46 protein-coding genes and 3 pseudogenes are annotated in these 57,671 nt (G+C 65.3%); 24 read left to right on the top strand and 25 right to left on the bottom strand.

Annotated features, from left to right (window positions below):
- The first annotated feature begins 58 nt into the window (after window positions 1–58).
- Together ACIBTM_RS35385 and ACIBTM_RS35380 are read left to right on the top strand one after the other, a co-directional pair.
- Entirely contained in the window at window positions 59–469 is a 411-nt protein-coding gene (locus ACIBTM_RS35385) for a hypothetical protein (protein WP_395881494.1), read from the top strand.
- A gap of 12 nt (window positions 470–481) precedes the next feature.
- Window positions 482–994, top strand: a complete 513-nt coding sequence (locus ACIBTM_RS35380) for a hypothetical protein (protein WP_395881493.1) — start codon at window positions 482–484, stop codon at window positions 992–994.
- 532 nt (window positions 995–1,526) lie between these two features.
- On the opposite strand, the gene ACIBTM_RS35375 is transcribed toward ACIBTM_RS35380, so the two are convergent.
- The gene (locus ACIBTM_RS35375; RefSeq protein WP_395881492.1) at window positions 1,527–2,018 is read right to left on the bottom strand and encodes a pentapeptide repeat-containing protein; all 492 of its coding nucleotides are present in this window, start codon (window positions 2,016–2,018) and stop codon (window positions 1,527–1,529) included.
- A gap of 34 nt (window positions 2,019–2,052) precedes the next feature.
- Here ACIBTM_RS35375 and ACIBTM_RS35370 point away from each other — a divergent pair, with 34 nt between their 5' ends.
- Entirely contained in the window at window positions 2,053–2,733 is a 681-nt protein-coding gene (locus ACIBTM_RS35370; RefSeq protein ID WP_395881491.1) for a cysteine hydrolase family protein, read from the top strand.
- Between the two features lie 237 nt (window positions 2,734–2,970).
- Window positions 2,971–3,465: a hypothetical protein gene (locus ACIBTM_RS35365; protein ID WP_395881490.1), complete on the top strand. Its 495-nt coding sequence runs from the start codon at window positions 2,971–2,973 to the stop codon at window positions 3,463–3,465.
- A gap of 103 nt (window positions 3,466–3,568) precedes the next feature.
- Here ACIBTM_RS35365 and ACIBTM_RS35360 read toward each other — a convergent pair whose 3' ends face one another.
- A complete protein-coding gene (locus ACIBTM_RS35360; RefSeq protein WP_395881489.1) occupies window positions 3,569–4,459 on the bottom strand; it encodes a helix-turn-helix domain-containing protein in 891 nt (296 codons plus the stop codon).
- Window positions 4,460–4,587: 128 nt separating this feature from the next.
- Here ACIBTM_RS35360 and ACIBTM_RS35355 point away from each other — a divergent pair, with 128 nt between their 5' ends.
- Complete coding sequence (locus ACIBTM_RS35355; RefSeq protein WP_395881488.1) at window positions 4,588–4,914, top strand: hypothetical protein; 327 nt, start codon at window positions 4,588–4,590, stop codon at window positions 4,912–4,914.
- A gap of 369 nt (window positions 4,915–5,283) precedes the next feature.
- On the opposite strand, the gene ACIBTM_RS35350 is transcribed toward ACIBTM_RS35355, so the two are convergent.
- The 3 genes from ACIBTM_RS35350 to ACIBTM_RS35340 form a co-directional block, all read right to left on the bottom strand.
- Window positions 5,284–6,123: a tetratricopeptide repeat protein gene (locus ACIBTM_RS35350; protein ID WP_395881487.1), complete on the bottom strand. Its 840-nt coding sequence runs from the start codon at window positions 6,121–6,123 to the stop codon at window positions 5,284–5,286.
- Between the two features lie 67 nt (window positions 6,124–6,190).
- Window positions 6,191–12,295 (bottom strand): PA14 domain-containing protein, encoded by a 6,105-nt coding sequence (locus ACIBTM_RS35345; protein ID WP_395881486.1) that lies wholly within the window; start codon window positions 12,293–12,295, stop codon window positions 6,191–6,193.
- A 297-nt stretch (window positions 12,296–12,592) separates the two neighbouring features.
- Complete coding sequence (locus tag ACIBTM_RS35340; RefSeq protein WP_395881485.1) at window positions 12,593–12,730, bottom strand: hypothetical protein; 138 nt, start codon at window positions 12,728–12,730, stop codon at window positions 12,593–12,595.
- Between the two features lie 218 nt (window positions 12,731–12,948).
- Here ACIBTM_RS35340 and ACIBTM_RS35335 point away from each other — a divergent pair, with 218 nt between their 5' ends.
- Complete coding sequence (locus ACIBTM_RS35335) at window positions 12,949–15,609, top strand: ATP-binding protein (RefSeq protein WP_395881607.1); 2,661 nt, start codon at window positions 12,949–12,951, stop codon at window positions 15,607–15,609.
- A gap of 775 nt (window positions 15,610–16,384) precedes the next feature.
- Here the strand turns inward: ACIBTM_RS35335 and ACIBTM_RS35330 are convergent.
- The 9 genes from ACIBTM_RS35330 to ACIBTM_RS35290 form a co-directional block, all read right to left on the bottom strand.
- Window positions 16,385–17,320: a hypothetical protein gene (locus ACIBTM_RS35330; protein ID WP_395881484.1), complete on the bottom strand. Its 936-nt coding sequence runs from the start codon at window positions 17,318–17,320 to the stop codon at window positions 16,385–16,387.
- Window positions 17,321–17,411: 91 nt separating this feature from the next.
- The gene (locus tag ACIBTM_RS35325) at window positions 17,412–18,524 is read right to left on the bottom strand and encodes a hypothetical protein (protein ID WP_395881483.1); all 1,113 of its coding nucleotides are present in this window, start codon (window positions 18,522–18,524) and stop codon (window positions 17,412–17,414) included.
- Entirely contained in the window at window positions 18,521–19,222 is a 702-nt protein-coding gene (locus ACIBTM_RS35320) for a TniQ family protein (protein WP_395881606.1), read from the bottom strand. The genes ACIBTM_RS35325 and ACIBTM_RS35320 overlap by 4 nt, the downstream gene beginning before the upstream one ends.
- A gap of 20 nt (window positions 19,223–19,242) precedes the next feature.
- Window positions 19,243–19,515, bottom strand: a complete 273-nt coding sequence (locus ACIBTM_RS35315) for a hypothetical protein (protein WP_395881482.1) — start codon at window positions 19,513–19,515, stop codon at window positions 19,243–19,245.
- A gap of 317 nt (window positions 19,516–19,832) precedes the next feature.
- Window positions 19,833–19,967, bottom strand: coding sequence for a hypothetical protein (locus tag ACIBTM_RS35310; RefSeq protein WP_395881481.1), 135 nt, complete (start codon window positions 19,965–19,967; stop codon window positions 19,833–19,835).
- A gap of 78 nt (window positions 19,968–20,045) precedes the next feature.
- Window positions 20,046–20,177, bottom strand: a complete 132-nt coding sequence (locus ACIBTM_RS35305) for a hypothetical protein (protein ID WP_395881480.1) — start codon at window positions 20,175–20,177, stop codon at window positions 20,046–20,048.
- A gap of 54 nt (window positions 20,178–20,231) precedes the next feature.
- Complete coding sequence (locus ACIBTM_RS35300) at window positions 20,232–22,616, bottom strand: AAA family ATPase (RefSeq protein ID WP_395881479.1); 2,385 nt, start codon at window positions 22,614–22,616, stop codon at window positions 20,232–20,234.
- A gap of 46 nt (window positions 22,617–22,662) precedes the next feature.
- Window positions 22,663–23,280, bottom strand: a complete 618-nt coding sequence (locus tag ACIBTM_RS35295) for a hypothetical protein (protein ID WP_395881478.1) — start codon at window positions 23,278–23,280, stop codon at window positions 22,663–22,665.
- 692 nt (window positions 23,281–23,972) lie between these two features.
- Window positions 23,973–24,563: a DinB family protein gene (locus ACIBTM_RS35290; protein ID WP_395881477.1), complete on the bottom strand. Its 591-nt coding sequence runs from the start codon at window positions 24,561–24,563 to the stop codon at window positions 23,973–23,975.
- A 405-nt stretch (window positions 24,564–24,968) separates the two neighbouring features.
- Between ACIBTM_RS35290 and ACIBTM_RS35285 the strand changes: the two genes are divergently transcribed.
- The 3 genes from ACIBTM_RS35285 to ACIBTM_RS35275 all read left to right on the top strand — a co-directional run bounded on the left by ACIBTM_RS35285 (window position 24,969) and on the right by ACIBTM_RS35275 (window position 28,443).
- Window positions 24,969–25,160: a hypothetical protein gene (locus ACIBTM_RS35285; RefSeq protein ID WP_395881476.1), complete on the top strand. Its 192-nt coding sequence runs from the start codon at window positions 24,969–24,971 to the stop codon at window positions 25,158–25,160.
- Window positions 25,161–25,893: 733 nt separating this feature from the next.
- Window positions 25,894–27,816 (top strand): AAA family ATPase, encoded by a 1,923-nt coding sequence (locus ACIBTM_RS35280; RefSeq protein WP_395881475.1) that lies wholly within the window; start codon window positions 25,894–25,896, stop codon window positions 27,814–27,816.
- Window positions 27,817–27,894: 78 nt separating this feature from the next.
- Window positions 27,895–28,443 (top strand): hypothetical protein, encoded by a 549-nt coding sequence (locus tag ACIBTM_RS35275; protein ID WP_395881474.1) that lies wholly within the window; start codon window positions 27,895–27,897, stop codon window positions 28,441–28,443.
- Here ACIBTM_RS35275 and ACIBTM_RS35270 read toward each other — a convergent pair.
- Window positions 28,424–29,365, bottom strand: coding sequence for a hypothetical protein (locus ACIBTM_RS35270; RefSeq protein WP_395881473.1), 942 nt, complete (start codon window positions 29,363–29,365; stop codon window positions 28,424–28,426). The genes ACIBTM_RS35275 and ACIBTM_RS35270 overlap by 20 nt on opposite strands.
- A 1,234-nt stretch (window positions 29,366–30,599) precedes the next feature.
- Between ACIBTM_RS35270 and ACIBTM_RS35265 the strand changes: the two genes are divergently transcribed.
- Both ACIBTM_RS35265 and ACIBTM_RS35260 read left to right on the top strand, forming a co-directional pair.
- Window positions 30,600–30,764, top strand: coding sequence for a hypothetical protein (locus tag ACIBTM_RS35265; protein WP_395881472.1), 165 nt, complete (start codon window positions 30,600–30,602; stop codon window positions 30,762–30,764).
- Window positions 30,761–31,516 (top strand): hypothetical protein, encoded by a 756-nt coding sequence (locus tag ACIBTM_RS35260; protein WP_395881471.1) that lies wholly within the window; start codon window positions 30,761–30,763, stop codon window positions 31,514–31,516. The genes ACIBTM_RS35265 and ACIBTM_RS35260 overlap by 4 nt, the downstream gene beginning before the upstream one ends.
- Before the next feature lie 251 nt (window positions 31,517–31,767).
- Here the strand turns inward: ACIBTM_RS35260 and ACIBTM_RS35255 are convergent, their stop codons facing one another.
- A complete protein-coding gene (locus ACIBTM_RS35255) occupies window positions 31,768–31,983 on the bottom strand; it encodes a hypothetical protein (protein ID WP_395881470.1) in 216 nt (71 codons plus the stop codon).
- Between the two features lie 347 nt (window positions 31,984–32,330).
- Between ACIBTM_RS35255 and ACIBTM_RS35250 the strand changes: the two genes are divergently transcribed.
- From ACIBTM_RS35250 to ACIBTM_RS35220, 7 genes and pseudogenes are all read left to right on the top strand, one after another.
- Window positions 32,331–33,431, top strand: coding sequence for an ABC-three component system protein (locus ACIBTM_RS35250; RefSeq protein ID WP_395881469.1), 1,101 nt, complete (start codon window positions 32,331–32,333; stop codon window positions 33,429–33,431).
- The gene (locus ACIBTM_RS35245; RefSeq protein WP_395881468.1) at window positions 33,428–33,916 is read left to right on the top strand and encodes an ABC-three component system middle component 2; all 489 of its coding nucleotides are present in this window, start codon (window positions 33,428–33,430) and stop codon (window positions 33,914–33,916) included. Before ACIBTM_RS35250 ends, ACIBTM_RS35245 begins: the two co-directional genes overlap by 4 nt.
- Window positions 33,904–35,799, top strand: coding sequence for an AAA family ATPase (locus ACIBTM_RS35240; RefSeq protein WP_395881467.1), 1,896 nt, complete (start codon window positions 33,904–33,906; stop codon window positions 35,797–35,799). Before ACIBTM_RS35245 ends, ACIBTM_RS35240 begins: the two co-directional genes overlap by 13 nt.
- Window positions 35,800–36,537: 738 nt before the next feature.
- Window positions 36,538–37,572 carry a D-alanine--(R)-lactate ligase gene (gene vanA / locus ACIBTM_RS35235; RefSeq protein WP_395881466.1) on the top strand — a complete coding sequence of 345 codons (1,035 nt, stop codon included), beginning with the start codon at window positions 36,538–36,540 and terminating at the stop codon, window positions 37,570–37,572.
- Between the two features lie 2 nt (window positions 37,573–37,574).
- Window positions 37,575–38,173: pseudogene (gene vanX / locus ACIBTM_RS35230) on the top strand (D-Ala-D-Ala dipeptidase VanX).
- Window positions 38,174–38,290: 117 nt separating this feature from the next.
- Entirely contained in the window at window positions 38,291–38,602 is a 312-nt protein-coding gene (locus tag ACIBTM_RS35225) for a GNAT family N-acetyltransferase (protein WP_395881465.1), read from the top strand.
- Between the two features lie 340 nt (window positions 38,603–38,942).
- The gene (locus ACIBTM_RS35220) at window positions 38,943–39,245 is read left to right on the top strand and encodes a hypothetical protein (protein WP_395881464.1); all 303 of its coding nucleotides are present in this window, start codon (window positions 38,943–38,945) and stop codon (window positions 39,243–39,245) included.
- A 207-nt stretch (window positions 39,246–39,452) separates the two neighbouring features.
- On the opposite strand, the gene ACIBTM_RS35215 is transcribed toward ACIBTM_RS35220, so the two are convergent.
- The 8 genes and pseudogenes from ACIBTM_RS35215 to ACIBTM_RS35180 form a co-directional block, all read right to left on the bottom strand.
- Window positions 39,453–40,139, bottom strand: coding sequence for a GIY-YIG nuclease family protein (locus tag ACIBTM_RS35215; protein WP_395881463.1), 687 nt, complete (start codon window positions 40,137–40,139; stop codon window positions 39,453–39,455).
- Window positions 40,090–40,647: a hypothetical protein gene (locus ACIBTM_RS35210; protein ID WP_395881462.1), complete on the bottom strand. Its 558-nt coding sequence runs from the start codon at window positions 40,645–40,647 to the stop codon at window positions 40,090–40,092. The genes ACIBTM_RS35215 and ACIBTM_RS35210 overlap by 50 nt, the downstream gene beginning before the upstream one ends.
- Window positions 40,648–41,308: 661 nt before the next feature.
- Window positions 41,309–41,662, bottom strand: a pseudogene (locus ACIBTM_RS35205) (phosphoglucosamine mutase); the annotation flags it as partial.
- Between the two features lie 233 nt (window positions 41,663–41,895).
- Window positions 41,896–42,336 (bottom strand): hypothetical protein, encoded by a 441-nt coding sequence (locus ACIBTM_RS35200; protein WP_395881461.1) that lies wholly within the window; start codon window positions 42,334–42,336, stop codon window positions 41,896–41,898.
- A gap of 280 nt (window positions 42,337–42,616) precedes the next feature.
- Entirely contained in the window at window positions 42,617–42,772 is a 156-nt protein-coding gene (locus ACIBTM_RS35195; protein WP_395881460.1) for a hypothetical protein, read from the bottom strand.
- A 169-nt stretch (window positions 42,773–42,941) separates the two neighbouring features.
- Window positions 42,942–43,799 (bottom strand): hypothetical protein, encoded by an 858-nt coding sequence (locus ACIBTM_RS35190; protein ID WP_395881459.1) that lies wholly within the window; start codon window positions 43,797–43,799, stop codon window positions 42,942–42,944.
- Complete coding sequence (locus ACIBTM_RS35185) at window positions 43,796–49,009, bottom strand: caspase family protein (protein ID WP_395881458.1); 5,214 nt, start codon at window positions 49,007–49,009, stop codon at window positions 43,796–43,798. The genes ACIBTM_RS35190 and ACIBTM_RS35185 overlap by 4 nt, the downstream gene beginning before the upstream one ends.
- Before the next feature lie 172 nt (window positions 49,010–49,181).
- Window positions 49,182–49,658 carry a hypothetical protein gene (locus ACIBTM_RS35180; protein ID WP_395881457.1) on the bottom strand — a complete coding sequence of 159 codons (477 nt, stop codon included), beginning with the start codon at window positions 49,656–49,658 and terminating at the stop codon, window positions 49,182–49,184.
- Window positions 49,659–50,532: 874 nt separating this feature from the next.
- Here ACIBTM_RS35180 and ACIBTM_RS35175 point away from each other — a divergent pair.
- From ACIBTM_RS35175 to ACIBTM_RS35155, 5 genes and pseudogenes are all read left to right on the top strand, one after another.
- Entirely contained in the window at window positions 50,533–51,762 is a 1,230-nt protein-coding gene (locus ACIBTM_RS35175) for a NucA/NucB deoxyribonuclease domain-containing protein (protein WP_395881456.1), read from the top strand.
- A 79-nt stretch (window positions 51,763–51,841) separates the two neighbouring features.
- Entirely contained in the window at window positions 51,842–52,369 is a 528-nt protein-coding gene (locus tag ACIBTM_RS35170; RefSeq protein WP_395881455.1) for a hypothetical protein, read from the top strand.
- 348 nt (window positions 52,370–52,717) lie between these two features.
- Window positions 52,718–53,704 (top strand): annotated as a pseudogene (locus ACIBTM_RS35165) (hypothetical protein); the annotation flags it as partial.
- Window positions 53,682–54,251: an RNA polymerase sigma factor gene (locus ACIBTM_RS35160; RefSeq protein ID WP_395881454.1), complete on the top strand. Its 570-nt coding sequence runs from the start codon at window positions 53,682–53,684 to the stop codon at window positions 54,249–54,251. The pseudogene ACIBTM_RS35165 and the gene ACIBTM_RS35160, both read left to right, overlap by 23 nt.
- Window positions 54,241–55,389, top strand: a complete 1,149-nt coding sequence (locus ACIBTM_RS35155) for a hypothetical protein (RefSeq protein WP_395881453.1) — start codon at window positions 54,241–54,243, stop codon at window positions 55,387–55,389. The genes ACIBTM_RS35160 and ACIBTM_RS35155 overlap by 11 nt, the downstream gene beginning before the upstream one ends.
- 665 nt (window positions 55,390–56,054) lie before the next feature.
- Here the strand turns inward: ACIBTM_RS35155 and ACIBTM_RS35150 are convergent.
- On the bottom strand, window positions 56,055–56,399 hold the full coding sequence (locus ACIBTM_RS35150) for a hypothetical protein (protein WP_395881452.1): 345 nt from the start codon (window positions 56,397–56,399) through the stop codon (window positions 56,055–56,057).
- A gap of 346 nt (window positions 56,400–56,745) precedes the next feature.
- On the opposite strand from ACIBTM_RS35150, the gene ACIBTM_RS35145 reads away from it, so the two are divergent.
- On the top strand, window positions 56,746–57,060 hold the full coding sequence (locus ACIBTM_RS35145) for a hypothetical protein (RefSeq protein WP_395881451.1): 315 nt from the start codon (window positions 56,746–56,748) through the stop codon (window positions 57,058–57,060).
- The last annotated feature ends 611 nt before the right edge of the window (window positions 57,061–57,671 follow it).

Raw genomic sequence — 57,671 nt, 5'->3', positions numbered from 1 at the left:
GTGCCGTGGCCGTCGTGTCCGTGCCGTGCCCTGCGACCCGACGTGCGGTGGTCACATCGTGTCCCTGACCAGTGAACTCGCCAGCCCCCGAAGCCCGCTCACCGCGTGGTGCGAGCGAACATTCGCCGGGACGGCGTCGGTGGTCGAGCAGATCGCCACCGCCGTACGGGAGGTCCGCCCCATCCGCCCCTCCGGACAGGTCCCGGCACGATGGTGGGCCGAAGTCGGCGGAGCGTTCGGACAACGTGTCGCTGACCTCGTACAGCCCGCACCGCCGTACTACGCGCTGCTCGGGCTGATCCACGCCAAGTGGGCGTCCCCGGCCTGGGCGCACGATCAAGCCGCGCGCTACCCCAGCCACCGGCACCTCACCGGCGACCACCGCGCCCGAGCGCTGCACCTCCGACCGGCCTCCGCGTCCTGCCGCTCGCCCGCTCTGAAACCTGCTGGCGAACCGGAAAAGACGTAGGAGATCAACCAAATGAACGCACTTACCCTGGACCAAGCCTGGCTGACGTCCTGGCGCGACGACATCAACCGTGCCCTGACGCCACTCCTCGCGACATTCGAGAACACCTACGGCTACCCGCCAGGAGAGAACCGGGTCGCTCCCGCTGGAGACCGCCCACCAGCCAGAGAGTCCACTCTCCCTGACATGCCTGTCACCCTCACCGTGTTCTACCGAACGATTCATGAGGTCTTGTTGCCCGACATCGGCAATGGATACTTCGTCCACCCACTCGACCACGTACTGAACGAGCTCACAGAGCAAGGCCCGGTCAGTCTTCCTGAATCCACCCAAGGAGTGGTCTTCGGCAGCGATGGTGGAGGGATCCTCTACGCGATCCGCCACGATGGCACGATCTACCGGTCCCAAGTCGCATCCAGCGACGTCGACTTCGACCCCCTCGCCACGGACCTGACCGACTTCCTTGACCAGCTCCGCCAAGCCACCATGAGGTTCATCGCCACCGGACAACCCGGATGGCTCTAACCCTTGCCCTATCACAAAACGCCCGACCTCAAAGGGGCATTCAGACAGTTGCGATATCTGACGTCGCCAGAGGCCGTCTACCCCGAGGAGGTCATCAACGGCCACCGGGTGTTCATCGCCCGCCGGCGCGCGCTGCGTCCCAGCGAGGAGTACCGGACACCGACCGAGGAGGAGTGGACCGAGTTCCTGGGGCACTTCGAGCGGCGGAAGGTCGCGCTGGGTGATTGCGGACGGGCGTATGGGACGGGGTGCCAGCACGAGCACAGCTGCGTTCGATGTCCGGTCCTCCGGGTCGATCCGAGCCAGCGGCACCGCTTGGAGGAGATCCGGAACAACCTCGCCGTCCGGATCGCCGAAGCCGAGCGCGAGGGATGGCGCGGGGAGGCCGAGGGCTACGCGTCAGCCTCGCCGCCACCCGAGACAAGCTCGCCGGGCTCGACGAACGTGCCAAGCGAGCCACCACGGTCACCCTCGGACTGCCGGCCTTCGGCGAAATTGCAGGCAGAAGCACCTGCCTGCCCGGCCAATCGCCTCAGCGGTGAGGCAGTTCTCGAGGAAGCCCGTTGTGGAAATCCGCACCTTCAAGCTGGGGAGGCTGCGTGAAGTTGGTAGCTTCGAATGAGGTTTCTCCTTCGAAGGCAACGTTTTCGAACGAAGTGTTCCCAGCGAACTTGGACCTCCTGAAGAGTGTCCCACCTGCGAATATTGCACTCCTGAACCACGCGACCATGTTGAACTCGACATCGCTGAAGTCAGCTTCTTGGGCAAAGCTGGCTGCAGTGAACCAGACGTGCCCAGTGAAATGCGTTGACTCAAACTGGGCGGCTCCGGAGAATTTCACCCGACCAAAGTCGGCATTTCCATCGAATCTTGCGTGCCGAACAAGCGTGTTTCGTGCAATTGTAGCGCCGATGAATCGGCCGGAGCGCAGATGGCAGTGGTCGAGATCTAGGTCGAGCAGGACTGCGCCGGTGCGGTCCAGGTCGATGTTCCTGCTGCCGAGCCGAACCGGAGGGACGATCAATGGTTGGCCTGTTCACTCTGAGGAGCGTTGAGCGATGGGATCTACTGCTCTGCTGATGATTGACATGCAGAACTCGTACGTCGCGAACGATGGCGTCCGGGATGCGCTGGGCTGGCCGCCGATCTGGCGGTTGCAGGAGACGATCACCGCCTGCACGGATCTGCTGGCCGCTGCCCGGGCCCAAGGGATGCAGGTCATCTACTCCCGATCGACCGCCGGTACTGCTGGGCCCCTCGGACAAAGTCCCCGCATGGCTCGGTTGCTGGCTCACCGCTCTCACCTCATCCCCGAGGTGGGAGCGGCCGAGCACGAGTGGAACCGGCAGATCATGGACGCGGTCGCGCCCGAGCAGGGGGACGTCGTACTGGACAAGACCCGGGCCAGCTTCTTCGACTACACCGAACTCGATCCGTTGCTTCACAACCTCGGCGTCCAGCGACTCATCGTGGCCGGCTTGCAGACGAACGTATGCGTCGAAGCCACCGCCCGTGCCGCGCTGGCCCGCAACTTTGAGGTCGCCGTCCCCAGTGACGCGGTATCAACCGACGGCCCCGCCTTGCACGAGGGCGCGCTCAACTCCCTGCGCGTCCTCTATACCGAGGTTGCCCCCTGGAGGGAACTCCTCGCGCCCGACGCGGCCTGGGACCGCGCGTTCACCACGCCGAACTACGGCCGCGATCCGGCGTATTGGACCGAGACCACCGCCACCACGTGACTACTGGCCCGCCCATTGGCCCGAAAAGGATTGGGCCTGTCCCTTACCTGGCCTGCAGAGCGGAGGATCAGGACCGTGGGGAAACGCGGAATCTGGCGCACCAGCGCGCGACGAATGCGTATCTCGGTCACCGACTTCGCCGGCTTTGCTCCGGCCACCGTTCACCCCACCCGGGACGCACGTGCCGGGATCAGAATTCATGAGTGCCAGTCGCGAGGTCGTGCGTACGCTGGTGCGATGGACGGGTCGACGACGGTGGATTGGTCCGCAATGCCTGGGCCGGCCTGGTACCGGCCGGAGGCGGCCGCTGGCGCTGTCCAGGATCTGGCGGCGGCGGTATCGGCTGACGGCGCCGCCTTGGCGGTTGGCCGGTTGGTCGACGCCGTCGGCAACGACCATGCCGGGACGCTGTACCCGGCCGCCGTCCCGGCAGTGAGTGTGCTGCTCGAGGTTATCCGGGATCTGCCAGGCAAACCACGCATTGAAGCGTTGGGGGTGTTGTTGGACTGGTGGGGCTGCTTCGCGCCGGAGCCCGGGTACACCCTCCAGGACGACGATGGGCGGCCTGTAGAGGTGACAGAGGTGGTCGAGCGCCAGATCCGCGACGCGGCGGACGTGTTGCGTACCGTCGCCGACGACTGGTCAGACGGCAGCCCCGCCAGGAAGATGGCCAAGGACTTACTGGCCCTGCTGGACGCGGGCAGCTGGTTGGATCCGGCGGACAACCACTGACCAGAGCGTAATTCCGCACGTGCGCCAGCGGCAGCATCGAGATCTCGGGCTCGGTGGGGGCACTCGGTGGGGCGAGCCGCTGAACGCCTCGACGTCGTCGCCGTTAGAGAAGCGGGCGGCCCGCTTCCAGGTTTGTGCCGGTCAGTGGCGTGGGGCGCAGGCCGAAGAGGCTGCCGAGATGGAGGTCCGTCACGCTCCCCGGCCGCAGTAGCGCTGTCGGGGTGCGACCGATCAGCAGGCGAAAGTCACGGTTGAGGTGCGCCTGGTCGGTGTATCCGCAGGACGCGGCGAGCCGCGGCAGGGGTGGCGGATTAGTGCCCGTCAAGAGTCGGATCGCGTGGTGACATCGGGCAATCCGCCCGACGGCTTTCGGCGGTAACCCGACTTCCCGGTGGAAACGGGTGGACAGATGTTGCCTACTCAGACCGGCCCGCCTTGCGAGATCGTCGACCTTGACCGCACCGCCCGATATGGTCAGGCTGCGCCAGCTGCGGTCGACCGGCTCGGGCAGTTCCGGCCCATCCAGGAGCACGCTCGCCAACCACCGATCGAGGATCCTGAACCGTTGGTGCGAATCCCGCGCCTCCTGCAGCTCTTCCCGCAGAAGCCTGGCGCGTGTGCCCAGGAGATCCTCGATTCCCACAGTGGCATTGCTGATCTCCCGCAGTGGCAGGCCGAACAGCGCTCTCGCGCCCAGCGGGGTCAGCTCGAGGATGATCCCGCGCTCCCGACCCACCCGCGTGTAGGTCAGCGGCGTGGTCGACAGCCCGACGACCGGGGACTCCGCCGCGAGCGGTGAGCCGGCCACCTGATGCCGAACGGGCGTGTCCAGATCGATGACCACCACGACCGAGTTCAGCGCGCCCACAGTACGTGTCTCCGGCACCGGTGCGTTGCGCTGGAAAGCCAGATAGAAGGCCACCCATCGCGCCAGTCGGCGATCCGGCCATCGGGACGTCCAAAACCCGTCGTCGGACGACAAAGCCTCTCCCACTGCTGCCCCTTTGGTCTTGGCGATGCCATGAGCGGCATCCGCAGCACGGACAGCATCTCAGGAAGTGCGGTCGTGGCGTGATGTCCCGGCTGCCAACGAATCGAAACCTCTTCGTACTCTTCCCGGTCGTGGCCGTGGTCGTCCTTCTCGTCGTGATGCTGCTGGTGGCGTTCACCAGGAAAGGCTCGGTGGCCACCATCGCGATGACCGCTCGGCGAATCAAGCTGCACACGGCGGCACCACCGGCCATGGTCTGTACCTGGTTCACCCAGCACTGCCCGGCCGGCTACTCGATGGAGGAGCACGATGCCGCCAGCAGCATAGTGATCCTGTCGTCCCAACCGGCGGTCTTCACATGGGCTTCTTCTACCCGGCTGTCATCCACGCGGAGGGGGCCGGGACGCGCGTGGACCTCGGGATCACGTCGAAGCTTTCCCAGTACGGGCCGTTGGTAACGCGAGCGCACGGGAAACTCGCACACGCACTGGCCAGTCTGGCCCAAGGCCACATCGAAAGCGACTGAGCCAAGGGCCGCGGCGACGAATGAGTGAGCAAGACCGGGGCACGTTGGTATCGCTGACGTGCTGAGATCGAGTTCTGCGGAAATGACAGGGAGGGGGGAACGCCGGGAGATCGCAGCTTCGCTTTCCGCGTCGGTTCCGGTCCGACGTTGCCGCCGGTAGACGGCTTCGCCGCCCCAGATGGCCAGAATCGGCTCCGGGCCGAGCGCGCGTTCATGCAGAACCAGGGCGTTCGGAGGCTGTCGTATTCGCCTGTGCGTAGGCGGATGGTCGCAGCGACCGCAGCACAGGAGTTGGGCGGTGCTAGCGGTGGCCGGGTTCGTTGAGGGCGCGCAGATTGGCGGCGGCGAGGGTATCGCCGAGTTCGGCTCCGGTGGTGTAAGCCTCGCGTGCTTCTTCGAGGTGGCCGAGGTGCTGGAGCGTGTGGCCGAGGTTGTTCCAGCCGTCGTTATCTCCGGAGGCGATCGCCTCCCGGTAGAAGGCGATCGCCTCGTGCGGCCTGCCCTGCTCGGAGCGGACGTTGCCCAGGTTGACCAGCACGGCGTCGTTGCCGGCGCGCAGTGCCTGCTCGTATAGGGCCGCGGCCTCGTCCAGCCGGCCGAGTTCCTGTAGCAGGTTCCCGAGGTACAGGACGGTCTCCTCGTCGAGGTCCATGTCGTGTGCGGCGCGAAACGCCGCCTCGGCTTCGGGGAGGTGACCGGTCATCTTGTACGCCCAGCCCAGTGACACCAGCGCTCGAGGGTCGCCACCCGCCCGCGCGGACTCCAGCAACTCGATCGCTTCCTGCGGACGGTCCTGATCCACCAGCACCTCGCCCAACAACCGGCTGGAGACCTCATCACCCGCTTCGACCGCCTGACGAAAATGCTGCTCCGCCAACGCCATGTCCTCGAGGTCGTCGTGATAAACGATTCCGAGGTTGCGGTGCGCGATCGCAGGGTCGTCCGCCAGCGCGAGCGTGTATGCCTGGACAGCCTCGGCGATCTTGCCGCTGTTGCTCAGCGCATTTCCGTACGTCAGCCAATAGCCGCCCTGTTCAGCCGCCTGCTGATAGGCCAGAAGCGACCGTTGCGGATCGTCGTTGGCCAACCGGTCTCCCAGCTCAAGCCATTCTTCCGGATCGAGTTGTTCCTCGGCGCTCACGACGGCCCCGTCCTGTCTGTCGCTGCAGGGAACGCGCCGACACCCTACAGCGACAGTCTGGTTTGTCTCAGTAGATCAGCATCCTGCCACCACCACCGCCGCTGCGGCCAGGTCTGCCGTAAACGCCACGGCCGTTGCCGCCGCCCCGGCTGCCATCGACTCCCATTCCACCTCCGCTGGACCGGGCGCCACCGACCCTGCCTGCCATGGGTACCCGGAAGAACGCGGCCAGTCCGTTGAGCGCATTGAGCAGCCTCCGCAGCGAGTTCAGGATGCTGTTGAGTGACTTCCGGATGGACTCGGCGGACGCGGACGGGTTGGCACGTCCGCCGCCTTTCTTGGCCTGTGTCTTCCCGCCACCCCTGCCGGACTTGACGTAGGGGCGGCGCTTGTCGCCCTTTTCGCCGCCCTTGGCCAACTTCTTAGCTTTTTTTCCAGCCTGGTGTTTGTCCCCTGTGCTCGGCCGCTTGTTCTTCTCGTGTTCAGCCTCGCCTTTGGGGTGGTCCTTGCATCTGGACTTCTTCTTGTTGCGCTTCTTCTTGGCGCATTCCCCGTCGAGGTCGAAGGTGTTGACGGGGTCGGCGTTGGTGTAGTCGTAGTCGTTCGCCGACCCGCCCGGTACCGGGTCGACCTGCAGGAAACGTCCAAGCGCCGGCAGATAGGTTCTGGCGCCCATCTCGATCGCCTGCATTCCCGACAGGTTCTCGACGGGGCGCTGGTGTTGCCCAAGCCAGCCGTTGTCGAAGCCCCCGGTGGGCTGGACGGGAATAGTGGTGAACTCGCCCGTTCCTGGGGCGATCTGCTGGCCGTAGGGGTCGTAGCTGAATATCCCACCAGTCTTGGCGCCGGCCTGGTCTGCGGTGACGATCACGTCGCCGTGGATGTTCGGGTAGGCCCAGCGGCTGCTGGTGTCGGCGTAGGACTTGGCCAGCAGTACTCCGCCGGGCAGGGACAGGATCCGCTCCGCCAGTTCTCCCCCGGTGGCCAGCACGAGGTCCGCGGTGTCCCCGCCGCCGGTGTAGCCGAGGTTGTGGACACTGTGCTGACCGGGTGTGCTGACGGTGCGGGTGACCAGGCGGTCCGTGGCATCACGGGTGTAGCTGATCGTGGTCCCGGCGGCCGTGGTGGTACGCACGTGCCGGTCGGCGCCGTCGTAGGTCAGGGTGTCTCCACTGACGGTGGTGGCATTGCCGCGGCTGTCGTAGCCGACCTGCAACTGGGTGCCGCCGGAGGCAGAGAGCAGCCGGTCGGCGTTGTCGTAGCAGTAGCTGGTGGTGACCGGCGCCGCACCGTTCTTGCTGTCGAGCAACGCGGTCCGGTTGAAGTTGCTGCCTGCCGCGGTGTTCGGACCGCATCCGCCGGTGCTGTCGAAACGGTAGGTGAGCTCGTGGTGCGGCACGCTCGCGGTGACCAGGCGCCCAGCCGCGTCGTAGCCGTAGCTGTAGGACGCGGCCGTCGTGCCGTTCTCGGCGACAGTGTTGGTCAGCACGGTGCCGCCGCGCGACCTCGTCACCGTGTCGGTCACCTTGCGGTCGGCGGCGAGCCCCCAGGTCAGCGAGAGCAATTCCCCCGAGCCGTGCCGGGTGATGGTGGATAGAGCGGTGCCGTTGCCGTACCCGACGGTGGCCAGTTCGCCCGCCGCATCGTAGGTGGGCGTGGCGACCACCTGACCGTCGAGACGGATCGAGGTCACCCGGTCCGCGTCGTCGTAGCTGGAGACCACCTGGCTGGTGACCCCGTTGACGCTGGTCAGGACGCTGACCGGTCGGCCGCCCTGGTCGTAGGCCGTGGTGGTCGTTGCACCGTGTTTGTCGACGTAGGACACCACTCGTCCGAGCAGGTCGACGGTGGTGGTGATGGTGCCGGTCGGATCCGAGACCGACGTGACGAGCGGGTCGGCGCCGACCGCGTACACGGTGGTCACCGCTCGTTCTGGCTGATCACCGTGAGCGGGTGTCACCTGTTTGACCAGCCGGTCACGTGCGTCGTGGAACAGACAGGTCCAGGCCTGGTCGTTCACCCGGGTCGCGACGACCTTGCCACTGCCGTCGTAGACGGCCTCGGAGGTCAGGCCGGCGCCGGTCGCGGGTGCCGGTGCCACGGTGAGTTTGGCCAGACCGTTCTGCGGTGCGGGGTCGGATTCGGGTGTGCACGGGTTGTCTCGGGTCTCGGTGTCTCCGTAGCTGGTGTACTTCCACTCGTTGCCCGCTGGCAGCTTGCTGGAGACGCGCCGTTGGTAGCCGTTGGTCTCGAACTCGGTGCGGGTTTGCAGGTTCATCCCCGTTCCGCGTCCGGGGTCGACCGTGCGCGCGGTCGCCAGTCCGAGGTGCGGCGCGGCGTACGCGGTCCCCGTGGTGACAGTCGGTGCCGCCCCGCCGTCGTCGTGCTCGGTCACCTTGGTGGTCAGCCCGTACCGTGGCCACAGCTGCTGTCCCGGTATCGGCTCGCTGGTTCCGTCCGGCTTGGTCCAGTGCAGTTCGAGTTTGGCGGCCGATACCTCGTCGAAGTAGTCGAGCCGCAAGCGCTGGGCGGTTCCCGCACCAGGGATCTGCACCGTCGTCTCGCGCCACTTCTCGGGGGTGACGATCCAGTCGTCCAGCAGCAGCTGGTCGTCCAGCCACAACTTGATTCCGTCGTCGGCGAGCACCCGGATCTTGTAGCTTCCCGCTGCGGGGAACAGGACCTCGCCGGTGAATCGCGCTGACCAGTAGTCCGCTGGAATATCCGCCGCCGGTGCACCATCCGCCCAGTTCTTCATCAGCCGGGCCGCGAGGTCCCCCACTCCGGTCGCGTGCAACTTCGGCGCGCCAGTCAGGCTTTTGTTGTTCCAGTACGCGGCGGCGAGGCCGTAGCTGCCGAGGCCGCCCTTGTCGTACTCGGTCTGTTCGCGGGTGACCTGGCACTCCGGCTTGGGGAGCTGGCCCGCGAAGCAAGACTCCGGGGCCGGGCCGTACTCGTCGGTGACCCGGTCCACGTGGTCGTAGACCGTGGTGGACTTGCGTCCGGCCGAGTCGATCGTGGCCGTCGGCAGGTCCCTGGCGTTCCATTCATGGCGTACGGCCCGCCCTGTAGCGTCCACATCGGACAGGGTTCGGTAGGCCTGGTCGTAGGTGACCTTGCGGTCAAACCCGCTGGGCGGCGCCGTGCCTGCGGCGTCGACCTGGGTTTCGTTCGCCGAGACATAACGGTAGCTGTGTGCCGGCCGGGGCTGCCCTGGTGCCGGTGGCGTCTCGGTCACCGAGGAGACCTTGTTCTTGCCATCGTGTTCGATGTAGGCGATCTCGGTCGCGATGCCGGGGAGCGAGCCGCGGTTCGGGAAGTCCGCGGCGACCCAGTCGTTGAGCAGCGGCTCACGGATTCGCTGAAGCGCACCGTCCGCGGTGTATCCGAAGTCGGTGACCTCGCCGCCCGGATCCTCGATCCGGGCGAGGTTTCCGTTGGCGTACCACAGGACGGTCTGCCGACCGTCCCAGTAGGCGAGCCGGCAAAGCGCCTGCGCGGGAGGGGCGCTGTCGGCACCGGGAGGTGGGGTGAGACCGGTGTAGCAGCTGTCGCCGGGCCTGTTGTAGTGCAGCCGGATCGCCCGCCCGGAGACCGGGTCGCGGATCTCTCTGAGACGTCGCGGCGCCCCGTCGTTGACGTACTGCAGCGCCGCGGGTTTGCGGTCGTCGACTGCCGCGGTCTGCGACTCCACTCTGCCGTCCGTGCCGAACACGGTGATGTCGCCGTCGTGCAGAGTGATCTTTCCGTCCGTGTTGAGGGCGAGGATGCCGTCCTCTCCCTCAGGCGGGGTGTAGCCGCCGGTGGACTTCTTGGTCCAGCTGTGCTTGGCGCCGGTGGCGTCGGTCAACACGATGGTCTGGTCGAGTTGCTGCGCTGAGACGTAGCCCTCGCCTCCCCCGTCCAGATCCGCGGACAGGGTCCACCCCTCCGACAGCGGTGGAAGGTCGTCGGTGAACAACCAACTGGGGTTCGCCGGCTGCGGCGGAACCGTGACGCCGTCCGTGGTGCGCACGAACAACCGCGCGATCGCGGACCCCTGCTGCTCGGCCAGTTCAATCTTGATCGGTATGCGCTGCCCCTTGGTCATGGTCACCGAGCCGATCGCCTGCTCGGGTGCCCAGTTCACCGCCGACACTCCGCCACCGCGGTAGAGCTGTTGCCCGTTCACCCACACGTTGAACGCATCGTCGTGCACCCCCGCGAACTGGTAGGTGCCGCTCTCAGGTGCGGCGAAGTATCCCGACCACCGGGCGATCCAGAAGTCGGCGGGCAGCGCGGGCGCCTGCGGCGACTCGGTGCCGTAGTCGATGTTGACCGCTGCTTCCAGCCGCACCAGCGACGGCTGCACACCGTCGTCGATCGCCTGGTTGTGGTTGATGTCGTTGAAGTACTCCGCGGTCAGCCCCCGTGGGGTCACCTGCTGGGAGTTGTAGGAGAACGTCACCCCGGCCTCGCCGCCGACGGTCGGCAGCGACGGCGACTTCGCCGCGATCGCGACGTTGCCGTTTGCCAAGTTGACCTCGGCGCCGCCGAGCTCGTCGGTGGGTGCCGGCCCGTCGTCGCCGATCCGCTGGTCGATCCGGAAGTGTCCGACCCACGGCGGTCTGACCGTGGTCAGGTTGGATGTCGTCCACGCCTGCCAGGTGTAGGCGACCCCGTCCCTGAGTATCCGGTCCGGCACCGTCCATGTCGGACTGTCGATACACCCGGACTCGACCACCATGCCCGAGTTCCCATCGGCGCCGGTGGCCACCCTGAAGCAGTAGCGAACCTGCTCACCGTCCTTGTCGGGTACCGGAGTGACCTGCAGCGTCGGTCTGGTGTCGGTGAGCACGGCCCGGTCCGCGGGACTGACGAGGTTCGCCGCGAGCGGGGCGCTGCCGTAGTCGACCAGCAGCTGGACGTCGAGGTGCTTGTAGGTCCAGGTGCCTGGCTTTTCGGCGCCGACAAGGGTGAACCAGACGTCCTTGGAGTTGACCGACACCAGATGGCGCAGGAAGTGCGTCAGTTCCGGGTCGCTGAACTGGCCGGACTCACCGATCACCGCGCTCGCCATATGGGCGCCCAGCCCGTTGAAGTCCAGGGTTGCGGTGTGATAGAGGTCGGCGGGCCAGCTCTTGGTGGATCCGGTCACTCCCGGCTCGCGCCATACGTCCACCCGGGCGCCGACTACGTTGCGGCCCATCATCGTGCCGAGGTCCAGCCGGAACGCCGACCTGTTGTAGGTGTCTCCTTTGGCCTGGCTGTTACCGATGCGCAGGCCGCAATTCTCGCAGTCGTACCCGTCGGTGCGCCACGAAGCCTGGTGAAGGTCCACATAGGACAAGGTGGGGTCGACGAACACGGGGTACTTGCGCTCGGCCGCCTTCAGCCAATGCTGATCCACTTCTACTGTGAGCAACCAGCTCTGGTCGTCCTTGGCCAGTTCATACCGGCCACCGGTCATGCCGGGTGCCGAATCGCCGTTGCCCGCCGAGTCCCACACCTCCACCGGCGGCATGACCATGACCGGCTTGTCGGCCCCGTCGCGGAACTCCACGCCCCCGCCATCCCTGGTGACGACCGGGGTGAGCCCGGCCGTGCGCACGCGGAATCGCCAGTTCGATTCTCCTGGCTGGTGCAGTACCACCGTCTCCTTCACCGACCCCCGCCCCAAGTGGTAGCGGAGGTCGACGCCAGGACGAACGCCCGCGTAGCCGACCGTCTCGCCGTCGGTGGTGCGTTTGCTCGCGGCCACGCCCTCGAGCGCGAAACTGACCCGGGCCGCGCCCACACCGGCCTGAACCAGCGTCGGGTCCGCCGAGTCGGCCGCGAACGTCGGATCCAGCGGATGTCTGGCCGTGCCCAGCCGGCCATCGGCCCTTGGCCGCCAGCTGGTGTCGATGGGTTGCCACTGGCCGGTGGCGTCCTGCATGTTCAACGGTGTGGCCGACCTGCGCTCGGTGACGGTTCCGTCCGGGTTGCGGTACTCCTGGGTGTACTGCGTTCGCCGGATCACGCTGGAACGCCAGACGTCAAAACCGGAACTGCTGCGGTCATTGCCGGCCACCGGCTGGAAGTCCGCGTCCGTGCGGCCTGGAGCGAGGCCGTCCTTGGCCTGACCGCCGGGCAGCAGCGGCAAGCTCGTCACCGGCACCGACGTGAGCTCTGCCGCCTCGGCGCTGCGCACCGGTCCTTGGCAGATCGATACACCGACAACGGCTGCGAGAAAAGCCGCCATCGCACGCTGATAGACCTTCATCACGCCTTCCCCCCAAGCAATCACTGCTTGCCCCGGCAACTGGTGAAACCTGAACGAGCTTCGCCACCCAGAGACCACTTGCGCAGCGGCCAACCGGGTGCATTCACAGCTACTACGCGCACCAGAACCCAAGCGTCGCAACCACAACTGCCCCGTACAGGCGTATCGGCACCGACCCGCCGGGCCCAGGCTAGCGACAAGCGATATCCCCGGATAGGAAAAATGTCAGGTCGACGCGGCCAGGATGCCGCGGCAGACGATCCTCGACGAGACTCCGGTCTCATGATCCACCGCGTCGACGTGCCTGGCGGACACGAGCGATATCAGCCGCCATTCGCGAAGAGAGGCCGAGTTGCGGCTCACCGATTTGCGGTGGCGCCCATGAATGTCAGGTCGCTCGAGTTGCCGCCCCGTCGAGTGAGCCATCGCGGCCAGCGACGCAGACGGCTGACCTTTCACCCGCGCAGACTATGGCGGCCTTGGTTCCCTTATCACGCCACTGCTCTCTTGAGACTCTTGTCTGGCAGCCCAGGGAGGGAACGGCGATGGTGGCGAGGCGAGGTTCACGGCACCACTTGATCGTGGTGGCCGATGTGGAGAAGTTCGGGGATCGACACCGGACGGTGCTACACCAACAGGCGGTGCGCAACGGGCTCTACGACGTCATAGAGACAGCCTTCACCCTGGCCGGGACGGCCTGGGAAGAGTGCTACCGGGAGGACCGCGGGGACTCGGTGTTCGCACTCGTGCCAGGAGAAACGGACAAAGGAGCGTTCCTGGAGGCTGCATTGCCGATGCTGGTGACTCGCCTTCGGGTGCACAACGACACCCATCCGGCGGTGCAGCGGATCCGGTTGCGGGTCGCGTTGCATGCCGGGGGGGTCGGCTATGACGAGCACGGTGTCACGTCAAGTTCGCTGACGCTGGCGTTCCGGCTGTGCGACGCGCCACCGCTGAAGACCGCGCTCGCCGCCTCGCCTGGAGTACTGGTGGTGATCGCGTCGGACTGGCTGTTCGACGACGTCGTCCGCCACACGCCCGCCGCGGCCCCCGCAACATGGCGACCGGTTCCGATCCAGGTCAAAGAGGCCGCCACGACTGCATGGATCACTCTGCCCGATCATCCCTACCCAGCCGACGCGGATCCGAGGACGTCGGACACCCGGACAGCGTCGGCAGGCCGTTCGCGCGCGGGGGCGGCCAACGTTGTGCCCCGGCAGCTTCCAGGGGCGGTGCGGGACTTCACCGGCAGGGCCGAACATCTGGCCGCCCTCGACGCGCTGCTCCCACCCGACCCCGACACGTACGACGAACGACCGCAGTCAGTGGTAATCACGGCTGTCGACGGCGCCGGCGGGATGGGTAAGACCACCCTCGCGCTGCATTGGGCCCACCGGATCCAACACCGATTCCCTGACGGCACCCTGCACGTCAACCTGCGCGGCTACGGCCCCGGCGACCCCGCCACCCCCGCCGAAGCACTCGGCGGTTTCCTGCGGGCATTGGGCGTCGCAGCCCGCGCGATCCCCGCCGACGTCGAAATGCAGTCAGGATTGCTGCGGTCGATGCTGGCGGGCAAACGGGTGCTGATGGTGCTGGACAACGCTCACAGCGCCGAACAGATCCGCCCCTTGCTGCCCGGCACACCGGGCTGCATGGTGGTGGTCACCAGCCGCGACAGCCTCACCGGCCTCGTCGTCACAGACGCCGCCCACCGCCTCACCCTCGACCTGCTCACCCCACCTGAAGCACTCGACATGGTCACCGGCATCCTCGGCGCCGAACGGGCCGCCGCAGAACGGGGCGCAGTCGACGAACTGGTCCGGTTGTGCACGCGATTGCCGCTAGCGCTGCGAATCGCGGCCAGCCGCGCCGCCATCAATGCCCATCTTTCGGTCGCCGAGGTCGTCTCCGAGTTGGCCGACGACCGCACCCGGCTCGACGTGCTCAGCGAGTTCGCCGATGAGCGCGCCGCCGTCCGCGTGGTCTTCGACTGGTCCTACCGGCGACTCCCAGTCATACAGGCACGGCTGTTCCGCCGCCTCGGCCTGAACCCCGGTCCCGACCTATCCCTCCCAGCCGCCGCCGCACTCGCCGGCCTATCCCCCGCTGCCACCCGCCCTCTACTCGCCGCCCTGGCTGATGCGCACCTGATCGAACCCGCCGCTGGTGGCCGGTACTGGTTCCACGACCTGCTGCGCGCGTACGCCGCAGACCAAGCCCTGCACCACGACACCGGCGACGACCGCGACCAGGCACTGGAGGCTTTGCTGACCTGGTACATCCACACCGCCCACGCAGCCGACCGCAAGCTTTACCCCGCACAGACGTGGCCTTGGCACGTCGTGGCCGAGCCGACTCTCCCATACCCGATCAGCGACTTCGACCACGCGTTGGCTTGGCTCACCACCGAGCGCAACAACCTGATTGCCGCACTGCACTATGCCGACGAGCATAAACTCGATCGCCACACCATTTCGCTAGCCATCGCATGCGCCTTCACCGCGACAACGGTCAGTTGGCAAGCATGGATCGAGATTGTGACGGTCGGGCTCACGGCTGCGTGCAGAGTCGGCGACCAAACCCAGCAGGTGCATCTACTCGCACATCGCGGGAGCGCGGCAACGTATCTGCGCCAGTGGAAGCAAGCAGCCTCCGACCTCGATCGTGTGGAAACGATGGCGCGAGACTTGGGCGACGAAGAATTAATAACCCAGGTGCTCAATGACCGAGGGCTGCTTCTTCTCAAACAGGGGCGGTTCAGGGACGCACTGCGGTATCTCGACAAAGCGTTGCCGCTCAGTCGCGGCATTGACACCGGACGCTGGGAGGCCGTGGTGGAAGGCAATCTCAGCACCGCGTACGCTGGCCTCGGCCACTACCGGCAAGCACTCGACCATGGGCAACGCGGCCTAGATCTGCGTCGGAAGGCGGGAGACCGCGCCGGTGAATCAGCCGCCATAACGCACATAGCTCGAGCGCAGCAAGGACTGGGGAACCACGAGACTGCCGTCACCTTGTGCCGGGCGGCGATTTCCATCGGGCGCCGTGTAGGCATCAGCCAAGACGAAAACATCGCAGCGCCATTGGATGTCCTCGCGGCATCCCTACACCATCTCGGGCACACAAGCGAGGCCATCGCCTTCTGGCAGGAATCCGCCACCATCCACGATGACTACGGAGTCCCGCACAACGCCACCGATGTCCGCCAGCGTCTCCGCGACGCTCAGAACCGGCCCTGACGCCGCCGCGCTAACGCCCGCTTCGGTACTGCCTGATGTCTGCGGCGAGTGATCCGTTCGCGCTGCTGCTGCAAGTTCGGGCCACTGCTGCCCAACGGGGCTCAGTGAGATCCATGACGAGCCACACCTCAGCTCCTCGAGCGGTCGGTGGGTGATCTGGGCCCCGACCACCCCATAACCAGGACCATCCGCTCGAACCTCGACGGGGCGAAATCCACCTGACACCGATACCGTGTGGATCGTTACGCCCCAAACGAACGGTGGCGTCCACCATCCACTCATCGGCTATGAGCGGACGCTGCTGGTCCGTTTGTGCCGCCGCGCCTCCGACCGGTGGCGGCTGCAGCGCTCGACGAGCTCCACGACCTTGGTGCTCCACGCCACCACGTGAGGGCGCGACGACGATCGGCGAGTCGCCAAGGCCAGTCAGATGGCCCAGCGATGATCAATCTAAATCCAATGACATATTTGCCAATATTGGCCAAGATCAACGAGATCTAACCACCGGAAATGAGACCCTACAGCCGCTGTAGGGTCTCACCACTCCTGACATGTCGATCGCGTATGAACTGCGGTCTTCGCCGTGTCTCACAACGATGTCACCATGATCAGTCTCAGAGATCGTGGCACTTCCTATCCCGACAGGCCCCGTACTGGCCGAGTCGAACGACGGAACACACGCGACCTGCACCGAAGCACGGTCGCCCGTTCGGCCCAGTGTTTGGCGGGTCTTCATATTTGCCGCCCCTCGCCGAAGGCGTGCCTTCGGCGAGAGTCACTCTGGTGGTACTACGAGGTCCCGGTTCGCCGGTTCGGATAGCGCATCGGGGAAGAGGTCGAGGTCCGTGAAATCCGGCAGATGCGCATGCGACAGAGTCTGACCGGCAGCGGGCATGGCTCGCGCGATCTTGCGGTTGACTTCGGTGACGATCGCCTCGGCATCGGTGTCGATCAAATCCGGGCTCAGCAGCACAGTTCGCTCGAATTGGGCGAGCAGCTTCTTCACCGCTGGCAGCCGGTCTTCACGAGCCGCGGATATCAGGGCGGTATACAATGCTCCGACCTCGGGCAGCCGTGCCCAGTCCGCGCGTGCACTGCTGGCCTCGATACTAAGGACGACGTAGGCAGTGTTCGTTACTGGTGCGCCATCGCTCCAATACAGAACATCGTCAGTCAGCAAGCAACGCTTTTGAGCGAGCGTCGTGGAAGTGGTCGCCAGTACGGCGAAGACCCCGGTGCGAACGGGAGTGAAGGTCCGGACTGCACCGACTTCGAGCATCGAATCGCTCGTGCCGATCAAGGCGTTCAAGCCGTCTTTCAGCGGCCGGATAAGGTTGAGCGCTGGTGCGACGAACGAGATTCCCGCCAGCTCTCCGACGGACTGAAGAAGGTCGAGGTAGGGCTCGGCGAGCTCCTTCTCCTTGATTGCGAACAAGCCGACCTCAAGCTCGAGCGCGCCGCCAAGGTTGGGGACCGGACCCGCGAGCCGGGTCGGGCCGATCGGCACTCTGGCGAGTTTATCCCCGGTTATACCCCGCATCGACGCCGGGCTGGTGGTCAGAAGAAACTCGGCGGGGGTCCCACTCGCGTGCTCCAGCCGGGCGTAGCTCGTGAGCGAGCAGTGATACTGCGACGTCCACCGCCGCTCATAGGGCAATCGCATCGCCAGCAGATGGACATGCAGGTACTCACGCTCCACGTCGCGGCGCACAAGGTCGCTCCGGGCTTCGTGCGCGCCTAGCTCGCGTATTACCCAGGAGCTGGCCGTGGTTTTGACAGTTGCAGGCCACAATCCCATGAGGTCATCCGTTCTGCGGGCTGAGCCGCATCATGCGCAAGACCTGGCTGGCCCAGATCCAGCTGGTGCACTCGAATGGCGCCCCGATTTCAGTACGTTCGCTGCAGAAGCCGATGAGCTTGCCATCGCTGTCATACAGCGCAGCTCCCGAATCCCCGCCCGCGGTGTCGGCGTCGGTCAGCACACACAGCGCTGTGCTCTGGATGTGCGACATGAGCCTCATGTCGAAACCTCGAACCATCGTCCTGGTGGGACCCGAGCGAGCTCCATCGAAGGTCGCCGGCACCTGGACCCTGGGAGGAACCTCCAGCACGTCATCGGCCGGCACGTCCAAGTGCACTTGATAGGGATGCGCAAGCAGTGCGCAGTCGAGGACCTCGCTACTGCCGACCACTGAGGTGCGATGCCCGGACACGTACAGGTCGTCTCGGCCGTGAACCGCATGCCACGCTGTGGTCAGAACCGCCTCGCCGACGTCGGTCACCGCCGCCACCCCAACGGTGCCCACGGCCCGCTCCTCCTCGATCGCCCTGATCGCCAAGCAGGCTTGGGCGGTCATCGGCACGAAGCCGGGCGAGGGAACGACGAGAGCGGAATATCTCCGTCGAGTGCCGACCTCTATTATTGCCGACTGGACCTGACCAAATGCGAATGACGAGAACCCCCGACCGAGGTTGTGGGCTAGGTAGCTCACAATGTCGAACTCGTAGAGCCAATCGCGCCGGCCGCTGTCTACTTGCGCTGACATGTCAATCGGCACGAGAATGGGTTCCGCCGCCGGGTGCAAGCCTGGATCAAGCACTACAAGGTCAAACCGCCCGCCGCCCGCATGTGGTACCACGAAAGTCTTCACCTCGCCGAAAAGCCGCCTCGAAGCACCAGCTTGCATTAGCTGATCACGCAGACCGCTCCGATAACGCCGGCGGGTAATCCTCTGAGAAACGCCGCGGTCGAATGGGGTTGAGTCTGCGCGCACCCATAGCCGGGCGGCGAGCATGAGCTCCGCCCGTTCTGGCTCGACACCGAAGGCCTGCGCGAACTCCCGAGTGGCCGGCCCCACTCCTTCAGCCGCACCGTCATAGCCGACATACCGGTCGGCGAACTCGGTGATGTTCATCTGCACCCCGCTTGCTCACTCTTCCGGCATTTGTCGAAAGTCGCGAGAGACTGACGATCTGTTACAGAACCACGGAGAGGCGCCGAGCACTGTTTCTGTCGAGCGCGCCCATGCACGACTGCCGACAAACTGGCGTTCCGCCCTCTTTCAGAGGCCATCGCACGTCGCCTGCGGTCCCACGCCGGTGAGCGCGCGATCGGCCGTCGATGAAGCCAACTATCTCCAGCCTGCGGACGCAGCAGCCCGGCGCCGGGGCGCGGGATCTGTCCACAGTCCGGGCAGCGGTCGACGAGCAGACACCGGTGTCTCACGCAGGCGAACGACCAGCCCAGCCGCCACCGCAACTGCCAACGCCCACCGGTTTCGGTGAGACAGAGCGGGCAGAACCACGTTCCCCGACGGCGGGTCCACGCGTGGTAGGTCACCAGCCGCCGGGTCGAAAGGTCTGTCCGAAGCACGGCGTTATAGTGCGCGGGCGTCATCTTTTGCAACGTCGGGACGGGCACGCCGGTCGCCTTGGCCACCTGGGTGGCCTCGTCGTCCCGCAGGACGACCGTGAGCCCCGTGGTGCTGCCGCGGAGGGTGGTGATATCGAGTCCGAGCGCGGGCAGCAGGTCGCGGGCGGGCGTGGCCAGTCTCCGCGAGAGCGCTGCCAGCCACGAGTCCAGGCCTTCGCCGGGAACCGGCTCGACGCGCACTGGCAGGCGGCGCGGCACTGTCACGACGTGGCCGCACGACGGCGAGCACCGGCGGCCGGGCTGGTGATCGCCGTGGTGAGACGTCGCGCAGTGAAAGCAGCTTCGAGTTCGCGGCGGCCGTTCTCCGCCGCAGCGTCGTTCTTCACGCTGTCGAGCACGGTCTGGTCGAGGCGTTCAGCGCCGGTGCGCACGGCCCGCTGGCAGCCGCGGTTGATCAGCGTCATCAGCGACCCGATGTGCCCGGTCGACCGCGCGAACAGGTAGTCGGACAGGGAGATAGTTGGCACAGTCACTACCACTAGGACGCTCAACTGTGACTGAGTGCTTAAGTTGGCCAGTTGAGCATGATGGTTGGCCAGTCTGGCGCTCAGGCTGACCCGAGCCTCTAGCTTCGGGGCCCTCCCCACGGCTGGCGGAGTGACGGCGACCGATGGCTTTCCACCGTGGTGCTCGGTAGGTGGGCGGAGGCCCAGAAGAAGGGCGCGGTGACCGTGGCCGTTTAGGTCTCAGTGTCGAACACGACGAGCGCCTCGTTGTCGGCCGCCCTGCGGTAGAGGAGTTGGCCGATCGACTTCCACAGCGCCCTTTCGGCGGGCAGGTCGTCTGGGAGTTAGAGGCCCATCGCTTTGAGGAGGTCGCGCCGGTAGAGGTCGAAACTGGCTCGGAGAAGTTCGCCGTAGGCGACTGCGGACCGCACCGACGCCGCGTAGGCGCCCCAAGCCAGCACCGCTGCCGCAGCCGACACGACGAGCCAGAGCAAGGCTGGCAGCCCGAGGGATGGCCCGAGGATGAGGGTGATAACGCTGAACGCTCCCGCCAGGGCCTAGGTCACCACCATCAGGTCCATGCTCGCTTTGGCATTCGCCAGGATGGCCCGGGTGCTCACGGGAATGACCAGCAGCAGTCGCGGCCAAAAGTAGACGGGGTCGAGGCCGTAGCGGCGATGCTGTGGCATATGTAGACAGTCTCGGTCGGTGAGCGTCAGGCCGTGGTGAGAGGCGGGCAGTGACTACCCGGCGCGGGTCAAGGTGCTCGTCCCGCAGGAACGGCAAGTCCTCAGCCCCTCTTCGTCAGACGGCATCGTCATCGTCCACCAGGCGGTGTCCTGATCCGAACCCACTGTGATCGTGACGGTGTTGTACCCGATGATGGGACCGCAGGCGCCGCCGCCGCTATCGTCAGTGCGGGCCGGCGCCCTCCCTGTGGCTTCCGTGTCATCACCGATCAGTTCGATGGTGTCGCCGCAGGTCGTGCGGACGAGGTACACGCCAGGCTCGGATTCCTCGATGCCGAACTCGTCCTGGCCTTTGCTCCAGGTGCCGGCGATCCCGGTCTGTCGGGTGTTCGTGGCCTCAGTCTCTGAGGTATCTGCGACGCCGGTTCGCTGGTCATCCGCGACGCCTGTCTCTTCCTCACTGGTAGTCGTGGTCGGCCAACTGCCTGCGGTCTCGGTTTCCTTGTTCTGGTCGTAGGCGATGAGGGCGACGACACCAGCGATCGCGAGCGTGACGAGAAGCGTGGCCAGCAGCGAGCCGCCCTGAGCGGCGGCTGCCGCCGTTGCCCCGGTGGCGGCGGTCGCTCCGGTGGCGCTGTTGGCTAGCGCCGGACTTGTCACGTCGGTGGTCAGGCCGAGGTCACCGCCGTCCGGCGCGGTGGTGGAGTTGCCGAGCGCTGGGGTCGGGTCTGGGTCGGGAGGCACCTCGACATCGGCGCTGTCGGCGAAGCCGGTGCTGGAGTAGACCGGGTCGACGCTGTCGAAGGTGGTGAGTGACGAGGGTTCCGGCATCGTGTGTCCGAGGTCGGCCATGTGGTCGGCCACGGCCCGGGAGGTGTCGCCGTCGTCGGCGACGGCTTGCGCCGGTGCGTCGAGTCGACCGGGCGGCTGCAGTTCCTGCGGCAGGAACTGGTGAGCGTCGGAGGCGGTGGTTCTGCCCTGGTCATCGCCGAGGACATGCCACAGCACGGCCGCCTGTCCCAGCAGGGCCGCCGCCGCGACGCGCCGACCTGTGACCAGGCAGCGGATGCCTTCCTCGTGGGTGAAGTACGCCTCGGCCTCTGGGTCGCCCGCACGCCGGGCACCGGCCCAGCCGCGGCCCAGCGTGCGTCCCCAGGCGTCGAACCGCAGCGAGTGCGCCAACTTCGGTGCTGCGGCGCGGCCGAGCGCCACAGCGAGTTCGGGCATCCCGGCGTTCGTCGCGAGGCCGGCGACCCTTTCGATCGCCCTGCTGTGGGCGGCGACCTGGGCCGGTGTGGTGGCCGGATCGGCCGTCCACCGGGTGAAGTACCCGCACAATCCCTCGACCGGGACCGCCGCGGGGTCGCGGTGCCGCACGGCCGACGCCACGCCCGGTGCGCACCGATAGCCGTGTTCGCCCGGCGTCACCAGCCCAAGGCCGGTGAGGCGCTCGCACAGCGCGGCCGGATCCGGTTCGCCCGCCAGGACACCGATGTGCTCAGCGGCGAGTTCGGCGTCCTGCAATGCCGCGAGAAGATTCAGCGTATTCATCGCGGAGTCGTCGAGCTGTTCGAGTAACCGCGGCAGCAGGTCCTCGACAGCGCCCGGCGCCGGCAGTGCCGACCGGTCGGATCCTGACATCCCGGCCGCGCGCAGCAGGAGCAGCGGGTTCCCGCCGGACACATGCCACAGGTTCAACGCGGTGGCGCGTTCCGCGTCGTGCAACGGCCTGCCGAGGGCCCGGGTTAACAGTCGCGTCGCCGGGTCCTGGCCGAGGCCGTCCAGGTGGTGCACGGCGCCGTCTCCCAACAGCGTGCTGTCCCGACAGGCAACGACGAAGGTCGCGTCGGGTGCCAAATCGGTGAGCTCTCGCAGCTGGTCGATCGTCAGGTCGGCGTCGTCGACGTACACCGTGATCCGCAGACCGGCCAGCATTGCGCGCAGGTCGATCCGGGACGGTGCGTAACCCGAGGTCCGGTAGCAGGCCTCGAACACCTCCTGCGCGAGATCGGCGACCTGCTTGTGTGTGGCACCGACGAACACCACACCGTCGGGTCCGTTCTCGGCCGAACGCGCCAGGTGGCGCAGCAAGGTGCTCTTGCCGATCCCGGCTGGCCCGCACAGCTGCACCAGACCACCCGCGGCGATGGCCTCGGCCAGCGCCGCCGTATCCGCTTCACGCCCGAGCGGCTCGCGCGTGCGCCGGGGAAGAACCGAGATCCGATCCCGGCGCACAGGCGCGGGCCGCTCCCGCTCGACTCTTCCCACCGTGACGGCGGATCCGTGTCGCGCGTCGATCACGAGGTTGTAGTCCCCGGCGACCACCGGCCCGTCGGTGCTCCCCCCGACCTCGACGCTGTAGCTGATGCTCTCAACCCCCCGCGCGGGGCCTTGACCCTCCTCGTCCGGATGTCCGAGGTCGTCCTGTGTCCGGCTCACGACCACTCCCTCGTAACGTGAGAAACCCCAGTACCGACAGGCCCGGTCACAACAACCGCCACCAGGCGTCGCACGACGTCTCCTTGACGACCACCGCTACATGCCGGTAGCCGGCGGGGCCGACCCTGCAATAGCCCTCGTCCACCACGTGTTTCACCGCGTCCGACACCACCAGCGCCAGGCACGCGTCGCCGGCCTCACCGAGGACGCGCTTCACCTCGGGCGCGTCCACCAGACGTGCCGCGTGCACCAACGGGGTCCCCGACCACTCACCGCCCACCCGATCGACATACCCGACGTGCACTGCGGTCCGCAGGTCGATCCGGAACGCGTCACTAGCCGCCTCGTTGTGCTCCCGCAGCGCCTTCGCGACCGCCTCGATGAAGGTGTCGAGGACGTCGACCAACGTGACCGCCTCAGGCATCACCACCTGAAGACCGTCACCACGGTCGGCCGACTCGAAGACCTCCTGTGACACACCCAGTGCCATCGCCCCCGCCTGGACACACTCCTCCAATGCCGGGCGCATACGCCGTTGCCCCTGATTGTTGCGCGAACTCGACCTCTGCACGTCCGTGGTCACCACAACCCGGTACGCCGCCAGCAGATCGGCACGCCCACCCCGTTCGGACGCAACCTCCGGGCCGGGCATCGAGGTGTTCATGTGGGTCACGTTGCCATTGCCGGCTACTACCGGACCGTGAGCGTTCCCACCGATCTTGACGCTCACATCGTGCGATGGCTGCCGCTGCATCATGACTCCTCGCGCCGAAACGCACCCGGTCCGATCACCGTCGGAAATCGTTCGCTCGCGGGCGCCCGATAACACGCAGTTGTACCGATCAACGGAGTCGCGGTCTGCGTCATTTGACGCACGAGTCACTCGTTCAGCCGCTCTGCCCACTCGATTGGTCGAAGACCGATACAGCGCCAACCGCCGCAAATGCCAGGCGAGCGGCGGGGTGGCATGAGCGGCTCGCTGGTCATCCCGTTGCGGCGGCTGCCGGTCACCCTTGCGCCGGTGACCTGCGAGCCGATCAGCTCCTTCATCAACCGGCTAGCGACGGTGTACTACAACAGGCCGCACTACGACCGCTGTCGTGAGGCGCAAACGGATTTTCGGACACACGTGGACCGCACATGCCGATGAGCCGAGGTCCGCATCCTCGAACGTCGTCATTGCATTCGCACGACACTCAGCGGCAAGTGGGTCAGATGTGCTGGTTGGGTGGCGCTCAGTCTCAACCGCCCCCCCGGATGATGACTAACGTGGTCAGTCTGTGACAACCACCGTGATGCGGCTCAGCGCTTCAGTTGGCCAGTTGATCGCGGTACTTGGCCACAATGGCGCTGCGGTTAGCCCTGTCCGGCTTCCTGTGCCACGTGCTCCAGCCGGTTCCGATAGCGCTCCCTCCATGCCTGATCGCCCGGCCCCATGTTGTCGTTGTCCTTCCCCAGCCCGGCGGCCCCGTCGATGAGTTCCCGGACGATGTCGGCGTGTCCGGCGTGCCGATGAGTCTCGGCGATCATGTGCACCATGATGCGGTGCAGCGTTACCCTGCGCCGGTCCGCCGGCCACCACGGCACTTGACCGATCGCGTCCAGCGCCAGCGCGTCGATCGTCGCGTCCGCGTGCGCCCACGCTCGGCTGTACAGCCCGACGATGTCCTTACGCGACTCCCCGGCAGTCGCCCACATGTCCGCATTCGGTTCGGCGTCGTCGGCGAGCCAGGGCAGCGGTTGGTCAGACGGCCGTGCGAAGACGTCGCCGAAGTACTCCAGCTCCATGCTGGCCACGTGTTTGACCAGCCCCAACAGATTGGTCCCAGTCGGCGTCAGCGGACGGCGAACGTCGTACTCCGACAGCCCGTCTAGCTTCCATAGCAAGGCTTCGCGGGCAGCCTGCAGGTAACGATGAAGATCCGACTTCGGTTCCGATCCGATCATGTCTGGCAGTCTCCCACCCGGCACCGACAGCCGGCCGAACACGCCGCCGAGTGCCAGACCGGCCAACAATCGCCCTCAACCGGCCAAATGAAGCGCTCAGTCACAGCGGGATCCCGTACTGACCACCCGCGACGACAACTACAGCTGACACACGACAAGAACGGCTGACAGTCACAACCACACACGCTCTGCCGTGGGGGGGAAGCCAGCGACAAACACTCGAACATACGCACGAACACTGTCGACGATCCTGACCGCCGAACACGCTCCCGTCAAGCCGAGTGGCTGACATAACACCAGGTAGTGAACCCGACACCACCCCGACCAGTGAACCATGCGCGGCGACTGACATGGTTGACTCGACTTGGTAACACGCTAGGCCGTAAGAGTGAATTGGGAGGCACGGTGGACGAACCCGACCTGACCGGCGCGACCGTGTATGAAGCCGCCGACAAGCCCTCCCTCGGCGGTGGCCGCTGGTACGTCCTGCCCGACGACACCACCTACTACCAGCCCTTCGACGGCACACTCCGCCCCGCCCTTGTCACGGCGTCCACCCTGCGCGATAGGTCAACCTGGACCGAAGTCACAAGCTAGCACCGCACACGAGACCGTCCCGACCGCTGGGCTGCTAGCTCGGCGGTCGAGGGTTTCGCTCTCCTTTCCGAACCTGCCGCACTTGTTTGCGCGCCTTCAGCAAGGAACGTCGGCTTTCGCTAGCAGTCCGCACCTCGTCCTGTTACATGCAGGGATCGCGATACGACATACACGGAACGACGACGAGAGGAGGGTGACGGGTGCAGTCTGATCGAGTCGTCCAGCCGTACTGGGCGTCCCGGACGGTGATGCTCGGCGTCACCGATGCCTCGGAGAGGCTGTCCTACCCCGCCCTTATTCTCGCTATCGCCACGAGGGGCTTGCCGAGGAGGTCTGGTCTGGGTGCCTGCAGGAGATGACGAAGCCACGTTCGCCGATGACGAGAATTGGAGCAGTACACTGCCCGCCGCCTAGCGCTGAAGCCGGACTGAGCTGACGGGCCAGCCCAGAGACACGCCAAAGGTGTCGCAAGTGGACGAAGGTTTCGGCAGCCGCAGGCAAGCTCGTCACGCAGCGATCACAAGGAATGCACCACGTGGTCGTTGCTATGGCGAGGCTGGCCAACTCGGCCGTTCAAGCTGTCTGTGCCAAGCGCAGTCCCGCGTTTGCGCTTCCTGGTCGTCCACGTGGGACATTCACTTATTCGACGGTCAGTGCGTTCCTATTCCCCCGACGAATTGTCGGAGGCTCGAAGTACGCTAACGAGTAGCGATAATTTGCGGGAAGGTGAGTAATGAAGCTGACGTCGTTCCGGGTCCGCCGGTACAAGAACGTGTTGGATTCGACGGACGTGTCAGTGGAGTCGGACGTGACCACGTTGGTCGGTATGAACGAGTCAGGCAAGTCGACAATGCTGGACGCTCTCTACCGGTTGAACCCGGTGTACGACGACGCGTTCGTCGAACGGGACGACTACCCGCGCTGGAGATGGAAGCGCGACGGCAGAAAGGAAGACCTCTCGGCCGTCACGCCGATCCAGGCGACGTTCCGTTTGGACAAAGCGGACGTCCAGGCACTCCACGACGCACTGGGCGACGGCGTCGTCACGCAGGACACCGTAACCATCGGACGGCGCTACAACGGCAAAGTCTGGATCCGCGTACCGGTCGACGAGTCCCGATTCCTGAAGAACGTTCTCTCGGGTCATCCAGACGCCGACGCGCTCCTTGAGGCGCATGCCACCATCGCATCGCTCAAGGAGGCCCTTGCGGCCAGCCCCCCTCCTCCGTCAGCCGTCGTCGACGCGGCGGATGCGGTTGGGGAGGGCCCGGACGAGTACGCCGCTGTCGACGCCGAGGCGCTGGGCGCGATCAAGTCGCTGATCGGGGACGAGGAGGACCTGGGTGCGATCGCCAGGAAGGTCGTGCGGTCGAGGATGCCGAAGTTCTTCCGCTTCGCGTCGTACCAGAATCTCGAGGGCCGCGTGGACGTCAGCGCTCTGCGGACCCAGGAGAACGAGCAGCCCGGTGCCTCGCCGAAGCAGACGGCTCGCGCGCTGCTCCGGCTGGCCGACACAGACATCGACTCTGTGACCGACGCGGAGTTCGAGTCGCGGACCGCGGAGCTTGAGGCCGTGTCCAGCGACCTCTCTCGCGAGATGGCCGAGTACTGGAGCACGAACCCCGAGCTGCGGATCAGGGTGGAGATCGAACCGGAGACCGTTCCAGCTCCGAACGGCCAGATGATCGTTGTGCGCTATCTCAACTTCCGAGTCGAGGACCGTAAGCACGACTTCACCAACAACTTCTCACTTCGATCGTCGGGCTACCAGTGGTTCTTCTCGTTCCTCGCTGCCTTCAGTGAGTTCGAGGACCGCGACGACGTGGTGATCTTGCTCGACGAGCCAGCGCTGACGCTCCACGCGAAGGCGCAGCGCGACTTCCTGCGTTTCATCAACAAGCGCCTCGCCCCGGTCGGTCAGGTCATCTACACGACACATTCGCCGTTCATGGTCGAGCAGATCGAGCGCGTGCGCGTCGTGGAGGACCGCGGCGGCGACATCGGCTCCGTGACCTCGTCGGATGCTCTCGAGGTCGGTGAGGACAGTGCGTTCCCTCTCCAGGCCGCGCTCGGCTACGACCTGTCGCAGAACCTCTTCATCGGGGAGCGGAATTTACTCGTCGAGGGGCCGTCGGACTTGGCGTACCTCGACGTGATCGGTCGCCACCTCCAGGACCAAGGGCGCGAGGGACTCGACGAGCGCTGGCGGATCCTCCCAGCCGGGGGAGCTTCGAACGTGCCCGCCTTCGTCTCCCTGCTCGGGAAGAAGGTGTCCGTGACTGTGCTGCTCGATTCCGGCACGGAGGGCGGCGGGAAGGTCGAGGCTGCCATCAAGGCGAACAAGATCGCCAGCAAGCGGGTCGTTTTCGTCGGGACGGTCCTCGATCAAAAGCACAGCGACATCGAGGACCTGTTCACCGCTGGTGACTACCTCGGGCTGTACAACGAGGCGTTCAGCACTTCCCACAAAGTTGGAGACCTACCCGAGCATCCGGACCGGCTTGTTCTTCGGCTGGAGACGCTGGACGACAAGTTCGACCACTGGCGTCCTGCGGAGGTACTGCTCCGCAGCCCGTCCAAGGTCGAGAAGCTCTCACCGACCACGCTGAGCAATTTCGAGAAGCTGGCCAGGGCGATCAATGCCACACACGAATGAGACAGACCTAACTCTACAAACTACCTGCCGCAGCGGCATCTCAACCAGCGGACGGCGCCCGAGACAGCGACGGCGATCGTGGCCTCGATCCCGCCCGAGTTGTCGGCACGGGCCCCGGTCGAAATCATGTGGCACGGCGGTGAGCTCCTGGAAGTCGGCCTGACGCGCTTGACGCGGCTGCCTGCGGCGTCTGAGGTGGACGGTCGCGCTGCCGGCGGCATGCATGGCTTCCAGTTTCTGCGCCGCTGCGGCCAAGGTGGCCTGGATCGCGGCAACCTCGCCCAGCCAGCGCACGCGGGCGACGACGAAGCCACCTTCGCCGACGACGAGAAACTGATCAATGCCCCGCGTGCCGCCTGGCACTGGAGTCAGGCGGTCGAGTTGGAGGAACAACTGGACCGCAAGCTCGACGCCCCCTTCTTGAGACCACGAGCTCGGCCTGATCGCTCGACAGCGGAATGCATGATCTGGTCCAAACGATTCGGCTCTTCCGACTTCGTCCCGGCGCGCCACACGGGCCAGGCCACTGGCGTCGAGCACGTCCTTGGTCGTCGGCTTCTGGCGATTCCTCTGCACGGTGAGCAGGATCTTCCCTTCAGGGCCGGGGTCAGCTGTAGAAGGCGTTGAGTCGCTCGGCGAGATTACGGGCGTCGGCGTTGTTCCGGCGGCGCTCGGCTTCGACCTGAAGTGGCCGAGTCCGGTCCTTTGCCGATTCTGCTGGGTTCGGGTGCAGGAACTCGACGGCGGTGCCGCGGCTGTGGGCGCGCGGGAACGCCGCCTCGATGTGGTCGTCGATCAGCTTTCGCAGTGTGCCTTCGGAGGCGTTCGGATGCAGGCTCTTCAGCATGGCCATGCAGAAGTCGATGACGGCGTGTTTTTCGACGCTGACTTCGTAGTGCTGCTGCCGCAGGTTCGTGGACTCGATGAACTGCTGGCGAAGACGTTCGTCATCTGCAGTCTTCAGGGCACGGAGGAAGTCGTTCTCCGCTTGTAGCCGCCGCCAGTCCCGGATCTGGTTATCGAGTACCACCTCGACACCCGCCAGGCGCTTGGACGTTTCCTCGAGTTCTTCGGTCAGCCGGAAAACCTCGTCGCGAAGGTCCCCGTGAAACCGTGGCGGGGGCTCGTCCGGCGCGGGCTCCGTTCGGTGGGCGCCCTCGACGCGCTCATCGTCTCGTCCCATGCTCTTGCGGATGGTCGTCGCGGATACCGTGGGAAGCGTGTTCCAGCTGGGTCGGCGGATTTCTCCCCGATACTCCCCGCCGGGGTGGTCTCGGCGGGCGGCGTCACAGTAGAGACCGGCGGCAATGGCCAAGACCTCATCCCGCAGTGCGGCCGGGACGCCGATGGCGACGAGGTCGACGATGCGTTCCCAGCGTGGTCGCCGCATCGCGGCGCGGCCGAGCCATTTACTCGCCGAGCTCTGCAGATCGGCGACCGTCTTCGCGAACGCCCAGTGTCCGTGCCGGTGGCCGAAGGTCTCGACGATCCGTTCGTACAGGCCGGTGAGGCACCCGTCGTCGTCGACCAGGACCACGATGAGGAACAAGATCAGCCGACGATCCTCGAGACTCAGCGTCGTTCTGGTGAAGTGATCGGTCGACGCGAGACCGCTCAGTACGGACCTGCCTCTGCGCCGCGCCGTTCCCACGCGCGATCGGCGCGCGGACAAGCACGCAACCTTTCCGGTTGCCACATTCCCTCCCTCGATGCGCCCTTTCCGCGCACACACAACGATCGCTGGGTACTCCCCCTGCCAACTGCCCCTCAGTAGTTGCCGCGCGCCCCGACCGCGATAAGGAGGAACAACTCCCTACTCTCCGTACCAAATCCGTTATCGTCCTGAGATGTTCAGAACGACCGTCCCAGGTTATCGATTTTTACTTCGCTTCCCAGGTCTATCCCCTATTCGTGTATTCGATCTTTAGCACCTCGCCATGATTCGTCGCACACCGCACCGCGGCGTCCGTGCCGAGAGGTGGCGCCGACCACACTGACCGGGGTCAACCTACCGGGCCTGCGTCGACACTCTGCGTGAGGGCTGGCGGCCGGAGCGACGAAGCGCGGCCTCCGCCCGCCGGAGTGGCGGGACGAGGCGGTCGACGCGTGCCCAGGCCTGGAAGGCCCGACATCAGCGGGAAAATGACCAGCGAGAGGGATGTCGAGCCCCAGGCGATCTCTTGCACCAGAGATCGCCCAGGTACCCGACTTACTCGGATCCTCACCCACGCCAGAGGGCCGGACCGAGAAACCAGGACAACATCACGCGGCGTCCGGCGAGTAAACCCGGGGCCGGACAGCGCGCTGTCCCAGTGGTCGTTTTGCAGGACAACCATACTCCACGACGACAGTTCCGAACAGAGGCCAGACAAACGGCTCTACACGGCCCGCGACACCTTATTCACCCCTGAAACCGGCCATGGCCAGCAGTTTTGCCACCAGCCATGATCACGTCGAGTGAAGAAGGCGAGAAATTCCGTCCACCAAGTCGAGAAATACTCTTCACTCGGCTCGGGCAGGCCGTCATTGTCCGGACAGGACCCGGACGCCGAAACAGCCCTCCTGACTTGTGAAATCCGGACAGTCTCGTGTTCGATCGAAAGCCACATTGAGCAATCGGCGCACTGGAACCCCGGGTGTTGCACCACACCCCCAGTGCCCGAGCGCCGTCAACGCCAGGTGAAAAGGATTCATAACCGATGTCGCCGAGTTCTGTGCTGTCCTCATTCGCGGGTCACCCGCGGCGCACTTGCGGCACCGCCGCTCTACCTCAGCTCACAGCCGTGATCACGACGATGAGCTTCACCGTCGTCCTGCTCGAGTACGGCCTGGACCCCGTGGCCGCCGTGGGGCTCAGCCTCGGCGTCCTCACCGGTGCGCTGCGCGTAACCAGAGCCGACCTCGCTTCCCGCCCCTCGACCGAGGTAGCCCCCGCCGTCCGCTCGTGACACACACGCCCGATCCCGTCGCGGCGATCCGTCGGCTGCATCACCAGATCCGGGGCTTCTCGGTCCACAGCGACCTGTGGCGAATCCAGCGCGAACTGCCGGATGTGCCCCACGATGTCCTCTCGACTGCGTGGGACCCCGACTCGCCGGTGCTGCTCGAGAAGCGGATCTACGTGGGCATCGTCCGCGGCTGCCACGGCACGCAGCAGCAGCTCGACCAGGTCCTCAACCTCTACGAGGCGGTCAAGACCGCCCTCGATGGCACAGGTCAGCCCGCCGGGGCCGCAACCGAACCGCTCAGCACACCGCAGTTCGACAAGATCACGAGCCGGGCTGACTTCACCGCCGTCTTGAGCCAACTGCGCCAGAAAGCCGGGCTGTCACTACGAGAGACCCATCAAGCTACCAAGGAGTTCGACCCCAGCCACCCCACCCCGCGCAGCACCCTGTCCGACTGGCTGCGCCACGGAGTCCTGCCTCAGCAAAGACCGGAACTGCGAGTGCTGCTTCAGGTATTCCTCTGCCGCATCGTGGCGCCCACCGACGTCGAACAGCACCTCGAGGACCTGATGCGGGCCTGGGACCTCGTCCGACGTGCGGACCGGGGCCAGATCATCAAGCCCGCCATCCAGCTCAACCAAGCCGAACTGCTGGCCAAGCTCACCCGCCGGCACCGCGAGGCTTACGAGTGCGGCGACATCAACCATCACGGCCTCGCGGAGGCGATCCGGATCGTCGAAGACCTCGGCTGAAGTTCCGAGGTCGCGCCCTTCAGGAAGCAGCTCTTTGCGAGGAAGCGGCGGAGGTTCATACCCGACGAGGTTGCCGACACCGGTGATAGCCATCCCGCAGCACGGCTCCGGCTTTAGGTCACCATCACTTCGTCCATCGCGACTCGGCGGGGACCACCTTCGCGTCGACCTGATGCGTGGCAGGGATGCGGGCTCGCCGGCCCGGCCGGTCCGACCACCTTCAACGCCAACCCAATCGCGCTCGCCGCCGTCTACGAAACCCTCGAAACGATCGCGACCGAGTTCGACACCGTCGTCGGCGGCACACTCGGCGCGATACCCGGCCGCGGCAGCTTCAACCGGATCGGCTCGCTCCTGCAGTACTCCGGCCCCTCCCGCAACCGGCCACCGTCCGGACTGGCCAGCATCGGGCTCACCCACCCCGGAACGCCGCCCTCCGGCTGGCTGTGCACCGCCTTCCGTGCCATCGCGAGCTCCCGTCGCCCCGCGCACGGTGTCCACGTGCGCGCCGTTCGTAGTTCGACGGTAACCCGCTTGGCCTAAGGATGCTTAGTATGCGCAGGTCAAGCCCCTAGGACAGGTGGTCTTCGAGGTACCACGCAGGTTCACCGGCGCCCCGAGTCTGCTCGGGATTGTCTCCATGACCAAGACGACCTAACAGTCAGGAATCTGGCACGACAGTGTCGGATTTCGAAGGGCGTCAGCGCCATGGCTACGAGTTCCGTTGACTTTGCTTGCAAGCTCTCTGTCACATGTGCGGCCGTTGGAACGACACTATGATCGACAACCAACTGGGGCGGAGGGCAAGCACAGCGTGACCACGGGTGAGCAGCAGGTCGACCGGCGCATCGCCGTCAGCGCCATGCCCAAGCCCGCCGACTCGACTCTGTCGGTGGCCTTGGATGGGCCTCCCGTCCCACCTATGGCGCGCATCATGTCGTATTCGCCTGACGACTGGGAAGAGTTCATCCGGGAGTGGGCCACTGCCCTGAAGGAGGACTACTTCCAGATCAAGCGCCTCGGCGGAGCGGGTGACAAGGGCGCGGACATCGCCGCGTTCAAGACCCACGAGCAGTTCGAGGGGCCGTGGGATTGCTTCCAGGCCAAGCACTACGACAAGCCGCTTAGCTTCGGTGACGCCGCGAAGGAGATCCTCAAGGTCTTCGTGTCCACTTTGGAGGGGGCCTACACCCTTCCCCGCAGCTACCAGTTCCTGGCGCCGAGGGGGCTGTCCACTCAGCTCAACATGCTGGTCAGCAAGCCGACTGCCCTGCGCGCGAAGTTCTTGGACCGGATCGTCGACGGCGACGCTCTGGTGAAGGGGCTGGACGAAGACGTAATCGAAGCCGTACGGGCACTGGCGGCAGGCACCGCCTTCAGCATGTTCAGGTCGGTGGAGGTGCAGGAGGCGCTGACCACTCACTCCCAGACCAGATGGCATGCCTCCCGGTTCGGCACGTCACTTCCCGAACGCGCTAGCAGCGAGAGCCCGCCGGAGGACTATTCGCCGGACGAGACGCGCTACCTACAGCAGCTTCTGGCGGTGTATGCCGAACGCCACCCAGGCACGATCACCACATTGGACTCCGTGGCCGCCGTTCCGAAGATGGCCAAGAATCTGCAGCGGCAACGGGTGCGGTTCTTCAAGGCCGAGTCGCTCAAGGCTTACTCCGCCGGAGCGGTGCCGCCGGGCACCTTCGAGAAGCTTCAAGAGGACATCCACGCAGGGGTGGTCGACGTCGTCGATGCTGACCACCCGGACGGCTTCGCGAAGCTGAACCAGGTGATGACGCACGTGGGCAGCCTGGACCTCAGCCGTCACAAGCTCATCAACGTGACCGAGATCCAAGACCGCCAGGGCGTCTGCCACCAACTGGCCAACGATGACCGCCTGACCTGGGTGGACGAGTCATGAGAAGCCCCCTCAACGGCCCGCTCGAATACGGGCTCCGCGTTCTAGTGATGCTGACCGAGGCTTATCCGCAGCAGCTGGACATCAATCACCTGGTCCTGCTCGACCACACCGTGCTCCATACCGCCGAGATCGGAGGGCCACCCTCCATCCATCCTGACCATCCCCTGCACGCCGGTGAGCTCGGCGTCCGGCGGGCCCACGTCGAAGAAGGGCTACGAGTCATGCTGCGCGCCGGGCTCATCGACATGCAGGCGCCGAGCACTGGCATCCGATACCAAGCCGGCGAGGAGGCATACAGCTTCGTCAGCGGACTCGCCTCCAGCTACATCGCCGAATTGCGCAACCGCTCCCGGTGGGTGTTCGAGCGGTTCGCGACAATGTCCGACGAGCAGATCAGACAGCAGACTATGGTGATCTTCCGCAGACGCCCCGCTGACACAGGCACCACCAGCAGCGAGAGGCAGGCAGCGCCATGGAACGGCTGAGGCTACTGCACCTGACCTTCATAGGCCCGTCGGTCGACCCCGCCACCGTGGAATTCGGCCCCAAGCTCACCCTCGTCCGCGGACCGTCAGACACGGGGAAGTCCCACATCGCCGACTCCCTCGACTTCATGCTGGGCGGCTCGAAACTCGAGGAACTGCCCGAACACGACGGCTACGACCAAGTGCTGCTCGGCGTGCAGCTGCCCGACGGGGCCCCGGTGACACTGGCCCGGAGTCCACACGGTGGCGGTTTCAGCCTCTTCCAGGGCGATCACCGCGCCTACCCGTTGCCCGTCGACCGCAAGCCGTTATCGGCGAAACACAACGCCAAGAGCACCGAGAACCTCTCGCGCTATCTCCTGGGCAAGCTCGGCCTCGACGGAAAGGTCATTCGCAAAGACGGGACCGGGAAAACTGTCTCGTTCTCCGTACGAGCCCTGGCTCCCCTGTTCCTCGTGAACGAAACCAAGATCCAGGCCAAGACCTCACCGATCTCGACGGGGCAGGTCACAGACGAGACCAAAGAAATCTCTGCCTTTCGTCTGCTGTTGCAGGGCGAGGACGACTCCGCGATCACGCCAGGCGAATCGGAGAAAGACCAGCGCAGGTCCAAGGCGGCCAAGAGCGAAGTCATCGATACGCTGATATCCGAGCTACGCCAACAACTCCACAGCGACGAGACATTTCAACAGATCAACGAACAACTCCAGCGCCTACAAGGAACGATTGCCAGATCGACAGCGAGCATCGAGCAGGCCGCCGAAGCGAGGCAGCAGTGGGGGCAAACCCTGTCCAACAACGAGCGGCTTGCCACCGCCGCACGGCGAAGCCTCGCCGAACTGGAAACCCTCGACGAGCGCTTCGCACTGCTGCACAAGCAGTACACCTCTGACCTAGACCGCCTGGACGCCGTCGCCGAAGCCGGGACACTGCTCGGCTACTTCAGTCCAGGACGTTGCGTGTTCTGCGGCGCAGACCCTGAACACCAGCACCTCAACGAGGACTGCGCCGACGACACAACAGCGCTCGCCGAATCCGTGCGAGAAGAACAGCGCAAGACGACCGCGCTCCGCAGTGATCTGGTTGAAGCCATCGCCGGCTTACGCGAAGAACGCGACGAGAAGGTGCGAAGGCTCCAGGCATTCACCGATCAAGCAGCCCAGGCACGGACAGAGATCGCGCGGCTGGACAACCTGCTCAATCCCCAGGAAACCGAGCTCAGCGACCTGCTCGCCAAAGCATCTCAACTGGAACGCGACGCCGACGCCATCAACCGCATTCAACGCCTCGAAAGACTCCGCACCGAGATCCAGGAGGCGCCGAAGCCAGACAAAATGGAACGAACGGCGGGCCTGCAACGCACCACGGTCGCCAACCTCTCCCGCATGATCGCAGCCCGGCTAAGGGCCTGGGGCTACCAGGAAGCCGAAACCACCAGCTACAACTTCGACAAACAAGACATCATATCCGGCAACCAGCTGCGCTCCGCCCACGGCAAAGGCGTCCGGGCCATCCTGCACGCCGCCTTCACCATCTCACTCGCCCAGTACTGCTTCGACAACGACCTCCCCCACCCCGGCTTCGTCATACTCGACTCCCCCCTCGTCGTCTACCGGCCACCGGACCCGAACGACGAACCCGACAACAGCGGCGACATCCTCGACACCACCAGCCTCTCAGCCCGGTTCTTCGCCGATATCCAGACGAACTTCTCCGGCCAAATCATCATCCTGGAGAACCAGAACCCGCCAAACCACCTGGAGTCCGGGACACGGGACATCTCCTTCACCAAAAACGCAGACCACGGGCGCTACGGCTTGTTCCCCCATAATCGGACCAGCACCGTCACCTCAGAAGACACAAGCGGCGACACAGCCCTGTAAAGCACATTCACGCCAGCAGGATCCGCGCCGCGCCGAGCATGGCGGCCGCCCGCTACCCGCGGGCGGCCGAATCTGCCGCATTCGATTCAAGCCAACGGATCACCGACGCACTGGCGTGGATGACCATGATCAACCTGTGGACAGCCGCTCGGTGGCGGTGGACGATCCGCGCCATTCCGATCGGACCAACACGTCAAGATTCGGGAGCGCTCCGCCCCAACGCGCAAGGCTCTCCGTCGGTCGGTGTAGTTGTCGAGCAGCTCCAGCTGACGGTGCAAATCACAGGTGTGCCCGGCAGCGCCACACCAGGTGGTGTTGCGGCCGGTTATCGGCCACCGCCACTCTAGGAATATTGCGTCGACCTCGGGCGGGCCGATATCTCAGGTGTAATGCGCGGAGAGGCCAGGGCCGACCTAGGCATGGTCGCGGTCAGGTTGCAGGAAAACCAGCTGGTGCTCGTGAGAGCGCAGGCCGTCGACCAGCGTGCGGCGATGGCTGCGTCCGCCGTCGGGGTGTCGAGGATTCCGGAGACAAGGAAGCCCTAGAAGCTGTATCCGATCTTCACTTCGTGATCCACCAGCCCTCCATCATCAGGCCGTCGCCGCACACTGGCCCGGGACCGGCTTGATCACCACCGCACTGGCCCGCCTGCACCCCAGCTGACCACCGATCACGCGCTGCAGGATATTGTGGAAAACAAGCTCCTTAACTGCCTGAATTTCGAGAATGGGAGGCATCATGGCTAGGTTGAAGCTCGGCATCTTGTTCGGCGGTTCGGGTGAAGAGCACCTCGTCTCCGTCAAGTCGGCGCGTGAGGTAGCCAAGAGCCTCGATACGGCCAAGTACGAACCCTTCTGGATCGGCATCACCCGCGACGGCGCGTGGAAGCTCTGCGACGGCCCGGATGGAGACTGGGAAAGCGGCGACTGCCGCCCGGTCGTGGTGTCGCCGGACCGGAGCACCCGCGGCCTGCTGGTGCTGGACGAGGGTAAGTACGACTCGATCGGCCTGGATGTCGTGCTGCCCGTGCTGCATGGCAAGTTCGGTGAAGACGGCGCGATGCAGGGCCTGCTGGAACTTTCTGGCATCCCCTATGTCGGCTGCGATATCCCGAGTTCCGCAGTGTGTATGGACAAATCGCTGACCTACACCGTGGTCAGCAACGCCGGAATTGCCACCCCGAAATTCTGGATCGTCAACTCCGACGCGGATGTCGACCCCGACCAGCTCAACTACCCCGTTTTCGTGAAGCCAGCCCGGTCCGGTTCCGCCTTCGGGGTCAGCAAGGTGTCCAGCAAGGAAGAACTGTCCGCAGCGCTGACCGCTGCCCGGGAATACGACGCGAAGGTGCTGATCGAGGAAGCCGTGGTCGGAAGCGAGGTCGGTAGCTCCATCCTGGGTAATGGTTCGGAGTTGCTGATCGGCGAGCTGGACCGGGTGGCGCTCACGCACGGATTCTTCAAGATTCACCAGGAAGCCTCGCCGGAAACCGGCTCCGAGAACTCATCGTTCATTTGCCCCGCTGATATCTCCGACGAGTCGCGCGATCTAGTGAAGGAAACCGCGAAGGCCATTTACCGCGCGCTGGGCTGCCGCAGTCTGGCTCGGGTGGACCTGTTCGTCAAGGAAGACGGCAGTGTAGTGCTCAACGAGGTGAACACCCTGCCGGGGTTGACCTCCTACAGCCGTTACCCGCGGATGATGAAGGCCGCCGGCTTCTCGCTGACCGAGGTGATCGATCGGCTGGTGTCGTTGGCGCTGGCCGACAAGTGACCATGCACGAGAATTTCACCTTCGTTGACGAGCTGGTCCCGGGAATTCGCCGGGACGCCCAGTACGCCACATAGCCGTCCACCGGCAAGCCAGTGGACGGCTATGTGGTCAGCCAACCGGATTGTCGGCACGAAAGCGCTGTGCGCGGCCCTGAACAAGGCGCTGTCGAGCTAGGTTTCGGACTGCTGCTCTGGGACGGTTACCGACCGCAGCGCGCGGTGGACAATTTCGCCCGCTGGGCGCAGGAGCCGGAGGACGGTCGCAAGAAGCAACGGCACTACCCGAACATCGACCGCTCCGCGATGTTCGAAAAGGGCCATGTGGCCACCAAATCCGGCCACACCCGGGGCAGCACCGTTGACCTGACGATCTATCACCTGGCCAGCGGTGAGCTCGCCGCCATGGGCGGTGACCACGCCGTGATGGACGAGATTTCCCATCACGGCGCCGCGGGTATCACGACGGAGGAACCCAGAACCGGCAGTGCCTGCGCGACATCATGGAGACCAGCCGCTTCATCACCTACGACTGCGAATGGCGGCACTACACGTTGCAGGACGAGCCCTATCCCGACACGTATTTCGATTTCCCGATCGAATAGCGAACTCCCTGGGGGGGAGCTGATGCAGGTCCGACCGGTACGCCCCACCGACGCCGCGGCCGTCAACGGGCTGCTGCACCAGCTGGGCTACCCGCAGGATGACGTCACGGTGACTCGGTGGCGCATCCAGACCTGGCCGGAACTACCGACCAGCGCCGCCTATGTCGCCGAGGCCGATGGCAAGTTGCTGGTCAGGCCGCCGTGCACGTGTTCCCGTTCTTCGAGCGCACCGGCAACAGAGGTCGGATCGTGGCGCTGGTCGTCAACGAGCAGGCTCGCCGCCGCGGCATCGGTGACCATCTGATGACCGCGGCCGAATCGTTCGCCGCCCCGGCACGGGTTGCATCCGGCTGGAGCTCACCAGCGCCGACCGGCGCGATGACGCGCACGCGTTCTTCCGCAGGATCTTGGCCGGGCGCTGGACCCTAGCGTGTCGAAGGCAGGCGCGGACGAACGTTTCCACGGTCTTCCAGGTGGGCATGCCGGCTCGGTTGAACACATCACTGATCGTGGACTTGCTGATCGAGTGTTCCTCTAATTCGGCGTGTGTGACCAACTTGGCATACGACGGCTTGCTGGTAGCCGCATACAGCTCATCTAACGCATCATGCAGATCCGGTTCCCCGGTGGCCGCCGAAGCCAGTTGGCTGGGGCAACCGACACGCCCGGAGTCCGAGCTGCCCTTCTCGAGGCGGGGCATTTATCACCTACCTGGTCGGCGCGCCGACGATACCGACGACGGGCACGACCTTACTGGTAGATCACGTCGATGACCGTATCGTCCGGCGTTCGGATTGCGTCCGGTCCGGACGACTCCTCGCATGAGCCGGCCCAGGATCGTGCCATGGCTCATCATTTCGATGTCTCGGCAGGCAAAGCATGCATGGTGGGCGTCGGCACCGTCGCCGCCGTTCAGATCCCCATGTTCATAGTCGCCGCCTGCTGTGTGATGCTCATGCTTGTCGCCGTCCTCGCGCTCATCGGCACCCTGGCCAGGAACAGGTGGCGGCGACATGCCGCATACCGCACGCTCAAACTGCTGCTGGACTTCCTTCACCGGCCAAGCCGATGACCACCTGGCGTCCAAGATGGTACCGAGCCGACAATTGAAGCCTGGCCTATGGCGAAATAAGGGCAATGTTGTGGGACACCACGCTCTACAAGCGGCTCGGAATCCGTGTCGCCACGATTACGGCCGGATCGCATCTGTTCCTACGCGGTGGGACTCGTCGCTAGAGTGATGTCGTGCTGTCACGATCAGACTCAGCGGTGTTATCGATTACAACTCGCGACGAGAGTTGTGGACGATGTCTCCCACAATCCTGAAGGCCGCACCATAGGGAAGTTCGAAAAACTCTCGATCAGCTCGAACCCGATGATCGGCCAGAGCCTGATGAACAGCTCGTTCCACCTGCGGTGCGTTCTGAACCACCCATACAGCGCGGACGCCGTACGGTTCCAGTATGCCGGTGGCGCTGTTGATCTTCTTGACTCGCTGTTCAACAGTGCGCTCTGTGTAGCCGATCTTCAGCAACCGTGGACTTGATCGCGTGGACAGGATGTAGACGTAACCGGTCGCACTTCCACCGAAGTACCCATCTGGTCTTGGGTTCAGGAACCTTTGGATCGTGGAGAAGAATCCGGCTTCGATGAGTTGATGGCGTGCCGCTAACGCTTGCGGGGCATCCTGATCAAGCATCGCTCGACGAAGATTCCTCAGTTCGTTCGAGATATCTCGGCAGCGTTTCCGACCCGGACGTCCGAGTTGCGTCCACACGGTAAACCAGTCCCACTGGTCCTGTTTGCAGCTGCGCGTAAAGAGCCCCTTAACTTCCGAAAGAGCGTCGGCCACCTGTGGATCCAGGTGTTCGGTGGGCTTGAACAGATCTGTCGAGTTGAGTAGCTCTAACACCGCCTTAGCCGCTTGGTGGCGTCGTTTTTGGCTCTCGGGCTTCACAGGTGCCATCCCGAATCCCCACTTCTGGTGTATCCGCATGCCGCGCATCCCTCCCGCTCGCCGTCACAACTCTATGCGAACCGTTTAAGGTAACGGTCGGTGAGGCGCCTATTCGTCGTGGGTTGGGCGTCGGGGCCGGAGCGGTACAACGGGCCGGGAGGTTCTGTTCGCGAGCCTCGCGGAGCAGCTGGTTTTCCAGCGTGAGCGCGTTGATCGTGCGGACCAGGGCTGGCACGTCCGCGCGAAGTTGCTTGAGTTCGGTGTTCTTGTTGGCGATCGTGTTCTTGAGTCGGATGATAGTTGCGCGTGGCCGGTCTTCGACCTCGGAAATGCCGGCGCGTTCACGGACGCGCGTGTAGAACTCGGTCTTGAGGTCGGTGTGTCGTGGGGTGAGCGCGGTGCGTAGGACGCCAGCCTCGTGGGCGAGGGCCACGATCGTCGGGGCGGCGCCGTTGGAGCTCTCCGCTCTGCCAGCCAGGATGCGGGATGCGATCGCGTCGTCAGGTGCGGGGCTCATCCGGTGATGTCCTCTAGCGTGGTCCGGATCTGGTCGTGGGTGTCGACACAACCGGATTGCGCCGCAAGCCGGATCAAACGACAGAACCCGGCATCCGCGAGCCCGAGACGCGCCCGAGAGGTCTGAAACAGTCCGACACCAGGCGACACACACCGACACCGTGGACACCTCGCGACCAGACGAAAAGGTCTTGTTCGGCATCACTCGACACCGTCCGACACGCCCAAGTGCCGACTCTTAACCAGCTGGTTGCCGACGGCAGCTTCCTGGAGAGGATTGTGACCACGAAGATCCAGCAGCAGTATCCCCCACCGCCCTGACAAGCGGTGAAAGGGTACGGTGTCAAGCAGAGCTGTTACGGACCACGTCTGACGTGCCATCTGGCATACGGTCGTTCGTTGGACGGGCGTCACAGTCGATACTGCATCGCTCTAGAGCCCTGACACGAAGAAGCCCAGACCACCTGGTCTGATCACCGCCTGACGCCGGAGCGTTCCTGCCTTGTCGGGTTTTGTCGGTGCTGGATGTCATGATCTCCACGCTCAAGATCTACTTGAGCTGGGTGGGTACCCGGCTGGGCTGCGTCGTCCATAACTGCGCTGCCCAGCGCCCATGCTTAGCCGTCAGCATTCGCCGGAGGTCGTGTCTGCCGCCCTGACCGCTACGTGGCAGGGTGTTCTTGTTCTGGCGATTCCGGGGCCGAGGAGATGACGGCGGCGAGTCGCTCGGCCGCTGTTTGGGCGGTGCCTTCCTCGGCGGCCTCCACCATCACGCGTACAAGCTGTTCGGCACCAGAGGGACGGATCAGAACCCGGCCGTGGTCGCCGAGCTCGAGATTCGTCTTCTCGACTGCGTCACGGACCTCCGCTGAATTGACGATCGCGGTCTTGTCGTGAACCGTCACGTTGACTAGAACCTGCGGCAGGCGATGCATGACGCTGGCGAGTTCGGCAAGCGGCCGGCCGGTCGACACGACCCTGCTCATCACGAGCAGAGCGGTGAGCAGCCCATCACCGGCCATCGGGCTCCTGCGGAGCTCCTCCACCGTCTCAGGGCCGCCCACCGGCCGCTCGGCGCCGGTGGTACGAGCCCCGACCGGGATCAAGCCGCTGCTCCGGCTCTCGGACGACCTGCCCGGTCAGCAACGCGCAGGTGCCGTGGCGGCACTGACAACCGCGGGCCGGACCGATGTGCTCGGTTTCGTCGACGCACACGGACGGCTTCCGGCCGATGCGCGAGCGAGGTGCGCTACTCGGTGATCGTGCCGCTTCTGCACTCAGTGATCTCGCCGTTGTCCCAGCTGCACGCAGACCAGTAAACGTAATCGCCGTTGGGAACGTTTCCCACGCCCATGCAATAGCCGTTGCCGCTGTAGACATGTTTGTAGTACTCCTTCCCGGTGGCGTGGTTCTTTACCCGCAGGGATACAGACCGTCCGTCGCCGAACGTGTCCTGAATGAAGAAGTTGTCCTTGTCCGTACTTCCGTCGTAGTCATGCCACTCGACCGTGCCCGCGTAGCCGCCCTCGCCGTCAGGAATCGACCAACTCTTGGTCGGCGACCAGCACGTCGGCGATTGGGCCTCTGGGGCCTGGGCTGTTGTGGTAGCCGCATTGGCCGAGGCTGGCGCATACAAGGCAGCGGTGGCGAGAGCCACGAAGACTAAACTGAAACGTGTTCGATTTTTCATCCTGCACTCCCGAGTCTTCTAGATTACTTCATCCGACGCAGTGTCGACCAGCAGCTTGATGCCGCTGATGATCGCGGCTGCCACTAAAGGATGGAGCGACCGACCGGACTGGGCCACACCTTTGCGCCCTGCCGAAAACAGTCTCGTGAGGACTGACTGTTGCCACGCTCCGAGCCAGACAACGCCGCACGTACGCGAGACGTTTCGCTCCTGCTCCGGCACACAACCGGGGCACACATCACGACATATGGAACTTGTGGGTGCGGAGAACTGTGTCACGTCATGCGACCTGCTGATATTCGTGGATCAGGCCCGCCGAGGTGATCATGCCGACGAACCCGTCCGACTCCAGTCGTCCGGCCGGGAACCTGCCCTCGATCGGGCGGATGCTGGTCCAAGGAGCGATGGGGCTGATGCTGGTTGAAGTGATCGACATACTCGGCCAGCACCTGCTCTGGATGACGCCGGCTGAACGACATTCACAACGCGGCGCTGACTTTCGGATCGAGGACGACGTGAGGCGCGGTGGTGAGCAGCGCGGCGGAGCCACGACCGGAGCTGGCCAGCACTGCGCACTGACCCCGGCCACAGGCATCCATGGTGCGCTATGGGCCATCGCCGACGAGTCCCTGGAGTACGGCGAGACCGGTTTGTTTGGCAGTCAGATAGGGACGGACATCGTGGGCCTTGGCGCCGTTGTGAACCAAGACGTCCCGGACTTCCGGCCCGAACAACGGAGCCAGGGCCTTGGTTAAGGCCACGATATCGCCGTCATCCGCGACATTCGTCCAGCGGCGGATTCCGGTCGGCCAGCGGCCACGGCCTTCCTTTGGCCGAGGAAGCAGCCGGTCGAAGATCAGTTTGGGCACGCCGAGCGGCGAGCCGAGCGTCACGAACGTGCTCACGCCCAGGCCCGGCATTGCACACAGCGCCTCGTACGCGACGACGGAACCCAAAGAGTGGCCCACAATGACCCGTGTCTCCGCTGTCATCGCGGCGAGGACCCGACGCTGGATCCGTTTCCGGATTCCCGCGTCTGCGAAATAGGCGTGGGTCTGCTTGAGGTTTCCGATCAATACACGTTCGGCCAATCCGCCGAAGAACACCGATCCGCTGAGGGCGTGAAGGGCCCGTTGCACCCATTGAGGCGTGCGCCCTCGCGTGCCCGAGGACGAATCCTCCACTCCCCGCTCCGTTCGCGCAGCTTCGTACCACCAAGTACGCAGAAGATCCCGCTCGAGCGGGTCGGCCAGATCGGTCACGTCGTAGTCCGGGACGTCGAGGCCACGAGACCCTGCGGGCCGGAATAGATCGCCGTAGAAGGCGACCGCCACGTCGGCGACTTCCAGCCGTCCGCCGGCGAGCGCAACTCCGTCGCAGAGCGCGGGAGCGCAGGCGGCTCGCAGTGACTCGGGGCCTCGGTACTGCTGGGCGATGCCGTGGACCAGGAGCACCTTGCTCATGTGCCGGCTTCCCTGACCCAGTCGCTGAGGTGCATGGCGACGATGCCCATGCTCGTCGACACACAGATGTCTCCTTCCGGAAGCACCACGATGTCGGTTGGGGTCACGTTGAGCTGCACGTTGGCGACTGTCTGTTCCCCTGCCTGGCACCAGACGCGGAGAGTCCCGTCGCCTCCGCCGACGACGAGGACGGAATGACCGTGCATCTCCGTGGCCGCCAGACAGCTCACCCACTTGTCCATTCGCGGCACCTTCGTGCTGACCTCCCGAGCATCGGTGGGATTCCAGGCCCGGATGACGCCGTCGTGGTCGCCCGTGAACACGAGAGCCTGGTCACCTCGGACGCCGAGCACCGCGGCGTGCACGGAGCCTTCATGCCCAGCAAGGGGTGGCCCGAGCGGTTCGAGCGTGTCCAGGTTCCACAATCGCGCTGTCGAGTCCAAGCTCGCGGTCAGCAAGATTGGGAGGCCCGCAAGATCGGCCGCGACCACCGAGTTGATCCTTCCGGTGTGACCGGTCAGTTCGGCCAGGAGCGAATGCGACTTCAGGTCCCATACCTGCAGATCGGCGCCGGCCGCGGTAGCGACGACCGCCCGCCCGCCACGTCTCGCCGTGGCCAGGATTCTAGACTCGTCGAAGATCACTGTCGGAGGCTGGTGCCGCGACCACTTGACCTTTTCCCGACGCCCCGCCAGATCCCAGATCCTGGCTGTCCCGTCGATCATGCCGACGGTGACTGCGACCGGACCGTCGGAGTCGATGAAGCCTACTCCTCCGACATAGCGTTTGTGTCCGTTGAGCACCGGATCGATCACCGCACCGGAGTGGACATCCCGGATCCGCAAAGTGCCGTCCTCCCCGACCGAAAACAAGACCGTCCGGCCGTCCACGGTCCCGACCGTCAGGGCGAATGTGTCGTTGTCCGCGCCGTGCAGCGCATCGCCTATCTGGCGGAAGCTGTCCAGCGACCAGAGCCGGACTTGCTCCACGCCACAGGATATGACGACGGTGTCCGTGTCGAGCGAAGCGGCGTTGACAGCTTTCAGCCGGAAACTGTCGCCGGGAAGCGGGGGTCCCAGCTGACGATGTTCGTTCAAGTCCCAGACGCGGATCTCTGCGTCGGAGCTGCCGGTGACGGCGATTGGCTTGCCGTCCCGCTCGGCGAACGCCGCGTAGGCGATCCGATTCGTGTGCCCGATCATCTCCTGACCGACCTTCTGTCCGGCGCCAAGGTCCCACAGCATCAGGCTGTTGTCATTTCCCGCGAACAAAGCGATCGCCTTGGCGTCAAGAGAGCCGACAGCGATCACTCCCCACCGATCCAAGGTCGGCTGCACGATGGAGATCTTCCTGCGTTCGGCGAGGTCCCACACCGTCGCATGACCTTCGATGGTCGCCGCGATCACGGCGGCGCGGCCGTCCACCTCCGTGAACGCGAGCAGGTCGACGTTCGCGCTGTGTCCTGAAAGGGGCTCGCACAGCAGTGTGCCGTTCCGGGGATCCCACAGCCGGACCGTGCCGTCTTCACTCCCCGTCGCGAGCACCGGCTCGCCACCCACCCGGGCCAGGAGGATCGCCCGTACCGGACCCGTGTGCCCAACGAGCGGTGGCCCGACCGCCCGCCTCGTCCGGAGATCCCAGATCCGGATGACTGCGTCTTCGTCACCGGTGACGGCGACCGGCATGCCGGCGCTCTCCCCTAGCGCCACGGCGCCCACGGTGGCCCGGTGCCCCGACAGGGGTGGCCCGTCCTGTCGGCCGCCGGAGTCGAGGTTCCAGACCACGGCGGCAGTGTCCTCACCTCCAGTCAAGGCGAGGTTGCGTCCGTTCACCCGGCCGAGGGTCAGGCTGGCCACCGCGCCGGTGTGGCCGATGAGCGGCTGATCCGCAGTGAGGTCCCAGATGCGAGCGGTACGGTCAGCTCCGCCCGTGATGGCGATGGGCCGGCGGTCGACGGCGCCGAGCACGACGGCGTCGATGTAGCTGTCGTGGCCTGCGAGTGGTTGTCCGAGTTGCTGCCGCGAAGCGAGATTCCACACCCGGCACGAATCGTAGACACAGCTGATGGCAATCGGGATACCGTCCAGGACACCCGAGGTCAGTGATCTGACCGCCATGTGCGGATGCGCGATGAGCGGCTCCCCGACCTGCTGGCGACTGCCCAGGTCCCACAGACCGATTGTTCCGTCACCGCTGCCGGTCACCACGGCCGTGCGGCCGTCCAGCGTGGTCAGGGCGACGGCGGTGACGGCCCTCCGGTGACCGATCAGCGGCTCGCCGAGCTGACGCTGGCTTTCGACGTCCCAGACCCGCACGCGGCGGTCGTCGCCTGCGGTGAGCGCGATCCGCTTCCCGTCGAGCTCGGTCCAGGTGACGGCGTTGACCGGCCGGCAGTGGTCCGTGAACGGCTCGCCGATCTGCCGACCCGTGTCCAGATCCCACACCCGGGCCGTTCCATCCTTGCTCGCGCTGACGGCGATGGTCCGGTCCCCGATGGCGCCGAAGACCACTGAAGTGATCTCGTTCGTGTGCCCGCGGAGCGGCTCGCCGAGTTGCCGACCGGATGAGATGTCCCAGATGCGGAGCCGGCCGTCGTCCCCGCCGGTCAGCGCGACCGAGTACTCGCCGAGCTCGCCGACCGCCAGCGCCGTGACCGATATGCTGCCGTGCGGCAGCGGCTCCCCGAGGGACCGCTGGGTGATGAGGTCCCAGATCCGAGCGGTGCCGTCGTCCCCGCCCGTCAGCACGACCGGCCGCCCGTCCAGCTCTCCGGCGGTCAGTGCGCGGATGCCGCGCTCATGGCCGACAAGCTGACGGTGCACGCCTGTGGGAGACCACCACGCCCAGCGCGTCCGCCACGGCATCGGCAGCGCGAGCCGGTCGATGCCTTCGGCCAACTGGATCGCGCCACAGCGGCGCGCCGAGAGCTGGAGGTAGGCGGCACATTCTCCGACTGACAAGGTGCCGCCCAGCTGGTGGGCCGCCTGCTCGTAGGAGTTCCTGGCCTGCTGCGCTGGCGGAGAGACGACGTGGGGGAACGCCCGCAGCAGGGCCAGTTGCTCCGCGACCAGCAGGAAACTGGGGTCGTGCACGAGTTCGTCGAGCCGGCCAACCGCCGCGGCGGCGTGGGTCGCCAGGTGGGCGCGCAAGTACTGGTGCGCGGAGAACCAGTCCGGTCGGCCGTCGGCGTTGCGGGAAACGGTGGCGAGCAGAGCGCTGACGATACGGTCTTGGGCGACCGCCACTCCCGCTCGGTAGACCGCGCGAAGGTGTTCGGCCAGCGCCTGGTGGTAGAGCCGGTACACCGACCGGCCCTGGTCGGTTACCTCCGCGACGTACGCGGCGGCCTTGTCAAGGAGCCAGTCGATGTCATCATCGCCGACGGACCGCCGCCACAGCGCTTCCGCCGTGGCGATCCACAGCAGCCCTCGCGGGAGCCCCTGTCCTTCGGCGAACGCCAGCGGTGTGAGTAGTGCCCGGACCCGGCTTTCGTCCGGACCGAACCTCGACAGGTAGTCCTCGAACGCCTCACCGATCTCACTCGGCAGGTCTTCTTCCCAGTTCGGCCGGCTGACGTCCATGACGTCGTCACCCGAGCGGAGACCGCGTGCCGTCATACGAGCCACGAGGAAGACGCCCGCCGCCCGGCCGGCCACCGCGTCGCCCACCGTCCGAGCCAGCTCGAAGCGCCCGCGGTAAGGCGTCGTCACCTCGGGTTCGTTCTCCGCCAGAAGCAGCTTCGTTACGTACTCGGCGATGTCGTCCTCGCCCAGATAACCGTCGTTGTCCAGGTTCAGCACCTGGAACGAGGCACCTAGACTGCTCACGAGCTCCGCGCGCGTACCGACGAGCAGTCGCACGCCTGGTATCTCCGACATCGGCCGCAGCAGTTCGCGAGCGATTCTCCGCGGCTCGCCCTTCCCGCCCGCGTCCGCGGCCGTGCCGGAGCCGGCTTCGTCGAGCGCGTCCACCACGATCACCAGCGGACCGCCGTCCCGCGCGCGGAGGCTGATCTCCCGCAGCAACTGCCCCGGACCGTCCACTTCCGCGCCGATCGCGGAGGCGATCTGCTGGACGATCTCCGGGAGGAGCTTGTGCCGCGAATGCACCGCCGCCTGGACGATTCCCGGCGGCACCTGCGTTCCGGCGGGATCCGTTTCGTACAGCAGGCTTCGCCGGTACGCGGGATCGGACATGGCAACGATCCGCCCGACCACCGCGGATTTCCCGCACCCGGGGGTGCCGGTGACGACCCGCCCCTTGCCGTCGGGGCTGTCAGCGACGAGCCAGGCTACGAGTTCCGCGAGGATCCGTCGCCGACCGTGGAAATACAGGCCTGGCTCGGAGTCGAACTCCACGCCACGCGCCCTGGGGCCGAAGTGGTCATGGAGGTCCCGCTTGGCGAGCAGCCGCTGCAGTTCCAGGTCGGTGTCCTCGGCGGGAAGGTTGTGGCGGAATCCCACGTTGTCGAGAAAGGGCGCGAGCCCGGTGACCATCCCGGCCGCGAGTTCGGCCCGTTGCCGCAAGCCGAGCTTCCGGAACCGTTGGTTGACCGAATCGACGACGTCGATCAGATCCAGGAAACGCTGCCGCTGCCCGGTTCGCTCGCGAACTTCGTGCAGAGCAGGAAGCAAGGATTCCATGAAGGTGCCGTCGCCAGCTTCGTCTTTGGCTCGCGCGGACGACAACAACCAGACCCCGCCAGAACCGTCATTGTTGAGCTGCCGGGAGATCGTCCGGAGGACCAGCTGGGCACCGTCGGCCGCGCCGGTTCCGCCATAGCAGGTGTCGAGGACGACGAGCAGATTCCGCAGCCCGGTCCGGGTCAGGATCCGGACCAGGTCCTCGGTGGCCAGGGCGGTCGCCGCCGGATCATCGTCACTGCTGTCCCAGCACATGAGGTAGTGGCGGTCGCGATCGGCGACCAATCCGTGGCCGGCGAAGTAGAACACAACCACGTCGTCGGCACCCAGCGCGGCGTCTTTCGACCATCCGCTCAACGACGAACGCACGTGCTCCGCGGTCCAGTAGTTCCCCATCCCCTGAAGCGCGCGTTCATACCCGAATGTCGCCAGGAGATCGGCGAGGCATTCGGCGTCGCTCGACGACCTCGTCAACTGCTCGTCCGGAGGTAGTTCCTTGTGCCGGTTCACGGCCATGCTGACGAAGTAGCGCCTTCCCCGTACCGGTTCGGCAGCGCCACCGGCCATGGACGCCCTCCCGTTCCCGACCATTGGAAGGGACCAGTCAACATGACGAGGGCCCGGATTCAAAGGTGAAGCCGCTCCAGGTCGCTCGACCAGATCAAGCTCTGTCAGAACAGCGATGCGTACCGTAATGTAGATACGACGCCGAATAGGTCGTTATACACTAGGACAAGACCTAGCGCTTCGGCGAGGTTCCGTTGCACATCGTGTAGAAGACGGCCTCAGCGAACGCCCTTTGCTCCTCCGGAGCCGTTGCCCACTCCGGGGTGTGCGTGACGATGTCCGGGATCCTCCGGCCGTCCGGCGCGCCTTCCTTCGCCCTGTAGTACGGGCACACATACGGCGCCGCGCCCCGGCCAGCGTTGAGCGCGGCAAACGACGCGGGGTACTTCACCTGGTGATCGTCGAGGTAGATCAGGAACCCGCGCACGTCCGGGTCGGCGACCGTGAGCGGCGGCACGATGCCCTGATCGTTCGAGACGACCTGAACACTCGGCGCTGTGAACTCCGGCGCAGAATTCGCGGTGGCTGACGCAGTCTCGGATGGCGCCGGTGACGGCGTGAAGATCTGGATCCCGCCGACGATCGCCGCCGCGAGTACCACCGCGGCGGCTCCGACGATGGTCGCCGTGCCCACGCGTCCTTGCGCCACTCCCACACCTCCATCGTCTCCCTGGTCCTTGTCGCCTCAGCGGGCTGGCTCGTTACCCGAAGACGGTGACAACGAATCGGCATGATCGTGTGCGTGCCGATCGAACACGACCTACATGGCCGCCGTTGCCCTTTTCGTGCCACTACGCATGCGCGACCGAGGGCGTTGCGGGCGGCCTCGACAAGCTCATACGAGGGCGAAGGCCCGCGAGCGCGCGCCTGACGATCAGCCGAGCGTGGTCGACGACTTTCTCGGCGAACTGCTCGAACTCCCGACCGGAGAACCACTGCGGATTCCTGTTTCCCGATGGCACCAGAATAGGGAATCCGCAATTCCCCACTCAACAGCCCCGTCGAGTATGCAAAACCTTGACAGTACAACTTTACGATTGGTAGACAAGTCACGGTTATTCTCACATCGAGGGGCAGAGAGACGCTATTAGTTCAACTTGTTCGAACCGTGCATCCGTTGCGATCACATCTCTTACGGAAATCGTAGTGCAGCAGATCGCCCGTATACCTCATGTTCACTCGACTTGCTTCAGACCGTCAGGCACCCAGGAGGCCTGACGCGGTACGCCGCACAGCACGGCGACAGCCACCCGCGTACGACCACCCGTGGAAGTCGCAGACCACACGCGGAGGCGGGTGACCGCTTCAGATACCCGCCCCTTGAAGCGCCTTGATGTCGCTCGAATGACACATTCGCAGACGAATCCGCACTCCACATGTGCGGCCATGAAGACAAGCTGAGTGGTCTACCGACCGTGCGCACCAGCGCGCGGCACCACAAGACGGCCTTAATCCGGTCGATCAACACAGGGCAAGCGCTACGCCGCCAGCGATTTACAATTTCAACTAGGAGGGCATTTGTGATGACTAAACAGCATCGGTCACGAAGATTCTTCTCGCTGATCGCAGCAATATCGGTTATCGGAGCCACTTTGAGCGGCACTGCGGCATCCGCTGACACGACCGGCCCGGGGACAGGCTTCGGTAAGGCTGGGCAGACTGCGAGTCAGACAGGGCCGGATTGTGCGAACCTGCAGATCGGCGCGGGCCGGAGCGGGACTGTGGCCTGTCTGACGAGTCCTGAGAGTCTTCCCGATCAACCCCGTCGAAGGGAGGCGCTACAGCGGCAGTTGGCCGCGCCTGCCGCTGTGGTGTGTACCGCGAAGGATCAGTTGTTCTTCAACCGGACGGAGTCCTGTCTGTTCGAGGAGGTCGCCTACAAGCTCATCGACCTGCAGACCGGCAAAGAGGCTGGCTTTGGGGACATGGCTGTCCGGTCCCTGGTGACCCTGGACGTGCGGACCAGGACGTGGACACAGCGGATCAACGCGACCGTGATGATCGCGGAAGGCGCCGCCAAACTGGGAACCGTCGCCTACGCGACCGCGACGTGCTCGAGCGGGTGCACCACCACAGCGTCGGCGACCAAGAGTCTGCCATTCAACGTCGCAGTGGACTTCGACTACCAGGTCACGTCGGCGGGCGCCAACCTGGAACAGCTGAAAGTGTTGCCCGTCTTCACCTTCCAATCGGTGTCGCCTTCGATTGGAGGACCGTTGCGTGAGGAGATCGGCACAGCCGTCGACGTGCGCTGCGACAGCACCCCGAACGTCGGGCCGAACACGGGCGGATGCGTGTATGCCCAGTTCACCCCGACCTACGACGTGTCCACCCTCAACAACGACACCGCCCAGGTCGCCTGGCACATCCAGTGGGCACAACGCAACCTCGCCGGCAAGTGGGGCAGGAAAGGATTCGGGCCCGAGCTCACGCGCACCATGGACAGCGCGTTGATCACCGCCAACCGGAACGCCGCCTGCCCGGCTAGCATCCCGCGCCCGGTAGGGAAATCGTGCGACGAGTACCCGTTCGCCAGCACCTACCAGGGAGGTTCGCTCAACCCGGATCACTCCTGCTACATGGTGCCCGCGACCCAGAACAGCCTCGAGGGCAGCCGCTACCGCCGCCCCTGGTACGCCGCCAACCGCGTGCTGGACAAGGACAAGTTCTGGGTGAACGTCGTCCTGCCCGCCGGGATCACCGAACAGGAAATCACCGAGAAGACACAAGCGTTCGTGAAATGCCCGGGATAACCTAGACACAAAGCTCGATGGGGTGGGGCCGCACAGCGGTCTCACCCCTGTCACGTTCCCGCACAAGGAATAGAGACCGATGCCTGCCACGATGCTCGACCGCACCACCGGCACCCTGACCATCGAGGACAACACTTTCTCGCTCGGAGACCGCAACGATCCGCAGAGCCCGCTCTACCACGTCGGCGCCCTGCCCTCCCCACGCGTCACAGGACTTCTCGCCACAGCCCCGGGGTTTGTCGCGGTCACCTGCGGCATCCACCTCGGCGACCTCACCATCACCGCCGAGATTTGGGACGGTTCTCCCGAACCCGACCTCGCTTCCTGGGAGGACGTGGCCGAAGTCTCGGTCACCTGGTCCATCGCCGAGATCGCGGTCTGCGGAACCGAAGCCGATGGCGCCATCGACATCCCCATCACCCTGCCATCAGCCGCGAACGGCAGCTTCCGCGTACGGGACTCCGTGCGCCACCGCGACGCTGGCGAAGACCGCAGCCTAGACGACCCGCAGGAACACCACCTGATCCAAATTTGGCCGGGCGCCCCAAGCCAAGACGAACTCCTGAAAGCCACCGACAACACCGGCGCACTCTGGCGCACCCACTGACGGATGATATCACGGCGATTCCGGTACGGACGTAGTGAGGTCGAATGGAGAGGCGGCCCAGAGTCGGGTCGGGGCTCGGTGCTCTCATGCTGGGCGTGGCGTTCGGGTTCGGGACGAACCTCGTCACCGCGTCACCCGAGCATTGGTGGGTGCCTTTCCAGCCGATCGACGAGTATGCGCCGATCTGGCTGGCAGCTCTCCTCGTCGCCGTGATCTGCTGGTACGCCACGCGTCGGCTGTGGCGCAAGCGCGTGATCTGGGTTCGGCCGGACAGTCCCTACCCCGGCTTGGAGCCGTACACCGCAGACCGCGCCAAGGTCTTCTTCGGCCGGGGACGAGGAGTCCCGTGCTCTGCTGGACCGGTTGAAACGGGGAGGCAGGGATACGGTGCAGCGGTTCATCCCACTGGTCGACCCATCCGGCAGCGGGAAGTCCTCGCTCCTGCGCGCCGGAGTGTTACCGCGGTTGTCGGTGCGGTGGAGTGTCATCGGTCCGGTCGAACCCGGCGGCAACCCGTTTCTGTCGTTGGCCAACGCCTTGGCGAATCCAGGGGTAGACGGGCACCGTCAGGCAGAACGGTTCGCCAGACTGCTGCGAGACGAGGCCGTCAAGCTACGGGACAGTGCACCTGCTGCCGGGCAGGTGGGAACAGGAACATTGTCCGCCCGCCTCACAACCTTCCAGAGCTCAAAGTCTCGCTTGTTGCTGGTCATCGATCAGTGGGAAGACGTGGTTACCCAGTCCCCTCCGCACGAACGTACGCTGTTCCTCGCGTTGCTGCAGGACGCCGTGACACGTCACCGCGCGTTGCACGTGCTGATCGCGCTCAGGCCGGAGACACTGGCGGAATTCGACACGTCGTTCCCACAGCCACTGCTCGGCACCCCTGTCGCCATCGGTTCCCTGGAACCGCGCTTGTTGAAGGAGGCGATCATGCGGCCCGCGGACGCGGCGGGCATCACCACCTGGACGAAACGATTGAGGCCGTGCGAAAAATGTTCGCGCTCGGGGTTCACGCTGACCGTATCTGTTGCCTCTTACTTCCGACCGGCTATCGCTGTGGAAGAGAGGCGAGTGATGCACACAATCCTGACCCTGCTGGTGGGGATAACCGGAGCCCAGCTGGTATCGCTGGGGACGTTGGCGTTGCGGCTGCGCTGCCTGGTCATGCGTGACCGGCAGCGCCATGACACCTTAACCATGCTCGCGGCCCGACTGCCTGCTGATGGCACGATTGAGCTCGACGACGCCGGACACGGTGGCTGTGTCCGGCTACGCGTCACCAACGGACAACAGGGCAAGCAGGAGAGCGATGTCCGAGCACGAACCCGATGAGGCTCCCCCAACACCCGTCCGGCCGGCACGACCGCCCACGCCCGGCACGGAGGACGACATCACCGCCGCGTTCACCGCGTTCTATCGCGACGTCGTCAAGCAGCTGGTGGGGTTCTTAGTCCTGCAGGGCGCGCAACTGGCCGACGCGGTCGACCTCACCCAGGACACGCTCAGCAAGGCCTACCAGCGGTGGCCCGACCTCGAACACCCCCGCGCCTGGGCCTTCCGGGTCGCCTCCAGGGCGCTGGTCCGCGCGATCGCCAGCATCCCCGAAGATCCGGTCCCCGAGATCCCGGAACCCAGCCCGCTGCTACGCACCGACGCTGACCTTGACCACTGGGAACAACAACACGACATCATCACCGCGCTGGACCACCTGCCACCTCGGCAGCGACAGGTGATGGCCTGGACCATCTACGACCACACCCCCACCGAGATCGCCCACGCACTCGGCATCGAGCCCGCTGCCGTGCGTGCAAACCTCAAGAAGGCCCGCCGCGCTCTCGCTGCCAACCCTCCTGGACGGAGGACGGACCATGACCTCTGACTCCACCCGACATGTTGATCGGTGGCTGGCTGACCAGACCACCGCGCTGCACAACGCCCTCGACAATGTGCTCAACCTCGACGCCGGACTCCGCGACGCCCAACTTCCCGGTCTGCAGACACACCTGAACCGAGCCCTTGACCACGTGCTCGACGCGGAGGCCGGGCTGAACAGCATTCTTCCGCAACCCGCCCCCTCCACCGAGCCCGGAACCGTGCCCAGCAGCGACACCCCCGTGACCACGCTCGACAGGGTCGCGGTCGACCTCGCACTCCGCCCACTCGCCGAACGCCTACTCCTCCGCAGCCAACTTCCCCTCGACGCACTCGCTCTGCTCGAAGTCGTTGCGCAGAGCCATGTCCGCGCCCTCACCCTCGGCGACGACCTCGCCCACTTCGTCGAGCTCGCCCGCATCGACGACCTCGCCCACGTCGTCGAGCTCGCCCGCGTCGACGACCTCAACTACAACGTCGCCGACGCCCGCAACCTGGTTCGCGCCCTCGACAACGCGTACGTCGACCCCGGCTCCCTCGCCCTCGACTACGCCCGCGACCTCGACCGTATTGATGCCGACGACTTGGCCTTCCAGGCCCGCGCCGTCGGCCGCGCCTTCGTCAAAGTCCGCGACTTCGCCCGGAACCTCGTGCGAGCCCTCGACCACGCCCTCGATGTCGCCCACGCCCGCGATGTCGCCCACGCCCGCAACTTCGGCCTTGCCTCTGCCCTCGCCGACGCCCATGGGTGCGCCGTCGACCTCGCCATCGACCTCGCCCGTGCCCTCATCCTCGCTTTCAACCTCGCCCGTGCCGACGCCGCCGCCTCCCGCCACGGCCTCGCCTTCGACCTCGCCCACGCCCTCACCCTCGCCCACAATTCGGGCATTGACGGGCTCAGCGGACGGATTGTCGACCCCCTCGCCCTGTTACGCACTGCGGTCACCGTTGTCACCGGAGCCGACCTCACTGAAATCGACCTTCACAATGTCTACCTCGACGGGCTGCGCTGGTCGGATACGACCCGATGGCCCCATGCCTGGGAAGGGCAAATCCGCAGTGACTCCATCGAGGTGGCACCCGGGCTATACGAAATCCGTACAGGACACAAAGAAAGGGAGCCCTCCGACCCCACCCGAACGTAGCGACCGGGACTGTCTGCGAACGTCCCACGGACAGTCCCCACAGAACTTGAGCAGTTCTCGGTGTGTCTGAGTGTCGCCGGGTGAGTTCACCCGTAAGGTCGAATGGCTGGCGACCTTGGGGGCGATTGTTTAGGTCGGGAAAGGTGTGAGGCGATGCCACGGTTGGTCGTTGTGGAGGACCGTACGCGGGACGTCGTCGGGTTCGACAGGCGCCGCCGCGAGCCGTCCACAAAGAGTGAGGCGCCCGAAGAGCCCGGCTAGTCCCTCAATTGGGTAGCCACAGCTCAGACCCTGCGTGATTGCCCAGGGTGCCCAGTTTCACTGAGGACCGGCAACCGGGCCGCCAAATGTCCACCGCGTTGCGACTCGTATCCACCTTGCTCGCTGCGGCGCGTCAACGCATGGAATCCGTGTACGAGGTAGGCGCCGTCGAACAGAACGTCTGTTCGAAGGTGGCATGGTATCCGTGGGGCAGGCGCGCTCCCTCCCTTTCTGTACGCCAGTCCCGTCATCTCGAATAAGTCCATAGCGGCCAGGCACCGAGGGCGAAGACAAGGCCCGTCGGGCATGTGACGTGATCAGCCGAAGACGGAGAAAGATTTGAGAAGGGCCGCTCCGCGAGAGGGGGTGCGGAGCGGCCCTGAGTGATCTCCCCTGGTTTAGCTTCAGCCGGGCAGGCGGTACGGGTTGCCCAGCTTGTTCGCGAAGGTACTCACGGCCACCAAGATCACTACCCCGAGCTGGAGGCCGATGATTCCGACCGCTGCCCAGTATGGGAGATCTTCAGGCACTGCCTTCAGTGTTGCCGTCGGCCCGAACACGGCCGCGGCGGTGATGAGGGCGGCGACCGCCGCGTCGAGAAGGTGGGTGGTGTTGCCCGGGGGCACTGAAACGGCCACCATCATCCCCTCCATCTCGATGCGCAACCGCGCCTCGGTAGTGGGACTCTCGTCCTCGATGGATACCAGCTCGGCGAAGTCGTCTTCGCCATATTGCTCGGGATTGTCCAATGTCGGACCTTTCCCTAGCGGTTCCCGGTTCCTGATGCACACGGGATCCCGAATATGGGGTTACGGCAGCTCGACAGCCTGCCGCCCTCGCGTTTACGTGCTCAGCTGACGCCACGAGGACACGTCAGCCGATAGGTCAGGACCAGCCCGATTGCGGGCAAAATACACACTGAGCATGCGCTCACTCTCTCCTTCGTTGAGGGACCTTCCCGTTTCAATTCCAGCGGCCCACCGTTGGCGCGGCGGGCCGCCATGGGCACAGCGTATCCAGCACCTGCCCTCCAGGCAACTGATTCGACACATTTTATGTGTCAAACAGTGGCCAAGATCTGTGTAGTCTGCGACGATGGGAAGGTCAGGCGCACGCTGCGCCAGGTTCAACCCACGAAGGGAGACTGCTATCGCCACACGGAAGGAATCCGATGTCGCCGACGATCAGGCGGATGAGCTGCCAGTCGTCGCCCGAGTCAACATCGCATTAGTGAAGGAGAGCGCCAAGGCTCTCGTGAAGCTCCAGAACGACACGGGCCTCAAGAAGGTGGACATTGTGAACCGGGCGATCCAGCTCTACGAGTTCATCGCGTCGGAGCTGAAGGACGATCGTCAGGTAGTGGTCCGAGGCGACGACGGGCACGAGGTGCTGGTCAAGATCTTCATGTGATCCGAACGGAGCGCCACATGACGCGCGACCACAGAGTGGGCGCCCGGTTGAACCGGGCGCCCACTCCACGTTTCGATGCCCTGCGCCTGAACGCCGGCCCGTCGATCATCTACGCCGCCGAATGTGAAACCCGGTTCGACCGTGCAGCGCAGACGACAACGCTGAGATCAACCCAGGCAGGCCGATTCGGCCGAATCCCACGAAGATGCTCACCTTTCAGAGACATGACACCATCTGCATCAATCATGTGTCCGGCCACGCGCAGACCATCGGAACGCGACAACGTCTCAGACCTGACCAATGGTCACGATCCGAACGTCGGGCCTGCAGCCAAGGCAAGTTCAGTCATTGATCTCGCGCGATGGATTCCCGCGCGAGACGACCGCGCAACCCTCCCATGCGGGGGAGCACAACTTGCTGACCTGCGGCAATAGCGCGCCCGCAGCCCAATCGGCTTCGGTTTGCCCGTGAAGATCCCGCACAGTCCGGCCCATCCTGGTGTCCGCCGAGACAGGCAGTTTCCGAGAGCCCCCAGAACTGCTACAGCGTCGCGACAGCGGCATGACCAGCATCGAGCTGGGTCAGCCTACAGCTTCGGTTCGACAGGCCAC

It is taken from the genome of Amycolatopsis sp. NPDC049868, from assembly GCF_044461365.1.
Lineage (GTDB): Bacteria > Actinomycetota > Actinomycetes > Mycobacteriales > Pseudonocardiaceae > Amycolatopsis.
The sequence above is the reverse complement of the archived record's forward strand: the minus strand, read 5'-3'. Positions and strand labels throughout refer to the sequence as shown.

Excerpts from the sequence above, each read along its gene's own strand:
- ACIBTM_RS35280 (WP_395881475.1), top strand. The coding sequence starts at position 25,894 with ATGAAGCTGACGTCGTTCCGGGTCCGCCGGTACAAGAACGTGTTGGAT.
- ACIBTM_RS35160 (WP_395881454.1), top strand. The coding sequence starts at position 53,682 with ATGTCCGAGCACGAACCCGATGAGGCTCCCCCAACACCCGTCCGGCCG.
- ACIBTM_RS35240 (WP_395881467.1), top strand. The coding sequence starts at position 33,904 with ATGGAACGGCTGAGGCTACTGCACCTGACCTTCATAGGCCCGTCGGTC.
- ACIBTM_RS35370 (WP_395881491.1), top strand. The coding sequence starts at position 2,053 with ATGGGATCTACTGCTCTGCTGATGATTGACATGCAGAACTCGTACGTC.
- ACIBTM_RS35185 (WP_395881458.1), bottom strand. The coding sequence starts at position 49,009 with ATGGCCGGTGGCGCTGCCGAACCGGTACGGGGAAGGCGCTACTTCGTC.
- ACIBTM_RS35290 (WP_395881477.1), bottom strand. The coding sequence starts at position 24,563 with ATGATCGGATCGGAACCGAAGTCGGATCTTCATCGTTACCTGCAGGCT.
- ACIBTM_RS35220 (WP_395881464.1), top strand. The coding sequence starts at position 38,943 with ATGACCGTATCGTCCGGCGTTCGGATTGCGTCCGGTCCGGACGACTCC.
- ACIBTM_RS35190 (WP_395881459.1), bottom strand. The coding sequence starts at position 43,799 with ATGAGCAAGGTGCTCCTGGTCCACGGCATCGCCCAGCAGTACCGAGGC.
- ACIBTM_RS35170 (WP_395881455.1), top strand. The coding sequence starts at position 51,842 with ATGCCTGCCACGATGCTCGACCGCACCACCGGCACCCTGACCATCGAG.
- ACIBTM_RS35305 (WP_395881480.1), bottom strand. The coding sequence starts at position 20,177 with ATGCCACAGCATCGCCGCTACGGCCTCGACCCCGTCTACTTTTGGCCG.
- ACIBTM_RS35245 (WP_395881468.1), top strand. The coding sequence starts at position 33,428 with ATGAGAAGCCCCCTCAACGGCCCGCTCGAATACGGGCTCCGCGTTCTA.
- ACIBTM_RS35295 (WP_395881478.1), bottom strand. The coding sequence starts at position 23,280 with ATGAACACCTCGATGCCCGGCCCGGAGGTTGCGTCCGAACGGGGTGGG.
- ACIBTM_RS35175 (WP_395881456.1), top strand. The coding sequence starts at position 50,533 with ATGACTAAACAGCATCGGTCACGAAGATTCTTCTCGCTGATCGCAGCA.
- ACIBTM_RS35145 (WP_395881451.1), top strand. The coding sequence starts at position 56,746 with ATGGGAAGGTCAGGCGCACGCTGCGCCAGGTTCAACCCACGAAGGGAG.
- ACIBTM_RS35200 (WP_395881461.1), bottom strand. The coding sequence starts at position 42,336 with ATGAAAAATCGAACACGTTTCAGTTTAGTCTTCGTGGCTCTCGCCACC.
- ACIBTM_RS35255 (WP_395881470.1), bottom strand. The coding sequence starts at position 31,983 with ATGGCACGGAAGGCGGTGCACAGCCAGCCGGAGGGCGGCGTTCCGGGG.
- ACIBTM_RS35195 (WP_395881460.1), bottom strand. The coding sequence starts at position 42,772 with ATGTCGATCACTTCAACCAGCATCAGCCCCATCGCTCCTTGGACCAGC.
- ACIBTM_RS35380 (WP_395881493.1), top strand. The coding sequence starts at position 482 with ATGAACGCACTTACCCTGGACCAAGCCTGGCTGACGTCCTGGCGCGAC.
- vanA (WP_395881466.1), top strand. The coding sequence starts at position 36,538 with ATGGCTAGGTTGAAGCTCGGCATCTTGTTCGGCGGTTCGGGTGAAGAG.
- ACIBTM_RS35325 (WP_395881483.1), bottom strand. The coding sequence starts at position 18,524 with ATGAACATCACCGAGTTCGCCGACCGGTATGTCGGCTATGACGGTGCG.
- ACIBTM_RS35215 (WP_395881463.1), bottom strand. The coding sequence starts at position 40,139 with ATGGCACCTGTGAAGCCCGAGAGCCAAAAACGACGCCACCAAGCGGCT.
- ACIBTM_RS35210 (WP_395881462.1), bottom strand. The coding sequence starts at position 40,647 with ATGAGCCCCGCACCTGACGACGCGATCGCATCCCGCATCCTGGCTGGC.
- ACIBTM_RS35155 (WP_395881453.1), top strand. The coding sequence starts at position 54,241 with ATGACCTCTGACTCCACCCGACATGTTGATCGGTGGCTGGCTGACCAG.
- ACIBTM_RS35365 (WP_395881490.1), top strand. The coding sequence starts at position 2,971 with ATGGACGGGTCGACGACGGTGGATTGGTCCGCAATGCCTGGGCCGGCC.